Genomic DNA, 55,648 nt, shown 5'->3' with positions numbered 1-55,648 from the left:
GCCGCGGGCAATGCCGACTACCTGCGCATCGTCGGCGCCGGGCCGTTCTACAATCGCGGCATCTGCGACGAGTCCCAGCTGCAGCTGAGCGGCACCGCCTATCGGCGCGACACCGGCGGCACCAGCGGTCAGGTCGGCGGCAGCGCGGCGTCAGCCCCGGCCACCGATTCGCTGGCCGGCCGGCTTGAAGAGCTCGAGGCGCTGCGCGATCGGGGTCTGATCAATCAGAATGAATATGAACAGCTCCGTGAGCGGGTTCTCGACGAAGCCTACTGAAGGGTCCAGGGCACATGAGTGACAGCCTGCGCGATCAGCTGCTCAAGTCGGGTCTGGTCGACGAACAGTCGGTCAAGAAGACCCGCAGCAGCAAACGCAAAAAGCGCCGTCGCGGCGAAACCGATGCCGAACAGGCCGCCGCCAGCGACGCCGCCGCCCAGCGCGAGGCCGACCGTCGTGCCCGCGACCGCACCCTCAATGCCCGCCGCCAGGAAGAGCGGCGCCAGCACGAGGCCGAACAGGCGGCGCGGCAGAAGGTCCTCGACACGCAGATCCGCCACGACGGCGATGAGCGTTTTCAGTTCAGCCACAACGGGCGCATCCGCCCGATCCACGTCAGTGCCGCCCAGCGCCGCGATCTGGCGGCCGGACGGCTCGCCATCGCCCGCACCCGGGGGCGCTACCGGCTGATCCCGGCGGACATCGTCGAGTTCGTCCATGCCCGGGCGCCGTTTCTGATCGCCTGGACCGCCGAGCACAGTGGTGGCGACGATGAGGACGATGCCTACGCCGACTTCCCGGTCCCCGACGATATGATCTGGTAGCTCCACAGCAGAAAGGCGTAGCGGTAGGCGACCTCCTCGAGGTACTGGAAACGCCCGCCCGGCCCGCCGTGGCCGGCGCTCATGTGGGTGTGCAGCAGCACCGTCCCGGCGGGCCGGCCTTCGCTGCGCAGCCGGGCCACCCACTTGGCCGGCTCCCAGTAAGTCACCCGCGGATCCGACACCCCGGCGGTCACCAGCAGATCCGGGTAGGCCCGCGGCGCGATGTTGTCGTAGGGCGAATAGGCGGCGATATCGGCATAGGCGCGGGCACTGTCGATCGGGTTACCCCACTCCGGCCACTCCGGCGGTGTCAGCGGCAGGTCGGGATCGAGCATGGTATTGAGCACGTCGACGAACGGCACGTCCGCCACCGCCGCCTGGAACAGCTCGGGGCGCTGATTGAGCACCGCCCCCACCAGCATGCCGCCGGCACTCCCGCCATGGGCCGCGATCCGCCCGGTGCCGGTGTAGCCCGCCTCGATCAGTGCCTCGGCGCAGGCGATGTAATCGCTGAAGGTATTGGCCTTCTCGGACAGCCGCCCCTGGCGGTACCAGCGATAACCGCGCTCCTTGCCCCCGCGGACGTGGGCAATGGCATAGACGAAGCCGCGATCCACCAGTGACAGCCGATTGGGACTGAAGCCGGGCAGATCACTGATGCCATAGGCGCCATAGCCGTAGAGCAGCAGCGGCGTGTCGGCGTCGGGCTGCAGGTCGCGGCGGTGGAACAGCGAGATCGGCACCCGCTCGCCATCCGGTGCCGTCGCCATCAGCCGGCGTGAGACGTAGGCCGCCGGATCATGCCCCGAGGGCACTGCCTGGGTCTTGCGCAGCACGCGCTCGCCGCTGCGCATGTTGTAGTCGAACACCTGGGCGGGTCGGGCAAAGCCGCTCACCCCAAAGCGCAGCCAGTCAGTACGGTACTCAAGCCCGCCCATCAGGCCCACTTCAACGCAGGGGTCGGGCTGATCGAGCACCTGCTCCGCGCCAGTCGCGAGGGCCCGGATCACCAGCCGCGACTCGGCATCCTCCAGCTCCTGGCGCACCAGCCAGTCGGCATAGACGCGCATGCCCTCGATCAGCCGCCCGGGGCGGTGCGTGACCAGCGGCGTCCAGTCACCGCGGCCGGTGCTGGTGATCGGCGCACGGGCGATCATGAAGTCCTCGGCGCCGTCGGCGTTGGTGTGAATCAGCCACTCATCGCCATGATCGCTCACCGAATACTCCACGCCGCGCTCGCGCGGGGCGATCAGCTGCGGCTCGGCGGCCGGGCGGTCGGCCGGCAGCCAGCGCACCTCCGAGGTGGTGTGATCGTGACTGTCGATGATCAGGAAGCGGCCGCTTTCAGTGCGCTCTACGCCCAGGAAAAAGCCGGCATCGGTCTCGGTGTAGACCGCCTCGTCGGCATCCGCCGGAGTGCCCAGCACATGCCGATAAACCCAGCGCGGGCGATGCTCGTCGTCGATGACGGTGTAGAGAAACGTCTGCCCGTCACTGGCCCAGGCGATGTCGCCACGCGCCGGCTGGATGACCTCGGCCAGATCCTCGCCGGTCGCCAGATCCCGCACCCGCAGGCTGAACGATTCGGCGCCGGCGCGATCCTCGGCCCAGGCCAGGTAACGGTGATCGGGACTGTGCGCGGCGCCGCCCAACTGAAAGTAGTCGCTGCCCTCGGCCTCCGCGTCGCCGTCGAGCAGGATCTGCTCATCGCCGCCCTCCCGCGGGCGGCGGCACAGCAGCACATGCTGACCGCCCTCGCGGTAGCGCGAGTAGTAGGCCCATCGGCCATCAGGGGCCGGTACACTGGAATCATCCTCGCGGATGCGCCCGCGCAGCTCGGCGACCAGCTCGGTACGGATCGCCTCAAGCGGCGCCATCACCGAATCGGCATAGGCGTTTTCCGCGCTCAGGTAATCCCGGATCGCGGGGTCCAGGCGCTCGGGCTCGACCATCGCCTCGCGCCAGTTCGGATCGCGCAGCCAGGCATAGGGATCCTCGCGGGTGATGCCGTGGCGGGTGTCGGTTACCGGCTGGCGCGCAGCCACCGGCGCAGGGGTGCCAGGCGTCGTCGCCATCAGGTTTTCTCCTCTTTGAGGGCAAGCATGGCGTGCACCGCCACGGTCAACAGAATCACGGAGCCGCCCACGGCGGTCAGCGACGGCACCGCCTCACCGAGCACCCACCACACCCAGATCGGCGCCAGCACGGTCTCGACCAGCAGCGCCAGGCTGACCTCGGGCGAGGGCAGGTAACGGGTGGCCACGGCCAGCATCACGGTGGCAAGCGGCATCTGCACCACCCCCATCAGCGCGATCACCGCATAGCTCTCGGCACTCAGGGCCAGCGGGTTGGCGAAGGCGACGGCGGTGAGCGCGGCGAGTACGCCCGACAGGCAGATGAGCGGCAGCCGCGGCACCGCCGGAAACCGGCGCAGGATGGTCAGATGCGCCCCCACCGTCACCGCCAGGGTCATGGCAAAGAAGTCCCCCAGACCGGTGCCGCCGCGCATGCCGCCGCCAAACACCACGATCACCCCGGCCATGGCCGCTGCGATGGCCACCCAGGTGCGCAATGGCACCCGCTCGCGCAGGAACAGCGCCGAGAACAGGGCGGCGAAAAACGGCGACGCCGCCAGGATGACCACCGTATTGGCCGCCGCCGTATAGGTCACCGACAGCACGAACAGCGTGGTGTTGCCTGAGAGCATGACCACGCTCAGGCCGATCAGCCAGCGGTCGCGCCGCCGTGGCGGCAGGTGCAGGCGCTGGCCACTGACCAGCATCCAGGCGGCCAGGGTCAGGGCGATGAGCGTGCCGCGCCAGAACACCACATCCCAGTGCGGCGCATCGGCCAAGCGCACCAGCAGGGCATCAAAACTGATCAGCAGCACGGCACCGCCGGCCAGCATCAGGCCGCGGGCATGATCACTCGCCTGCGCAAGCGTTGCGCCGGGTGTGGGGACAGCCAAGGACTTACCTCCCGGGAGTTGTCGGACAGGGCGGAAAGGCTAGCGCCCCCATGCCGTAATGGCCAGCCGCCGAGGTTTGTCCGGTGATTGGCGGGCGTTTACACTAGCGCTTTAATTCAATAGATCCAGAGGATTCCATGCAGATCGAAAAGAACGCGGTGGTTGCCATCGACTATACCCTGCGCGACACCGAGGGCGAGGTGCTCGACGCCTCCCCCGAAGGCCAGCCACTGCAGTACCTGCATGGCGCCGGCAACATCATCCCCGGGCTCGAGAACGCCCTTGAGGGCAAGACCGCTGGCGAGGATGTCGACGTGAGCATTCCGCCGGAAGAGGCCTATGGCGAGCGTGATGACCGCCTCCAGCAGGACGTGCCCAAGAGCATGTTCGAGGGCGTCGACAACGTCGAGGCCGGGATGCGCTTTCAGGCCCAGACCCAGTCCGGCACCCAGGTGGTGACCGTGGCCGCGGTCAGCGGCGACAACGTCACGGTGGATGCCAACCATCCCCTCGCCGGCCAGACGCTCAACTTCAAGGTCAAGGTCTCGGATGTCCGCGAAGCCTCGGCCGAAGAGCTCGAGCATGGCCACGTCCACGACGGCGACCACGACGGCGAAGCGGCGGAATAACCCAGGGCCACCCCATGATCGAAATCGAGCGGATCTCCCGGGCATTCGGTGGCCTGCAGGCAGTGCGGTCGGTTTCGTTCACGGTCGCCGAGGGCAGTGTCACGGGGCTGATCGGCCCCAATGGCGCCGGCAAATCGACGCTTTTCAGCATCATTGCCGGCGCCCTGGCACCGGACAGTGGTGTCGTGCGCCTGCGCGGCGAGGACATCACCGGCCTGCCCACCCATCAGCTCTTCCATCAGGGGCTGGTGCGCACCTTCCAGATCCCCCATGAGTTCTCGCGCATGACCGTGCGCGAGAATCTGATGGTGGTGCCGGCCCGCCAGCAGGGCGAAAACCTCATCCACAGCTGGCTGCGCTGGCCGCGGGTCATCGAGCAGGACCGCGCCATCCTGCGCCAGGCCGACGAGGTGCTCGACTTTCTTGAGATCGGTCACCTGCGTAACGAGCTGGCCGGCAATCTCTCGGGGGGACAGAAAAAACTCCTCGATCTGGGCCGCACCATGATGACCGACGCCAAGGCGGTGCTACTCGACGAGCCGGGTGCCGGGGTCAACCGGACGCTGCTCGGCAAGCTGGCCGACGCCATCGAGCGGCTCAACCGCGAGCGCGGCTATACCTTCTGCGTGATTGAGCATGACATGGACCTGATCGCACGGCTCTGCGACCCGGTGATGGTGATGGCCAACGGCGAGCTGATCGCCGAGGGCGACATGGCGACGCTGCGCCGTAATCCCCAGGTCCGCGAGGCGTATCTCGGCACCGGCGTCAGCGGCAACGCCGGCGGGGTCGCGTCATGAGCCTGCTGAGTGCCGAGGCGCTATACGCCGGCTACGGCGGTGTCGACATCCTGCGCGACCTGCACCTGCGGGTGGAGGCCGACGAAATCGTGGTCATCATCGGACCCAACGGTGCCGGTAAGTCCACCGCCATGAAGGCGATGTTCGGGCTGGTGCCCATCCGCAGCGGTCAGGTGCGCTATCGCGGCGAGGCCATCACCAACCGCCCCGCCGAGCGCATGGTCAGCCGCGGCATCGCCTACGTCCCCCAGGAGGCCAACGTGTTCCCGTCCCTGAGCGTGGTGGAAAACCTCGAGCTGGGCGCCTATGTGCTGCGCGGCCCCAACGGCCCGCGCATGGAGCGGGTCTTCGAGATCTTCCCCCGGCTCAAGGAGCGCCGCCACCAGCAGGCGGGGGTCATGTCCGGTGGCGAGCGCCAGATGGTGGCCATGGGCCGGGCGCTGATGGTCGAGCCGACGCTGCTGATGCTCGATGAACCCACCGCCGGGCTGTCGCCGCGGCTGATCGACGAAACGTTCGAGCGCATCCGGGGCATCAACCAGCTGGGCATCGGCGTGCTCATGGTCGAGCAGAACGCCCGTCAGGCCCTGGCGGCCGCCGATCGCGGCTATGTGCTGGCCACCGGCGAGAACCGCTACGAGGACACCGGGCCCGCCCTGCTCGCCAACACCGAAGTCGCCGAAATGTTTCTGGGTGGATAGGCGCACATGATCGAGATCATCCAGCTGCTCATCAACGGCATCCTGCTCGGCAGCATTCTGGCACTGGGCGCGGTGGGGGCCACCATGATCTTCGGCGTGCTGCGCTTCGCGCATTTCGCCCACGGCGATTTCATGGCGATTGGCGCGTACTTCGCACTCACCGTGGTGACGGTGTTCAACCTGCCGGTGCTGGCGGCACTGCCCGTGGCGATGCTGCTGACCGGTGGGCTGGCGATCCTCATCGACCAGGTGGTCTATCGCCGCATCCGCCGGGTGCAGCCGGTGATCCTGCTGATCGCCTCGTTCGCCACCGCGCTGGTCCTGCGGTCCTTCATCCAGATGGTCTGGGGCGGCAGTAACCAGGTCTACGAGGCGGGCATCCAGCTGCCGCTGCGATTCGGTCCGCTCACCGTCAAGCCCGATCACCTGCTGATCTTCGCCGCGGCGGCGGGACTGGTGCTGATCGTACACCTGTTCCTCAGCCGCACCCGTATGGGTAAGGCCATGCGGGCGATGAGCGACAACATGGACCTGGCCCTGGTGACCGGTATCCCCGCCAACCGGGTGATCATGTGGACCTGGGGCATCGGCGGCGCGCTAGCCGCCGCGGCGGGCGTGTTCCTGGGCATGGACACGCGCCTGCATCCGGTCATGGGCTGGACACTGCTGCTGCCGATCTTTGCCGCCACCATCCTTGGCGGGATCGGCCGACCGTACGGGGCGATTCTGGGCGGCCTGGTGATCGGTTGTGCGATGGAGCTCTCGACACTGGTCATTCCCGGGGCCTATAAGCCGGCGGTGGCGTTCGCCATCATGGTGGCCACGCTGGTCTTCCGGCCCCAGGGCATTATTAAGGGGAATGCCTGATGGACATTGCGGGACTGAGCGCCTACGCGGTGTTTTTTCTGAGCCTGGTCGGCATCTACGCGATCATGGCGCTGGGCCTGAACATGCAGTGGGGCATGACCGGGCAGTTCAACATCGGCATCGCCGGCTTCTTTGCCGTGGGCGCCTATACCACGGCCATCCTGACCACCGCCCCGGCCGAGGGCCGCGTCGGTGGCTTTGATCTGCCGTTTGGGGTGGGACTGGTCGGGTCGGTGATCGCCTGTATCCCGGTGGCGTGGCTGGTGGCCCGCATCACCGCACGGCTGCGTACGGATTATCTGGCCATCGCCACCATCGGCATCGCCGAGATCATCCGCCTGTTCTTCGTCAACGAGGGTTGGCTGAGCAACGGCACACGCGGTATCCCTGGCATCGAGAAACCCTTCGGTCTGGGCAACAACGGATACCTGTTGATCATCGCCGCGTTCGTCGCGGTCACCTGGCTGCTGGTGGAAATCGCCCGGCGCTCGCCCTGGGGCCGGGTCCTGCGGGCCATCCGCGATAATGAACCGGCCACGGCCGCCGCGGGCAAGGACATCGCGCGATTCCGGCGGCAGGCATTCGTCACCGGTTCCTGCCTGATGGCGCTCGGCGGCGGGCTGTATGCCCACTTCGTCGGCTTCGTCAGCCCCGAGGCCTTCCGGCCGCTCTACGGCACCTTCCTCGTCTGGGTGATGCTCATCGCCGGCGGCAGTGGCAACAACCTGGGCGCCATGCTGGGGGCGCTGGTGGTGTGGCTGATCTGGTCGTCCACCGAGATGATCGCCGGGCTGGTGCCCACTGCGCTGATCGGCAGCGAAAGCGCCTTCCGCGTGTTCCTGATCGGCATCCTGCTGCAGATCATCTTGGTCAGCCGGCCGCAGGGTCTGCTGCCGGAGAAGCGCCCGCCGATGCCCGGCGAGAAACGCTGACGGCCATCACCCTATAACTCAGGGTTGTAAGCTGAGTCCGAATCCGTCTGCTCGATCCATTGTGGCTGAGCGACTGTCCGACTATCTTCCGGTTCTAACGAGACACTTTTCATAGTTCAAAAGTGCATATTGAACCGTCGACAATCGGAGCATTCATCGCCATGACCCAGACGACCAGATCCCTGATCACCGCGCTCGCGCTGGCCATTGCCGTTACGGCACCGGCCTCGGCGCAGACCCGCGAGCTGCTGAACTCCTCCTACGACATCGCCCGGGAGCTGTTCGCCGACTACAACACCCTGTTCAAGGCCCACTGGAAGGAGCAGACCGGCGAGACCGTCACCATCCGCCAGTCCCATGCCGGCTCGTCCAAGCAGGCCCGTGCGATCCTGCAGGGGCTCAAGGCGGATGTTGTGACCTACAACCAGGTCACCGACGTCAACATCCTCGCCGAGCGCGGCCGTCTGATCCCGACGGACTGGGCTGACCGGCTACCCAACAACAGCTCGCCTTACTACTCGACCATGGCCTTTCTGGTCCGCGAGGGTAACCCGAAGGATATCGACAACTGGGATGATCTGGTGCGCGAGGATGTTGACCTGATCATGCCCAACCCCAAGACCTCCGGGAACGCGCGCTACACCTTCCTCGCCGCCATGGGCTACGCCCAACAGCGCTTCGGCGACGATCCCGAGCGCATCGATGCCTTCCTGAGCGATCTGCTCGAGCGGGTGCAGGTATTCGACTCGGGCGGGCGTGGCTCAACCACCACGTTTGTCGAGCGTGGCCTGGGTGATGTGCTGCTTACCTTCGAGTCCGAGGTCAACAACATCGCCACTCTGCATCCCGACCAGCGCTTCGAGGTCGTAGTGCCCGAGGTCAGTTTCCGTGCCGAATTCCCCGTCACGATGATCGATGCGAACGTTGAAGCCAACGGCACTGAGGATCTGGCGCGGGCCTATCTCGAGCACCTCTACTCCACCGAGGCGCAGCGTCTGCTGGCCGGCTTCAATTACCGGGTCCACGACGATACCGTCCAGGCGGAAAACGCAGACCGGTTCCCTAACGTCGAACTGCTGAGCGTCGAGGAAATTGCGGGCAGCTGGGACAACGCGATGGAGATCTTTGCAAGCGGAGGCAGACTCGATCAGCTCCAGCGTCGCTAAGCGCGTCCTGCCGGGGTTTGGTCTGAGCCTCGGCGTCTCGCTGTTTTTTCTCGGCCTTGTCGTCCTCCTGCCCATCACCGGTCTGTTCATCCGAGCAGCCGGGATGGGCTGGGAGGCGTTCTGGTTCGTGATCAGCGACCCGCGGGTGGTGGCCGCCTTCCGGGTCACCGTCCTGACCGCGCTGGCAGCATCACTATTCAACTGCGTGTTCGGGGTCCTGATGGCCTGGGTACTGGTACGCTATTCATTTCCGGGGCGACGTCTGCTGGATGCCCTCATGGATCTGCCCTTCGCCCTGCCCACGGCGGTGGCCGGCATCACTCTGGCAGCGCTGTTCGCCGAGAACGGCTGGTACGGTCAGGCCCTGGCTCGGGTGGGCATCGAAGTGGCCTACACCCCGCTTGGCATCATAGTGGCCATGGCATTCACCAGTGTGCCGTTCGTCGTGCGGACTGTGCAGCCGGTACTCGAAGATCTGCCCGGTGAGGACGAGGAAGCGGCCATGAGCCTGGGCGCCTCGGACCTGACGGTGTTTCGGCGCATCCTGCTGCCCAGTCTGTGGCCGGCGATCGTCACCGGCGGTGGGCTGTCTTTCGCGCGTAGCCTGGGCGAGTACGGAGCGGTGATCTTCATCGCTGGCAACTCGCCGTATATCAGCGAGGTGATCAGCCTGATGATTCTTGTGAGACTCGAGGAATACGACTTCCCGGCAGCCAGTGCCATTGCGGCGGTGGTCCTGACCGCTTCGCTGGTACTGCTGCTGGTGATCAACATCTGGCAGGAGCGCAGTGTGAAGCGCCTGCGCGGGGGCTAGCCGATGCCGGCACGCATCGCTCGTCGGGTGGGAGACGGCGCCGCCGTGCGGCGAATACTGATCGGGCTCGCCACGCTGATCAGTGGGCTTTTCCTGTTCATGCCGCTGGTGGTGATTGTGACCGAGGCCTTCGCCAAGGGCTTGAGCGGGTACACCGGCACGCTGCTCGATCCCTACACCCTGGACGCCATCGGTCTGACACTGTTCGTCGCGCTGCTGACCGTGCCGCTCAATATGGTCTTCGGGGTGTTTCTGGCCTGGCTGGTCACCCGCTTCCGGTTTCCCGGGCGTCGGTTGCTGACCGCGTTGATCGACATCCCCTTTGCAGTCTCGCCCATCGTCGCCGGCCTGTTGTATCTGCTGCTCTACGGGCGCAACGGCGGGATCGGCGCATGGCTTGGCAGTCAGGACATCCAGCTGATGTTTGCCTGGCCCGGCATCGTGATGGTCACGATTTTCGTGACCTGCCCGTTCGTCGCCCGCGAGCTGATCCCGGTCATGCAGCAGCAGGGCAGCGACGAGGAAGAAGCCGGCGTCGTGCTGGGTGCCTCGGGCTGGCAACTGTTTTGGCGGGTGACCCTGCCCAATATCCGCTGGGCGCTGCTCTATGGGGTGATCCTGACCAACGCCCGGGCGGTGGGTGAGTTCGGTGCCGTCTCGGTGGTCTCGGGCAGCATCCGGGGGCAGACCAATACCCTGCCGTTGCAGGTGGAACTGCTCTATCAGGATGCCAACGTCGCCGGCGCCTTTGCCGCCGCCTCGTTGCTGGCCGCGATTGCGCTGGTCACGCTGGTCGCCAAATCCATCGTCGAGTGGCGGCAGGACCGTCCATGAGGATCATTGGATGAGTATCGAGATTGATGCGATAGAAAAGTCCTTCCGCGGCGTGAACGCCCTGGGCCGGATCGATCTGGAACTCCCGGCGGGACAGCTCACCGCCCTGCTTGGCCCGTCCGGGTCAGGCAAGACCACGCTGCTGCGCATCCTCGCCGGGCTCGAAGCCCCCGATCGGGGCCGCGTCCGGCTGGCTGGTCGCGATGTCACTGATGTGCCGGTGCGGGACCGGCGGGTGGGCTTCGTCTTTCAGCATTATGCGCTGTTCCGGCACATGAGTGTGGCCGAGAATGTCGCGTTTGGGCTCAGCGTACGGCCCCGCCGGACGCGCCCTGATTCGACACGCATTCGGCAGCGGGTGAATGAGTTGCTCGACATGGTGCAGCTCGGCCACCTCGCGGATCGCCATCCCGCCCAGCTATCAGGCGGCCAGAAACAGCGTATTGCTCTGGCCCGGGCGCTGGCGGTGGAACCTGACATTCTATTGCTCGATGAGCCGTTCGGTGCCCTTGATGCGCGGGTGCGTAAAGAGCTTCGCCGGTGGCTGCGGAATCTGCACGATCAATTGCATTTCACCAGCGTGTTCGTTACCCACGACCAGGAAGAGGCGCTGGAGCTGTCCGATCAGGTGGTGGTCATGAACCAGGGCCGTGTCGAGCAGATCGATGCCCCGCAGCGCCTGTACCAGCATCCGGCGAGTCGTTTCGTGTTCGACTTCCTGGGTCGCGTCAACGTGCTGTCAGGGTCGGTGCATGACAATGCCCTGACCCAGGGTGTGGCGTTCGTCCGACTGCCCGCTGCGTATGCCGGGGAGTCAGCGCAGCTCTACGTGCGCCCGCATGCCCTGCGACTGGTCGATCAGCCCACCGCCGATGCCTATCTGCCCCTGCGGGTCGAGGCGGTCAATCTGATCGGTGCGGAGGTACGTATCGAACTCCGCCCCGATGGCTGGGAAAGTGAGGATCTCTGGGAAGTGGGCATCTCGCACTCGGCATTCGATGCCCGCAGACCGCAGCGCGGTGAACGGTATTTTGCGATTCCCGAGCACGGCCACCTGTTCAGCGATTACGTCCAGGCGCCCCAGCCAATCGTCTGGCCCCGCACCGACCCGGCGGCCGGTGCGGGTTGAGGGCTCTTTTACATCGAGGGCTCGAACACCCGGACGGTCACATACTCGCCGTCCTCGATCTCCCAATGGGCGAAGGTGCCCGCCACATCGCCATTGTCGTCGTAGTTGACGCTGCCGGAAGCCCCCTCGTAGTTGACCGCCTGGCCATTGCCGAGCAGCTCGGCGGCCTCGGCGAAGTCACCCGGGCCCACCGGCTCGCCGTCCGGATCGTTCACCGCCCGCAGATGATCGCGGATGGCCACCGGATCGGTGCTGTCGGCCGCCACCGCGGCCAGGGCGATGGTGTAGACGGCATCATAAGCGGTGTCGATGTAGGGCACCGGCGGCAGCTCGCCAAAGCTGGCCTCGTAGGCCTCGGTGAAGTGCTGCGCGGCGTCCGTGTCATCGCGGGCCTGTGGCACGGTCCCGGCACTGCCGTTCAGGTACTGCGCGCCCAGGTTCTCCACGATCTGCGGCGACTTCATGCCATCGGTGAACAGGAAGTCGCGGAAATGACCGCCCTCGAGCGCCTGGCGCAGGATGGTCTGACCGTTTTCGGGATAGCCGATCAGCAGCAGCGGTGACTCGCCATCCGAGACCTGACTCAGCTCGCCGCGATAAGAAGCGAGGCCCGGTTCATAGGCGGAAGTGCCCACGACCTCTCCGCCGGCGGCCTCGAACGAGTCGGTGAAGGCATCGGCCAGGCCTTCGCCATAGTCATTGTTGATGTACATGATGGCGACGCTGTCCATGCCCTCATCGCCGGCCACTTCGGCCAGCGCCGTGCCCTGGAAGGCGTCCGAGGGCGTGGTGCGGAACAGGAAGTCGTTGTCATCGAGATCGGTCATCACCGGCGAGGTCGAGGCCCCGGAGATCTGCGGCACGCCTTCCACCGCCGAGACACTGCTGGCCACCGGAATGGTGACACCGCTCGACAGGGCACCGACGATCGCCGAAACCCCCTGCACCGAGACCAGCCGCTGGGCGGCATCGACGCCCGACTGCGGTTCGGTCTGGGTGTCGGCGATCTCGATGGTCATGGGCTCGCCCAGCACACCGCCCGCGGCGTTGATCTCTTCGGCGGCCAGGTTGATGCCGTTGCGCGAACTCTCGCCATAGGCCTGGAGATCGCCGGTCAGCGGCAACAGCGCCCCGACCTTGAGTTCGGCCTGGGCGCCGCCGGCGGCGACGGCCAGGGACAGGGCGCCCAGCGCCCCTGCTAGCTTGCCATTGATGCTCATGTCACAGACTCCGCTGAATGGTTGCAGAATGGTTACGACGTCGAGAATACGCAGGCCCGGCCGTCGAGGCAAAGTGGCACCCGATCAGGCCGTCTGATCGGCATCCGCGCCGTCCCGCGCGGCCTCCAGGGCTTCCTCGGCGGCCATCCACTCGGCCTCGGCCCGCGTCTTCTCGGCCTGTTCGCGACGCTGCTCGTCCAGCAGGGACTGGAGTCTCGCCTCGGCTCCCTCGGCGTAGAGCGCCGGGTCGGCGAGTTGGGCGTCAATGGCTTCCAGCCGTGCATCCACCGCCTCGAAGGCGGTCTCGGCGGCGCGCACGCGCTTTTCCAGCGGCCGCAGACGGGCCTCGTCGCGGGCCGGCTTTGCCGGGGCGGCGGCTGGCGCAGCGGTCGGAGCGCGGGCGGCACGGCGGCTGTCCCGCTCCTGCTGCGCCAGCCAGCGCCGATAATCGTTGAGATCGCCCTTGAAGTCGCGCACCGTGCCGTCCGCCACCAGCCAGTAGTCCGCCACGGTGCTCTCGAGCAGGCTGCGATCATGGGAGACCACCACCACCGCCCCTTCGAAGGCCTGCAGCGCCACATTGAGGGCATGGCGCATTTCCAGATCCAGATGGTTGGTGGGCTCGTCGAGCAGCAACAGATTGGGCGCCTGCCAGACCAGCATGGCCAGCACCAGCCGGGCCTTTTCGCCGCCCGAGAAAGGCGCCACCGGGTCAAGCGCCTGATCGCCGCGGAAGTCGAAACCGCCCAGAAAACTCCGCAGCTTCTGCGGATCGGCATTGGGTGAGAGTCGCTGGAGATGGACCACCGGGCTTGCCTCGGCATCCAGCTGCTCGAGCTGATGCTGGGCGAAATACCCCACCGCCAGATTGCGGGCCCGCTGAATGCGGCCGCCCAGCGGTTCCAGATCACCCGCCAGCGCGCGGATCAGGGTCGACTTGCCGGCGCCATTGCGGCCCAGCAGGCCGATGCGATCACCCGGCGCCAGGGTCTGGCGCAGGCCACTGAGAATCGGCGCGCCAGCGTATCCGAGGCTCAGATCCTCGAACCCGATCAGCGGATTACCGGCATCCGGAGCGGGCGGAAACTGAAAGTGGAAGGGTGAGTCGACATGCGCCGGGGCCACGGTTTCCATGCGCTCCAGCGCCTTGATGCGGCTCTGCGCGGCGCGTGCCTTGGTGGCCTTGGCCCGAAACCGGTCGATGAACTGCTCCATGTGCGCGATCTCGCGCTGCTGGCGCTCGTAGAGGGCCTGCTGCTGGGCGAGGCGCTCGGCGCGCTGACGCTCGAAGGCGCTGTAGCCCCCGGTGTACTGGTGCAGGCGGCGATGCTCGATCTGGACGATCCCCTCCGCCACGGCGTCCAGAAAGTCCCGGTCATGGGCGATCAGGATCAGTGTGCCGGTATAGCTCTGCAGCCACTGCTCGAGCCAGATCACGGTCTCGAGGTCGAGGTGGTTGGTGGGCTCGTCGAGCAGCAGCAGATCCGACGGCGCCATCAACGCCCGGGCCAGGTTGAGGCGCACCCGCCAGCCGCCGGAGAACTCGCTCACCGGCCGCTCCTGGACCGCCGGATCAAACCCCAGGCCGTGCAGCAGCATGCCCGCCCGGGCGCGGGCGTCATAACCCTCGGCGGCGCCGAAGTCGGCATGGGCATAGGCGATGCGCTCGCCATCGCCACTGGCCTCGGCGGCCTCGACCTCGGCCTCGGCGGCGCGCAGGGCCGAGTCACCATCCAGCACGTACTCGATGGCGGGCCGCGGCACGCCCGGGGTCTCCTGCGCCATCCAGGCCATCCGCCAGTCATTGGGGATGGACACCTCGCCGGCGTCCACTGACAGTTCGCCACGCAGCAGCGCGAACAGGGTCGACTTGCCGGTGCCGTTGGCCCCGACCAGCCCCAGTTTGCGGCCGGCGTGCACGGTCAGGCGGGCGTCCTCGAGCAAGGGGTCGGGCCCGAGTCGAAGGGTGATGTCGCGCAGCTGAATCATTCCGGGCGCCCTCCGCAGCGCCAGCATTCGGCGAACTGCCCCTCGATGACTTCGCCGCAGTCGGGGCATTGCCAGTCTTCACCCACGGGCGCGTCCGGCGGTCCGATCACTTCATCGATCAGACGCCGGGCGACGGCCTCGTCCTCGGCGGGCACCCAGACCTCCGGCCATGCCTCCAGCGGCGGCACCTCGCCCGCCGCCCCGGTCAGAAACCGGTTGCGCACAAAGCAGTGAATACCGCGCTCGCTGAGGATTGTTTCGATGTGGCCGGCGATCAGCGGGTCGGCGACGACGTAGACGCGCTTGAGATTGCCCGCTTCCTTTTCCATTGCGAGAGGCTAACATAGGGGCATGGATCGACTGGACTCATTGGCCGACCGAATCGATGCCCTGCTCGACCGGCTCGAGCCGCTGCTGCCCGCGCGGACCGCGGCCATCGACTGGTCCGATCAGGTCGCGGCGCGCTGGGTGGAGGGCCCGCGCGGCGGCGGGTTCGAGCCGGTGGCCCACCGTCACCCCATCCGCCTCGATGCGCTGCAGCATATCGAGCGTGCCCGCGACGCCGCCGAGCGCAACACCCGGCAGTTCCTCGCCGGGCTGCCGGCCAACAATGTCCTGCTCTCCGGCGCCCGGGGGACGGGCAAGTCGTCACTCATCAAGGCGCTGCTCAATGAGTACGCCGCGCAGGGCCTGCGTCTGGTCGAGGTGCAGCCCGCCGACCTGATCGCCCTGCCGCGGATCATCGCCGCCCTCGACGGCCGGCCCGAGCGCTTCATCCTGTTCTGCGACGATCTCTCATTCGAGGCCGACGATCCCAGCTACAAGGCGCTCAAGGCGGCGCTCGACGGTTCGGTGGCGGCACCGCCCGACAATCTGGTCATCTACGCCACCTCAAACCGGCGTCACCTGCTGCCCGAATACTTCTCCGAGAATGAACAGGCGCGGCCGGTGGACGGCGAGATCCATCCCGGCGAGGCCGTGGAAGAAAAGATTTCCCTGTCCGAGCGTTTCGGTCTGTGGCTGTCATTCCAGCCCTTTGACCAGAACCGCTATCTGGATATCTGCGCGCTGTGGGTCGGGCGCCTGCACCCGGCGCCGGCCCCCGAGCCCGAGGCCTGGCGGGCCGATGCGCTGCGCTTTGCGCGGGCCCGCGGCTCGCGCAGTGGTCGGGTGGCCTGGCAGTTCGCCCGCGACTGGGTGGGCGCCCGCGGGCTTGCGCCACCCGGCGGTTAGGCGTTCAGTCGAGCGCCCGCCGGGCGTTGCGGAACAGCCGCATCCAGGCGCCATCCTCACCCCAGGGCGCCGGACACCACGAATGCTGGATCGAGCGGAACACCCGCTCAGGATGCGGCATCATGATCGTCACCCGGCCATCGGCATTGCACAGCCCGGTGATCCCGTCCGGCGAGCCGTTGGGATTGGCGGGATAGCGCACGGCCGGTCCGCCCCGGGCATCCACATAGCGCAGCCCCACCAGACCCGCCGCCGCGGCAGCACCCCCGGCGTTGTCGAACACCGCCCGGCCCTCGCCATGGGCCACCACGATAGGCAGGGTCGAGCCGGCCATGTCGCCCAGCATGAGTGAGGGGGACGGCAACACCTCGACCTGCGCGAGGCGCGCCTCGTACTGGCGCGAGCGATTGCCGCGAAAATCCGGCCACTGCGCCGTGCCGGGGATGATCCCGCGCAATGCCGAGAGCATCTGGCAGCCGTTGCACACCCCCAGCGCCAGGGTGTCGGGGCGCGCGAAAAAGCCGGCAAAGGCATCCCGCAGCCGCTCGTTATAGAGGATCGTGCGCGCCCAGCCCTGGCCGGCACCCAGCACATCGCCGTAGGAGAAACCGCCACAGGCCACCAGTGCCTGGCAGTCGGCGAGCCGCTCGGGGTCGGCCATCAGATCGGTGGTGTGCAGATCGACCGGTTCAAAGCCGGCGCGCTCGAAGGCCGCCGCCATTTCGATGTGGCTGTTCACCCCCTGTTCGCGGAGCACCGCCACGCGCGGCGCGGCGCCGCGCTGCACCGCCGGGGCCACCGCCTCGGCCGGATCAAAGCTTAGCTGCGCGCGCAGCCCCGGATCATCGCGCTCGGCGATGGCCGCATGGGCCTCGTCGGCGCAGTCCGGGTCATCGCGCAGCGCCTGCAGATGGTGGCTGGTCTCGTGCCAGACCTGTTCAAGATCAGCCAGCGATTCGTCCAGCACCACCGCGCCATGATGGCGGATCAGCAGATGCCCGCCGGCGGCCGGGCGGCCGATGCGATGCACCCGCGCGCCCAGCCCCGCCGCCTCGAACGCCGCCTCCACCGCCGGGCGGTCGGCATCGAGCACCTGCAGCACCACGCCCGGTTCCTCGGCAAACACGGCGGCCATGGGGTCATCCCCCAGCATCGAGACATCCACCGCCAGGCCGGTGCGTGCGGCGAAGCCCATCTCGGCCAGCGTCACCAGCAGGCCGCCGTCCGAGACGTCATGCAGTGCCTGCAGCCGCCCGGCGCCCATCAGATCCTGGACGGTGTCGAAGCCGGCCGCGAGGGCATCCGGGTCATCCAGGTCGGCGGGTTGATCGCCGATCTGGCCGTAAACCTGCGCCAGCGCCGAGCCACCCAGCCGACGGCCGCCACCCAGATCCAGCAGATACAGGTGGCTGCCAGGATCGGTGGCGAGCTGCGGGGTCAGCGCCTGACGCGCATCCGCCACCGGCGCAAACGCCGACACCACCAGGGTGAGCGGCGAGGTCACCGACCGTTCGCCGCCCTCAGCGGGCCAGACGGTCTTCATGGACAACGAATCCTTGCCCACCGGAATGGCGATGCCGAGCTGCGGGCAGAGCTCGCGGCCCACCGCCGCCACGGTGTCGTAGAGGCGGGCCGCCTCGCCCGGGTGATCACAGGCCGCCATCCAGTTCGCCGACAGGTTGACCGCGCGCAGCCGCCCGACGCCGGCGCCCATCAGGTTGGTCAGCGCCTCGGCGATGGCCATCCGGCCCGACGCCGGCGCGTCCAGCAGCGCCACGGGGCTGCGCTCGCCCATCGCCATGGCCTCGCCGCGATAGCCCTGATAATCCCCCAGCGTCAGGCCGTAATCGGCCACCGGCACCTGCCAGGGCCCCACCATCTGATCGCGTGCGGTCAGTCCGGTCACGCTGCGATCGGCGATGGTGATCAGGAATTCCTTACTCGCCACCGTGGGCAGGCGCAGCACGCGGTGGGCGGCCTCGCGGATGCTCACCCCGTCCAGCTGCAACGCCCGGCGCACCGGGGCGCGGCGTTCCACCACGCGGCGCATCTTGGGCGGTTTGCCCAGCAGCAGATCCATGGGGATATCCACCGGGGTACTGTCAAACTCGGCGTCCCCCAGCACCAGCTGGCGCTCGTCGGTGGCCTCGCCCACCTGGGCGAACGGGGCCCGCTCGCGCTCGCAGATGGCCTGAAAGGTCTCGAGACGCGCGGCATCCAGCGCCAGCACATAGCGCTCCTGGGCCTCGTTGCACCAGATCTCCAGCGGCGACAGCCCGGCCTCGGCGCAGGGGATGGTGCGCAGCTCGAGCCGCCCGCCGCGGTCGGAGTCGTCCATCAACTCGGGCAGCGCGTTGGACAGGCCCCCGGCGCCGACGTCGTGCACGGCGATGATCGGGTTGGCTTCACCCAGCCGCCAGCAGGCATCGATCACCTCCTGGCAGCGCCGCTCCATTTCGGGGTTGCTGCGCTGCACCGAGGCAAAATCCAGTGCCTCGGCGCTCTCGCCGCTCGCCACCGACGACGCCGCGCCGCCCCCCAAGCCGATCAGCATGGCCGGGCCGCCCAGCACCACCAGCGGCGATCCCTCGGGGGCGATGCCCTTGTCCACCTGCTCGGGGGCGATGGCCCCCATGCCGCCGGCGATCATCACCGGCTTGTGATAGCCCCGGACCTCGTCGCCGTCCGGCCCGGGCTGGGCCTGCTCGTAGCTGCGGAAGTAGCCACACAGCTGCGGGCGGCCGAACTCGTTGCCGTAGCGCGCCGCACCGATGGGCCCGTCCAGCATGATTTCAAGCGCCGAGGCCAGACGCGCCGGCCGCCCATGGTCCACCTCCCAGGGCTGTTCCGCCCCCGGAATGCGCAGATTGGACACCGAAAACCCCGCCAGACCCGCCTTGGTGCGGGCGCCCCGGCCGGTGGCCGCCTCGTCGCGGATTTCGCCGCCCACCCCGGTGGCGGCGCCGGCGAACGGCGAGATGGCGGTGGGATGATTATGGGTCTCGACCTTCATGACCAGATGCGCCGAGGCGTGGTGATGCCGGTAATGGCCATCCGGCCCCGGGTAGAAGCGATCCACCGGCGCGCTTTCGATCACCGCGGCGTTGTCGCTGTAGGCCGACAGCACTCCCTCGGGGCGCATGGCGTGGGTGTGGCGGATCATCGCGAACAGCGATGCGTCCATGGCCACCCCGTCGATCACCCAGTCGGCATTGAAAATCTTGTGCCGGCAATGCTCGGAATTGGCCTGGGCGAACATCATCAGCTCGACGTCGGTGGGATTGCGCCCCAGGGCCTGATAGTTCTCGAGCAGGTAGTCACGCTCATCGGCGGACAGGGCCAGGCCCAGATCGCGGTCGGCGGCGGCCAGGGCGTCGGCGCCGCCGCCGCGCACATCGATCCACTCGAGCGCCCGGGCGGGATGGGTCGCGAACAGGCCCTCGGCGTCATCCAGGGTGGTCAGCACCGACTCGGTCATGCGGTCGTGCAGGGCGGCCTGCAGGGCGGGCCGGCGCCGCAGGTCCAGCGCCGAGCCGGCGGCATCGACGGCGCGATAGGCGAGGCCCCGCTCGAGCCGCACCACCGCATTCAGTCCGCAGTGCTCGGCGATATCGCCGGCCTTGCTCGCCCATGGCGAGAGGGTGCCCAGGCGCGGCACCACCAGCAGTTCCACCGGTTCGGCGCCCGCCTCGATCGGCTCGGCATCCAGCAGGGTGGCCAGCCGCTCGGCCTCGGCCGCGGTCAGGGCCCGTTCGGTGTCAACGAAATAGACCGCCAGCGCGTAGAGCTCGCGTATCACCGGCTCGGCGGCACGGGCCCGCTGGCACTGACGGGCATCGGTCACCGACGCCCAACCGGCTTGACTGACCAGGATCTGCATCAGGCTCAGGGCTTGAGCTGTTCGGCCAGCACGGCCAGGACCTGTCGGGCCGCGCCCGGGGCGGCCGGATTGCCGCTGTCGTCCTGCACCGTCACGCGGGCCCCCGTGCCGCGCTCGGTGACCACCACTTCATACGGCTGCAGCGAGCCTTCGGGCTTTTCACGCCAGAACGCCAGCGAGTCCAGCAGGCCCGCGTCGCCATCATTCTCCACTTCCGAGGCCACGGAGCCGTCGTAGCGGATGCGGTGGGTATGCCGGTCGCGATCGGAGCCCAGCAGCTCAAAACCCACCCGATCGATGGCACGACCGGTCACCGCCCAGGCCGCGTTCAACGGCAGGCCCAGATCCAGCACCGGCTGACCGTCCAGCGTTCGCACCGCACTGCGCTCAGGCGTCGCCGCCTCCCGGCCGTCGGCATCGGCCCGGGCATCCGCATCGGCCGACCCGTCACCGGCGGCCGGTCGCGCGTCGGCCAGCACGTCCGGAGGCTGACGCAGGGCCTCGGCGCGGCGTTCCGCCTCGTCCGGGGGGCCACTCATCAATCCGCAGCCGGTCAGCGCCAGCGCCAGCAGTCCCGCCATGATCCGCCTCATCGGGCATCCGCCAGTTTCAGGGCCTGGCGCACCGTCTCGTGATACGGCGCGGACAGCGGTGTCATCGGCAGTCGCATGCCGTCCTCGATGAGCCCCATTTCGTGCAGCGCCCATTTGACCGGGATGGGATTGGTCTCAAGGAAAAGCGCGTTATGCAACGCCGCCAGCCGCGCGTCCAGCGCCTCGGCCCGCGGCTGATCGCCGGCCAGCGCCGCCGCGCACATCTGATGCATCAGCGCCGGGGCGACATTCGCGGTCACCGACACGCAGCCCCGGGCGCCGGCATTCATCAGCGCCAGGTTGCGGGCATCCTCGCCGCAGTACAGGTCAATGCGATCGCCACAGCGCTCGATCACCTCCTCGGCACGCTCAAGGCTGCCGGAGGCCTCCTTGATGGCGACGATGTTGGGGATGTCGGCGAGCCGGTCGACGGTCTCGGGCAGCAGGTCGACCCCGGTGCGGCCCGGCACGTTGTAGAGGATCTGCGGGATCGGCACCCGGTCGGCGATGTGCCGGAAGTGCTGATAGAGCCCTTCCTGGGTGGGCTTGTTGTAGTAGGGGGTGACCAGCAGCGCGGCCGCGCAGCCCACCTCGAGGGCGCGGCGCGCCAGCGCTTCGGCCTCCCAGGTGCTGTTGGCGCCGCAGCCACCCATCACCGTGATCCGGCCGCGGGCGATCTCCACCGTGCGGCGCATGACATGATGATGCTCATCATGATCGAGGGTGGCCGACTCGCCGGTGGTGCCCACCGCGACGATGGCATCGGTGCCCCGATCGATATGAAACTCCACCAACCGCTCGAGGCCTGCCTCGTCCAGGGCCCCGTCAGTGTGCATGGGGGTTGCCATCGCAACCATGCTGCCCTGGAACATCGCCAAAATCCCCGCCGCTGCCACAATGCGAGGATGTTAGCCGCGCACTCCCGGACTGACAAGCCGCCGGGCGGCACTGACGTGGTACACTGCGGCGCTTCGATCACGGGGCTTCAAGCGGGCAGTATCGGGCAGCGGCATGCACAAAAACTACCTCGTCGTTTCCGCCCTGGGCGAAGACCGCCCCGGGCTGGTGGAGGCCGTCTCGGCCCTCATCCGCGATACCGGCTGCAGCATCGGCGACAGCCGCATGAGCGTGCTCGGCGGCGACTTCGCGATGATCCTGACGGTGGAAGGCCGCTGGAACGAGCTGGCCAAGCTCGAGTCATCGCTGCCCGCCGCCGGCCGCCGGCTGGACCTGGATGTGCAGGTGCGTCGCACCCGCCCACCCCAGCCCACCGCCAATGTCATGCCCTACAGCGTCGAGGTGGTCTGCGTGGATCATGCCGGCATCGTCCATCAGCTCGGGCATTTCTTCGCCAGTCGCGAGATCAATGTCCGCGACCTGACCACGACCACCTATGCCGCGGCCCATACCCGAACGCCCATGTTCCAGCTGCAGATGACCATCGACGTCGCCGCCTCGCTGCATATCGCGCGGCTGCGTGAGGAGTTTATGGACTTCTGCGACCAGCTCAACCTCGACGCCATCATCGAACCCCTGAGGCACTGACGCCATGACCGAGATCCTGCTCAATCAACCGGTTGCCGATTTCGAACGGCCCACCGACCGTGGTGACACCTGGCGGCTCGCCGACCAGCGCGGCGGCTGGGTGGTGCTGTACTTCTTCCCCAAGGCGAGCACGCCGGGCTGCACGGTGGAAAGCGAGGCCTTCCGCGACCTCGACCCGCGCTTCAACGCCCTCAACGCGCAGGTGGCCGGCATTTCCCGGGACGGCCCGCGGGCGCTTGCCAACTTCCGGGCCAAGTACGACTTCCCGTTCGTGCTGCTCAGCGACAAGGATGAAACCGTCTGCAACCAGTTCGCTGTCATGCGCGACAAGGTGATGTTCGGCAAGCCCGCCCGCGGGATCGAGCGCAGCACCTTTCTGATCGACCCCGAGGGCGTGCTGCGCGAGGAATGGCGCAAGGTGAGCGTCGAGGGTCACGCCGAGGCGGTCCTCGAGGCCCTGCGCGCCCACAGCGGCGGCTAGGCACACCGGCATATGCATCAAGCCTGCCTGCTCGACACCTCCGTGCTGCTCCACGACCCGGCGGCGCTGTTCCGTTTCGAGTCGCGCGATATCTATCTGCCGCTCGCCGTGCTGCACGGCCTGGATGCCGCGCGCCATGGCAACAGTGAGGAGGCGCGCAACGCCCTGCAGGCGGCCCGTTTCCTCGACGAGCGGCTCGCGGGTGTCGCCCCCCGGTCGCTGGCCGACGGGCTGCCACTGGGCGAGGGGCTGGGGCGGCTTTACTTTCTGACCGACACCGAGGCCGGTCAGGCCCCGCCGGTGCTCGCCGCCGCGCAGACCCTGGCACGCACCCACCCCGACATGCAGCTCACGGTGGTGGCCCGCGACATCAACCTGCGCATCCAGGCCAGTGTGCTGGGGCTCGAGGCCAGTGACCATGAGAGCGAGGCGCGCCTCGACGACCCGGACCTGCTGCCCGACGGCATGCACACCCTGCCGCCCGGCACCCCGGCCGCCACCGAGCCCCCCGCGACGGCCACGGCCAATGAGTTCCTGCTTGGCGACGAGCAGGCCTGGCGCCTTGTGCCCGGCGCCAGCGGCGCGCTCGAGCCAACGCCGGTGGTCGACTACCGCCCCGGGGGCGAGTCAGTGTGGGGCATTCATGCCCGCAATCGCCAGCAGGCACTGGCCCTCGACCTGCTGCTCGACCCCGAAGTCGATCTGGTGACGCTGCTGGGGCCGGCGGGCACCGGCAAGACCCTGCTCACCCTGGCGGCGGGCCTGACCCAGACCCTTGAGACCGACCGCTACGATGAAATCCTCATGACCCGCGCGACGGTGGCCATTGGTGAAGAGATCGGCTATCTGCCCGGCACCGAGGAAGAGAAGATGTCACCGTGGATGGGGGCGCTGATGGACAACCTCGAGGTGCTGAGCGCGCCGTCCCGGGGGGCCGGTGGCGGCAATCGCTGGGGCCAGGCCGCCACCCAGGACCTGCTCCATAGCCGTATCCGCATCCGCTCACTCAATTTCATGCGCGGGCGCACCCTGCTCAACCGGTTCATGGTGCTCGATGAGGCGCAGAACCTGACCCCGCAGCAGATGCGCACGCTGATCACCCGGGCCGGGCCCGGCACCAAGATCGTCTGCCTCGGCAACATCGGCCAGATCGACACGCCCTGGCTGACCCCCACCACCTCGGGACTGACCTATCTGGTGCGGCGCTTTCGGGACTGGCCCCACGGCGGTCATCTGACCCTGACCCGGGGCGAGCGCTCGCGCCTCGCCGCCTACGCCAGCGACGTCCTCTAGCCGGCGGCATCCGCCTCGCCCGCCCCGTCTTCGCCGTCCTCATCCTCGATGCTGACCCGCGGCCAGGCATTGATCACCGCCTGGATGAGATTGGCCAGCGGAATCGCGAAGAACACCCCCCAGAACCCCCAGATGCCGCCAAAGATCAGGATGGCGATGATGATGGCCACCGGGTGCAGGTTGACCGCCTCGGAGAACAGCAGCGGCACCAGCACATTGGCATCGATGGCCTGGATGATGGCGTAGGCGATGAGCACCCACATGAACTCGCTGCTGGCCCCGAACTGGAAATAGGCGACGATGGCGATGGGCAGCGTCACGACGATGGCACCCACATAGGGAATGATCACCGACAGCCCCACCATCAGCGCCAGCAGCATGGCGAAGTCGAGCCCCAGGGCGAGAAAGGTCAGGTAGCTGCCCACCCAGACGATGGCCACCTCGACGAACTTGCCACGCACATAGTTGCCGATCTGCAGATCCACCTCGTGCCACACCGAGGCCACCAGGCCGTAATGGCGCGGCAAAAAGCGCACCGTCCAGCCCAGGATCCGCGACTTGTCCCACAGGAAAAAGAAGATCAGCACCGGCAGCAGCACCGCGTAGACCATGATCGTGACCACCATCACCACCGAGGCCAGCGACAGCGACGAGGCCAGGCTGCGGGCGTAGCCAATGGCCTCGCGGCGGATGGTATCCAGCAGCGCCGCGACCTGGTCGGCCGAAAAGTAGGCGGGATAGCGCTCGGGCAGCTGCAGCAGGGCCTGCTGACCCTGCTCGAGCATGGCCGGGAGGTTTTCCACCAGCTGAATGACCTGGTTGACGATGGTCGGCAGCAGCGCCAGCAGCCCCGCCACCAGACACAGCAGAAAGAGCAGATAGACGATCAGCACGGCCGGCCCGCGCGGGACGTGATAGCGGGTCAGGGTGCGGACGATGCCCTCAAGCAGATAGGCCAGCACGATCGAGGCGAACACCGGCACCAGCATGCTGCCCAGAAACGTCACCACGGCGACGCCGATCAGCAGTATCACGGTCAGTCCCACCACCTGCGGATTGCTCAGGTGGCGGTTGAGCCATTGGCGGATGGGGTACATGGGCGTCGACAAGGCAACCTCCTGCAGCCGGGTTATACTGTCCCACAAACGGCGCGACGGTGGAACGTGCCGGTCAGGGCATCGGTCCATGGAGACATGATGAGAGACACACTGGCGGTGGGCATTCGGGTAACGCTGGGCGCGCTCGCGCTGGCGGCGGCGGTGGCGCTGGCGGGACCGGCGGCGAAGGCGCAGGCCGACAACCTCGACCTGTCGCTGCCCGATCTCGGCAACCCGTCCAGCCAGGCGCTGCCGGCGGGTGAAGCGGCGCGGATCGGCCAGGAGATGATGCGCGAGATCCGCCGGGAGGTGGACGGGCTCGACGACCCCGCGGTCAATGCCTACATCCGTGATCTGGGGGCGCGCATCACCACCGCCACCGACACCCCGGCGGCCGACTACCGGTTTTTCGTCATCAACGACCCGCGCATCAACGCCTTTGCCATGCCGGGCGGATTCATCGGCGTGCATACCGGCCTGATCAGCGCCGCGCGCAATGAAAGCGAACTGGGATCGGTGATCGCCCATGAGCTGGCCCATGTCACCCAGCGCCACATCGCCCGGCGCATCGCCGCGGCCGAGCAAACCAGTCTGCGCACGGCCGCCATGGTGCTCGCCGGGCTGGTGATCGGCTCGCAGAATCCGCAGGCGGGCGCGGCGGCGGTCACCACCGGAATGGCATCGGGCATCGACAGCCAGCTGGCCTACTCCCGCGATCACGAACGCGAGGCGGATCGCACCGGCATGCGCATCCTGACCCGGGCCAACCTCGAGCCCATGGGCATGGCCGACTTCTTTGAAGTGCTGCAGGCCGACAATCGCTATCGAAGCCGCGCACCGGCGTTTCTGAGCACCCATCCGCTGACCCGGGCCCGGATCGCCGAAGTGCGCTCGATGGCCCGTGATCTGCAGCCCGACTCGGTGTTCGAGAGCCCGGATTTTGGCTACATCCGCGCCCGGGTCGAGGTAGCCACCGCGGATCAGCCGGACGCGGCCCTTGAGGCCTTCCGCGCCCGCATCGAATCGGGGGATGACAGCCACCCGCAGCGCTATGGCCGGGCCGTGGCACTGATTGCCGACGGCCAGCCGGCGGCCGCCACCCGGCGGCTCGAGGCGCTGCTCGATGACGCCGGCGCCCATGACCTGCTGTACCTGGCGCTGGCCGAGGCCGCCCTCGAAGCCGATCGGACCGACGCCGCGCTGGGGCGCATCGATGACGGGCTGAGCCTGTTCCCGGACAGCGTCGGCCTGCGGGTGACCCGCATCGAGGCGCTGCTGCAGGCGGATCGGGCCCAGGACGCGCTGGCCGCCACCCGCCGCCTGACCCATGACCAGCCCGATGCCCCGGGGATCTGGGCGCTGCATGCCCGCGCCGCCAGCGCCGCCTCGGACCCCGATGAATCGGCACTGGCGATGGCCCACCACTATGCCGTGCAGGGTGATCTGCGCGCCGGGCTCTCGCAGCTGCGGCGGGTCAGCGACATCAGCGCCACCGCCGGGCAACGATCCCGCGCCGATGCGCTGCGCAGCCGCTGGGAGGCACAGCTCGACAGCGCCGGCTGAGCACCCCACGGGGCGCAGTGTTAGCATGCTCCCATCCAATCGGAGGGGGTCATGGTCAGCGACGGATCAAAGCGGCAGGACGGCACCGATCAGGGTGACTGGGCGGCGTGGCTGGGGGCGTTTTCCCCGCAGTCGGATCCGCTGGGCGTGCAGGCGCTGCTGATTCGCAGTGCCGACGCGCTGGGGCAGGCCCGTACACCGGCCGACGCGCTCCGCGCCCTCGGCGATGCCATTGCCGCCGAGCGCGAATACCGGCAGCGGCAGGGCGATCAGCTCGATACGCTGCTCGAGCAGTGGTCCACCACCCTGCAGGCCATCGCCCCGGCATTCCCCGACCATCGGCCCACGGACACCCCCAGTCTGGGCCCCTATCCCCGCCGTCAGGACCAGCTGCGGGCGCTGGGCGAACAGATCGATACCTATCAGGCGGCACTGGCCGATCATCTGGACGGCGTCACCGACCTGGCCGAGGCCTGTCTGAACGACCTGCGCGCCGAGCTCAACGCCGCCGACGCCCCGCCGCCGGACCCTGGCGCGCTGGCCGAGCGCTGGGCCGCCATTGCCGAGCCCCGCTACGAGGCCTGGCTCGCCCGGCCCGATACTGAGCGGCGCATCGCCGCACTGGTCAACGCCTGGAGCGCGCTCCAGACCACCCTGCGGGCCCTTGCCGACGATCTCCTCGAAGGCCTCGGCCTGCCCTCGGCCCGCGGCATGGATGACCTGGCGGCCGAGCTGCAGCGCCAGCGCCGGCGCCAGCGCCGCGAGACCGCAGCACTGCGGGCCGAGATCGCGGCGCTGCGGGCGCAGCTGCACGGCGACGGTGAATCGGCCCGCTAGCGCCGGGGCAGCGACCGCCATGGCCGAGACCGATCCCATCACCCCCAGCGCGGTCGTCACCGAGACGGACAACGCCACGCTGCACCGCTATGGCACGCCCGACGATCCGCCCCTGCTGATCATCTACTCGCTGGTCAACCGCCCGGCGATCCTTGATCTGAGCCCCGAGCGATCGGTGATCGCCCGGCTGCTCGCCGGCGGCTTCTGCGTGTACCTGCTGGCCTGGCACCCACCCGGCGCGGCGCGGCGCTATCTGGGGCTGGCCGACTATGTGCTCGGTGACATCACCGATGCCGTCGACTGGGTGGCCGATCGGCACGCCATGCCCCCGCATCTGCTGGGTGTGTGCCAGGGCGGGGTGCTGGCGCTCTGCCAGACGGCGCTGCGCCCGCGGCAGATCCGCAGCCTGACCACCCTGGCCACGCCCATTGCCACCGACAGCCCCGATGACGCACTGGCGCGGCTGGCGCGGGGCATCGACTTTGATGCTCTGGTCACGGCCACCGGCAATGTCACCGGCGAAGGGCTGGCCACGGTGTTCGCCAGCCTCAAGCCATTCGCCCTGGGCCCACGGCGCTACAACGGCCTGGCGGCCCTGGCGGATGCCGATGCGGCGGCACGCGATGCGTTCCTGCGCATGGAGCGCTGGATGTACGACGGGCCCGATCTGGCCGGCCGGGCGTTCGCCGAGTTCGCCCGCGAGATCTATCAGAACAACGCGCTGATCCGCGATACGCTCACCCTCGACGGCCAGCCGGTGCGCCTGGCGGCCATCGACACGCCGGTGTTCAACGCCTGGGCCGAGGATGACCATCTGGTCCCACCGGCCACCGCCCGCGCCCTCGCCGCGCACCTCGGTGGCGACTGCGCCGAGCACGGCCTGCCCGGCGGGCATCTCGGGCTTTTCATCGGGGGGCGCGCGCACAAGCAGCTCTACCCCGCCCTACTCGACTGGCTGAGGAGCCACTGACCATGTCCCGTGTCACCGTTCTGGGCCTTTTCTGCGCCGATCTGATCACCCGCACGACCCGTCTGCCGGTCTGGGGCGAAACCCTGCATGGCCGGGGCTTTCGCCTGATGGCCGGCGGCAAGGGCTCGAACCAGGCCGTCGCCGCCGCTCAGCAGGGCGCGGCGGTCACGTTCATCTCGCGTCTGGGGGATGACGCCTTCGCCCCCATCGCCCGCACCCTCTACGAATCCGTCGGCATCGACACACACCATGTCGGCACCGATGCCGAGCTCAACACCGGCACGGCCACCATCCTGGTGGATGATGACCGGGGCGATAACGCCATCGTCATCGACCCGGGTGCGTGCGCGAATCTGACCACCGGGCATGTCAGCGCGGCCGAATCGGCGATCGCCGGCTCGGCCGTGTTCGTCTGCCAGCTCGAACTGCCCCTGGCGGTCAGCGAGCACGGGATCCGTCTGGCGCAGCGCCACGGCGTGCCGGTCATCCTCAACCCGGCGCCGGCCTGCGCACTGCCGGCGGCGATCTACTCAGCCATCGACTACCTCACGCCCAACGAATCGGAGGCCGCCGAACTCGTGGGCCATCCGGTTGAAACCGATGCCCAGGTCGCCCGCGCCGCCGCCACGCTGCGGCAATGGGGCACGCGCAACGTGCTCATCACGCTGGGCGAGCGCGGCGTGTATATCGACAGTGATGCCTTTCAGGGGATGATTCCGGCGATCAATGCGGGGCCGGTGGTGGACACCATCGGCGCCGGCGATGCCTTTAACGGCGCCCTGGCCGCCGCACTGGCGGAGGGCCGCGATCTGCCCGCCGCCGCGCGCCGGGCCTGTGCCACTGCGGGCCTGTCGGTGACCCGGGCCGGCGCCGCCGCGTCACTGCCGGGCCGGGCTGCCGTGGATGCGCAGCTTGCCGGTGCGGCCGAATGAAGCGATCGCAGTCGTGCGGCGCAACAACGAAAGTGCTTGCGTTGCGCCAGACGGCCCATTAACGTCGTGAATCACAACGATAAAGCGCCAAGAGGAGGAGCCGGCGGACTCCACCGATGATCAAGCATCAGAAAAGGTGGAGGGGCCACGGATAAAGCACCCCGTCATGAGGGTGCATTTTCCTCGGGAGACATCGTCTCCCCTTTTTTCGGCGCCGCGTGCTGCAGCGCAACACGCCCCCTCGATTAAAAGCTACAGAACAGCGCGCCGTTCACCGGCAGGTTCGCGCCATTGATGTAGCCCGCCTCATCCGCCGTCAGAAAGCCCACCGCACGGGCGATATCCTCGGGCTGGCCCATGTCGCCGGCGGGGATCTGGGCGACGATGGCGTCGCGCACCTTATCGGGCATGGCATCGGTCATGCTGGTCTTCACATACCCGGGCGAAACCGTATTGGCCGTCACGCCCTTGGCCGCGCCCTCCTTGGCCAGGGCCATGGTAAAGCCGTGCATGCCCGCCTTGGCGGCGGAATAGTTGGTCTGGCCGAACTGACCGGTCTGGCCATTGACCGACGAGATGTTCACCACGCGGCCAAAGCCCTGGTCGCGCATGCCGGCGACGAACTGATGGGTGACGTTGAAAACGCCGCTCAGGTTGATGTCGATGACCTTGTCCCAGGCATCGGCGCTCATCTTGTGCAGGAAGCCGTCACTGGTGATGCCGGCGACGTTGACCAGGATGTCGACGCCCCCGAAGCGCTCGCGCACCTCGTCGGCCATGGCCACACAGGCGGCATGGTCACTGACATCGCACTTGACCCAGTCCGCCTCGATGCCTTCACCGCGCATCATCTCGATCCAGGCTTCGATGCCCTCGGCCTCGGGATCCACACAGGTGGTGACGATGCGCCGGCCATCCGCGGCCAGCTGCCGACAGATGGCCGTGCCGATTCCGCCGGCGCCCCCGGTTACCAGTGCCAATCGCTGCGTCATGATGATGCTCCTTGTCAGTTGTGCGTCGCACAAAAAATGTTGCGGAGCATCATAGAAACGAAGCGATCAGACTGTCAACGCTCGTCCTCGCGGTCGTCCCCGGCGGACTCGTCATCGCTGGATGACGGCGGCGCCTGATCGCGACGATACCGGTCCATCGCCTGCTGCCACATCGACAGGTTCTGCTCGGTGATCTGCGAGAGCATGCTCACCGGGTTGCTGGCATCCATGAACGTCCGGGCCCGCTCGCGCAGGGCACTCTGCTGATCGGCCCACAGGGCCATGCTCTTTTCGAGATAGCTGGTGAGCAGGCTCTGCATGTTGCCGCCATAGGCACGGATGATCTGCGCGAGCAGATCGCTGGAGAAGATCGGCTCGCCGCCCTCCTCCTCCTCGCTGATGATCTGCAGCAGGATGGTGCGGGTCAGATCAGCCCCCGATTTGGCATCGGTGACCTCGAAGTCCACCCCATCGAGCACCAGCCCCTTGACGTCCTCCAGCGTGACGTAGCTGCTGATGGCGGTGTCGTAGAGCCGCCGATTGGGGTATTTCTTGATCAGGCGCTTGTCCGTCATCGGTCTCACCCTCCCGGGTTAACGTTCCACCGCCAGCGCAACGCCCTGGCCACCGCCAATGCACAGCGTCGCGAGGCCGCGGTTGACATCCCGACGACGCATCTCATGGAGCAGCGTGACGAGGATTCGGGCGCCGGAGGCACCGATCGGATGACCGATGGCAATCGCGCCGCCGTTGACATTGATCTTCTCCGGATCCCATCCGAGCGCCTTGTTGACCGCCAGTGCCTGCGCGGCGAAGGCCTCGTTCGACTCGATCAGCTCAAGGTCGTCGATGGACCAGCCGGCCCGCTCGAGGCAGCGCTGCGTGGCCGGGATCGGGCCGCTGCCCATCAGACTCGGCGCGACACCGGCGTTGGCATAGGCCTTGATGCGGGCAATCGGCTCGAGCCCCAGCGCCCGGGCGCGGCTCTCGCCCATCATCAGCACCACGGCGGCGCCGTCGTTGATGCCCGAGGCGTTACCGGCGGTGACCGTCCCGTCCTTGGCGAACGCCGGGCGCATCTTCGCCAGGCCTTCGGCGGTGGTGCCGTGGCGCGGGAACTCGTCGGTGTCGAACACCACCGGGTCGCCCTTGCGCTGGGGGATCTCGACGGGAACGATCTCATCGTCGAAGCTTCCGGCCTTCTGCGCCGCCTCGGCAAGCTGCTGCGAGCGCGCCGCGAAGGCATCCTGCTCCTCGCGGCTGATGCCGTACTCGGTGGCGAGATTCTCGGCGGTCACACCCATGTGATAGTTGTTGAACACATCGGTGAGGCCATCCTTGAGCATGGTGTCCTCAAGCTTCCACGGGCCCATGCGCTGGCCATTGCGTGAGTTGGGCAGGGCATGCGGCGCCTGGCTCATCGACTCCTGACCGCCGGCGAGGACCACGCCGGCATCCTCCAGCGCGATGGCCTGGGCGGCCATGTGCGTCGCCTTCAGGCCGCTGCCGCAGACCTTGTTGATGGTCATCGCCGGAGTGGTCTCGGGCAGCCCGGCATTCAGCGCGGACTGGCGCGCCGGGTTCATGCCAACGGCCGCGGTCAGGACCTGACCCAGCACCACCTCGTCAATCACCGCGGGGTCGATATCCGCCCGCGAGAGCACGCCACGGATCACCTGCGTGCCGATATCCGCCGCACCCAGCGGGGCCAGCGTGCCGCCGAAGGACCCCACCGCACTGCGGCCCGCGGCCACGATCACCACATCTTCCATCGTTCCTGCCTCCTGTTCGACCGACTCGTTTGATTGCCTTCGTGGTCACCCTACCACCGCCAGCAGCCGGCGAAAGGCCGCCGCCTTGGATTCAGTCTCATCAAATTCGGCGCCGCACTCCGAATCCACGACCAGTCCGCCGCCGGCGCGATAGTCGAGCACCCCGTCGCGGGCGGTCATCGTGCGGATCGCGATGCTGGTGTCCATCGCCCCGTCGGCGCCGAGATAGCCGATGGATCCGCAGTAGATGCCGCGCGGCTCTCCCTCGAGCTCATCGATGATCTCCATGGCGCGGAATTTGGGCGCACCGGTGATCGATCCGCCCGGCAGGCAGTCGCGCAGCAGATCCGTGGCCACCCGGTCGGCGCGCAGCCGCCCCACCACGGTGCTCACCATATGGTGCACCGTGACAAACGACTCCAGCGCGAACAACCGCGGCACGCTCACCGACCCGGTGCGACAGGCCCGACCCAGGTCGTTGCGCAGCAGATCGACGATCATCAGGTTTTCGGCGCGGTCCTTGGCACTGCTGAGCAGCTCGTCGCGGCGTGCCGCATCGGCGCGCGGGTCCACCGCCCGGGCCCGCGTGCCCTTGATGGGCGCGGTCTTGACCCAGCCGTCGCGCAGTTCCAGAAACCGCTCGGGCGAGCCGCTGAGGATCGGCCCACCGGCGAGCTCAAGGTAGGCGGCGAAGGGGCCGCCGGCCGCCTCGCGGAAATCGCGGTAGACCCCGAGCGGGTCACCGTCGAAGGGCGCCTGCAGCCGCCGCGCCAGATTGACCTGATAGCAGTCACCGGCGTGCAGATAGTCACGGACCCGGCGGAAGGCCCGGTCATAGGCCGCGCGGTCCGGGGTGGCGGCGGGCTCGCCGGTGGGCCACCAGGCGCCGGGGGCCTGCGCGGGCCCGGTCGCCAGCCAGTCGGCGACATCCGCCGGGGGATCGCCGGCCAGCCACGCGCAGTGCTGCTGATGGTCCAGCACCAGCGCCCAGTCATACAGCCCCACCGCCATTTCCGGCATGCCCGCATCGCGCGTTGTCTGGCCCTGCAGGCGCCGGCCCAGCTCGTAGCTGAAATAACCGATGGCCCCGCCGGCGAACGGCCCACTCGCCGCCACCCTCGGTCCCAGCGACTCGTGCAGCAGCGCCAGCGGATCCGCTGTCCCCAGATCGTCCCCGTCACCCCCTTCGCCGGGCAGCCAGCGCGTGTGCCCGTGGCGGCTGACCAACTGGCCGCGCGGGGCGGCGCTCATCACGCTGTAGCGCCCGCCGGCGGCGCCATCCAGCCATACCGGTGCCGGCAGGCGCGCGCGCAGCGCCGCGAAGGTCATGAGTGCCGAGCTCGGAAACGCAAGGGGGATCTGGGTCACAGGTTGTCAGCCAGCCATCGGTGCCGGGTTTGCGGACATGGTAATGTGAACGCCTCTTGAACACGATCATTCGCCCGAATCGAGGGGGATCATGGCAGGTCACAGCAAGTGGGCGAACATCCAGCACCGCAAAAAGGCGCAGGACGCCAAGCGCGGCAAGATCTTCACCAAGATGATCCGTGAGATCACGGTGGCGGCGCGTCAGGGCGGCGACGACCCCGATGCCAACCCGCGCCTGCGCCTCGCCGTGGACCGGGCCCTTGGCGTGAACATGCCCAAGGACAAGATCGACAAGGCCGCCGCCCGGGGTGCCGGCAATGATGAGGGCACCGCCTACGAGGAGGCCCGGTTCGAGGGCTATGGCCCCGGTGGCATCGCCATCATGGCCGACTGCATGACCGACAACCGCAACCGCACGGTCGGCGAGATCCGCCACGCCTTCAACAAGCACAACGGCAACATGGGGACCGATGGCTGTGTCGCGTTCATGTTCCAGCAGCGCGGCGTGATGCTGTTTCCGCCGGACACCGACGAGGACACCCTGATGGAGGCCGCGCTCGAGGCCGGCGCCGAGGATGTCATCGCCAACGACGACGGTTCATTCGAGGTCCTGACCGCGCCCGAGGACTTTCCCACTGTGCGCGATGCCCTGACGGACAATGGCCTGACCCCGGCGGACGCCGAGGTGACCATGCGCCCCGAGAACACCACCGAGCTCGATGATGATGACGCCCGCAAGGCGGTCAAACTGATCGAGCGGCTCGAGGACCTGGACGACGTCCAGCACGTCTACACCAACGCCGAGCTCCAGGCCGCCGCCTACGAGGACGCCTGACCGGCATGGCGGCGGCGGGCGGTGAGCGACGCATACTGGGCATTGATCCGGGATCGGTGCGCACCGGCTTCGGCATTATCGCCGTGGACGGGGCGCGCAGCCGGTATATCGCCAGCGGCGTGATCCAGGCCGGCAGCGGCGCGTTCGCCGAGCGACTGCACACCATCTTCACCGGGCTCACTGAGGTGATCGCCGAGCATGCCGCCACGGAAAGCGCCATCGAGGAAGTCTTCGTCAACCGCAACATCCAGTCCGCGCTCAAGCTGGGCCAGGCCCGCGGGGCGGCGATCTGCGCCTGTGCCGGCGCCGGCCTGAGCGTGGCGGAGTACAGCGCCCGCGCCATCAAGCAGGCCCTGGTGGGCCGCGGAGGGGCCGAGAAGACCCAGGTGGGTTATATGGTGCGGACCGTGCTGGGGCTCCAGGGCGAGCTGCGCGAGGACGCCGCCGACGCCCTGGCCGTGGCCCTCAGCCACGCCCAGCATGACCGGTTCCGTCGCCAGATGGCGCGTTCGTCACCCGGGGGCGCGGCATGATCGGGCGGCTGCGCGGCACGCTGATCGACAAGCAACCGCCCTGGGTGGTGGTGGACGTGAGCGGCGTGGGCTACGAGATCGAACTGCCCATGTCGAGCATCTACCAGCTGCCGGCAAGCGGCGAGACCGTGGTCCTGCGCGTCCACCAGGGCCTGCGCGACGAGGTGCCGGTGCTCTATGGCTTTTACACCGAGGGCGAGCGCGGCCTGTTCCGTGCCCTGATCCGGGTCAATGGCGTCGGCCCCAAAATGGCCCTGGCGATCCTCTCCGGCATCAGCGCCGAGGAATTCCGCCGCTCCGTCGAGCAGAAAGACACCGCCACCCTCACCCGCCTGCCCGGCATCGGTAAGAAGATCGCCGAGCGCCTGACCCTGGAGATGCAGGACCGGCTGGATGGACTGGGCAGCGCGGCAGGCGGCCTGCCCGGTGCCATCGCCGGAGCCGGCAGCGCGCCGAGTGCCGACGACCCGCGCGCCGAGGCCAGCGCCGCGCTGGTGGCGCTGGGCTACAAACCCGCGGAGGCCCAGCGGCTGCTGCAAGGGATCGAGGCCGAGGACAGCGAGCAACTCATCCGCGCCGCCCTCAAAAAGGCGGTACGCTAGCGCCAGGCAGCGACCCGGGACGCCATGATCGACAACGACCGCATTATCGCCAGCAACGCCGCGCCCGATGACGAGGCCGTGGATCGCGCCATCCGCCCGCGGCGGCTTGCCGACTACATCGGCCAGCAGGGCGTTCGCGAGCAGCTCGAGATCTTCATCGGCGCCGCCCGCGGTCGGGCCGAGGCGCTCGACCATGTGCTGGTGTTTGGTCCGCCCGGGCTCGGCAAGACCACCCTGGCGCACATCATCGCCCAGGAGCTGGGCGTCAACCTGCGCCAGACCTCGGGCCCGGTCATCGACCGCCCCGGCGACCTGGCCGCGCTGCTCACCAACCTCGAGCCTGGAGATGTCCTGTTCGTCGACGAGATCCATCGCCTCTCGGCGGTGGTTGAAGAGGTCCTCTACCCCGCCATGGAGGACCAGCAGATCGACATCGTTGTCGGCGAGGGGCCGGCGGCGCGCTCCATCAAACTCGACCTGCCGGCCTTCACCCTGGTCGGGGCGACCACCCGCGCGGGGCTGCTGACCTCGCCCCTGCGCGACCGCTTCGGCATCGTCCAGCGGCTTGAGTACTACTCGGTCGACGAGCTCACCACCATCGTCAACCGCTCCGCCGGGCTGCTCAACCTGAGCATGGCCGCCGACGGCGCCACCGAGATCGCGCGCCGGGCGCGGGGCACCCCGCGCATCGCCAACCGCCTGCTGCGCCGGGTGCGCGATTACGCCGAGGTGCGTGCCGACGGCCGCATCAGCCGCGCCGTGGCCGCCGACGCCATGGACATGCTCAAGGTCGATGACAGCGGCTTCGACATCCAGGACCGACGCCTGCTGCACGCGATCATCGACAAGTTCGACGGAGGCCCCGTCGGCGTCGAGAGCCTCGCCGCCGCCATCGGTGAAGAACGCGGCACCATCGAAGACGTCATCGAGCCCTACCTGATCCAGCAGGGCTTCGTGCATCGCACGCCGCGCGGCCGCATGGCGACGCGCAACGCCTATGCCCACCTGGACATCCCGGCGCCACCGCGCATCGATGACCCCAACGGCGAGCTGTTCCGCCGCTCATGAGCCGGGCCGCTTGCGCCGTCCCCCGCCGGTCGTTAGTGTTTTCAGGCATTCTGCCAGGGGATGCCCATGACCGTTGATCTGTCCATTACCCAACTCATCGCCGAGGCCAGCCTGGTCGTCCAGCTCGTCATGCTGGTGCTGCTGCTCGCCTCGATCAGCTCGTGGGCGATCATCATCCGCAAGGCCCGGGAGCTGCGCCGCGCCCGCGGCGGCGCGGAGGCGTTCGAGGACAGCTTCTGGTCCGGCGGCAACCTGACCGAGATCTATCAGAACAGCGAGCAGCCCGACATCGACTCGGGCGGTATGGAGCGGATCTTTCGTGCCGGGTTCCGCGAGTTCAGCCGCATGCGCCGCCAGAGTCCCGCGCCCGAGCCCGTCATCGAGGCCGCCCAGCGCGCCATGCGGGTGGCGCTCAACCGCGAGATGGACCGTGTCGAGCAGTCAGTGCCGTTTCTTGCCACGGTCGGCTCAACGAGTCCGTATATCGGCCTGTTCGGGACGGTCTGGGGCATCATGAACGCCTTCCTCGCCCTGGGCGCCATGCAGCAGGCAACGCTCGCCACGGTCGCCCCCGGCATTGCCGAGGCCCTGATCGCAACGGCGCTGGGCCTGTTCGCGGCGATCCCGGCGGTGATCGCCTACAACCGCTTCGCCAACCAGTCCGAGCAGATGACCAACCGCTACGAGATGTTCATCGACGAGTTCACCGGCATTCTCCAGCGCCACCTGCAGGCCGGCGCATCGTGAATCCCCAACCCGCGCGACGGCGGCGCAGTCGCCGCAAGCCCATGGCCGAGATCAATGTCGTCCCGTACATCGACGTCATGCTGGTCCTGCTGGTGATCTTTATGGTGACCGCGCCGCTGCTCTACCAGGGCGTGGAAATCGACCTGCCGCAGTCCAGCGCCGAACCGATGCCTCCGCAGGAGCAGGAGCCGGTGATCGTCGAGGTGGACCAGCAGGGGCGCTACTACCTGAGCGTGGGCGAGCAGGATGACGATCAACCGGTCAGTGCCGAGGACGTGGTGCTGAACGTGACCGCCGTCATGCGCGCCCGTCCCGACACGCCGGTATTCGTGCGCGGCGACGGCGATGTTGCCTATGCCCGCGTGATCGATGTCATGACCGCCCTGCAGCGTGCCGGGGTGCCGCAGGTGGGGCTGATGACGCAACCGTCGGGGGATACCCCGGCCAACAACGGCTAGGCCCGCGGGCGCATGGGCAGGGTTGGGGACATCGGCCTGTCGGTGCTGGCGCACGCCGCGCTGTTCGGCCTGTTCGCAGTGAGTTTTCAGATGACCGGGATCACCGATCAGGCCAACCCCGGCACTGAGCAGAGCGTGCAGGCGGTGGCCGTGGAAGAGGCCGAGGTCCAGCAGGCCATCGAGGCACTGGAGGCAGAAGAGGCCGCCGAGCAGCGCCGCCGCGAAGAGGAACTGGCCGAGCTGGAAGCCGAGCGCGAGCGTGAGGCGGAACGCCTGGCGGCCGAGCGCGAGGCCGCCGAAGCCGCCGAGCAGGCCCGCCGCGAGGCGGAGGCCGAGGCCGAACGCCAGCGCGAAGCGGCCGAGCAGGCCCTCCGCGAGGCGGAGGCCGAAGCTGAAGCTGAGGCTGAGCGCCAGCGCGAGGCCGCCGAGCAGGCCCGTCGCGAAGCGGAGGCTGAAGCTGAGGCTGAGGCTGAGCGCCAGCGTGAGGCCGCCGAGCAGGCCCGTCGCGAGGCAGAGGCCGAAGCGCAGCGCCGCGCCGAGCGCGAAGCCGAAGCCCAACGCCAGGCCGAGCGCGAAGCCGAAGCCCGGCGCCAGGCCGATGCCGAGGCCCTGCGTGAGGCCCGTGGCACCTACGACGCCGCCATTCGCCAGCGCGTCGAGGGCACATGGACCCGCCCCGCCGGTATCCCCGACGGGCTGAGCGCCCTGGTCGCGGTGCGCCTCGGCCCGGGTGGCATCGTCCTGTCGGTGGAAGTCGCGCGCTCCAGCGGCAACGCCGCCTTCGACCGCTCGGCGGTGACCGCCGTGCGGCGCGCCGACCCGCTGCCCATGCCCGATGACCCCGATCTGGCCCAGCCCTACCGCGAGGGCATCGAAATGGTCTTTGCCCCCGATGCCTGAAATACGCCGCACATCCTCCATCCATTAGGATAGGATCGACACAGGCCCCCATGGACAGGCAGAATATCGCCCAATGAAATCACTGATCGCCGCCCTCCTACTGGCAATGCTCGCCCTACCCGCCGCCGCGCAGGTCCGCATCGAGATCAGCGGCGGCGAGGCGGCCGCGCTGCCCATTGCCGTCGTGCCCTTCCAGATGCAGGACGCGGCCGAGGGCGATGGCCCCGATGTCGACCTGGCCGGGATCATCCGCGACAACCTGTTCCGCAGCGGGCTGTTCGCGCCGCTCGACCCGGACAACCACCTCAGTCAACCGAGTCGGCTCGAGCAGGTGCGCTTTCAGAACTGGCGCGCACTGGGTGCCGATACCGTACTCATCGGCCGCATCACTCCGCTCGACGGCGACGCCTATCGCGTGCGCTATGAACTGCTGGATGTCTACGCCGGCGAGCGCATCGCCGGTCAGCGCTTTCGCGTGACATCGGCGGGGCTGCGCAACCTCGCCCACACCATCAGCGACCAGGTGTTCGAGACGCTGATCGGCCGGCCGGGTGGGTTCAATACCCGCATCGCCTATGTCGAGGAGACGGGCACGGGGGATGAGCGCTCGCACCGGCTGATGGTGGCCGAGGCCGACGGCCACCGACCGCAGACCATCCTCACCTCGAGCGAACCCATCCTCTCGCCCGACTGGTCGCCGGACGGCGAGCGCATCGCCTATGTCTCGCTGGAGTCGGGGCGGCAGTCGCAGATCTACGTGCAGAACGTCGCCACCGGCGAGCGCACCGCCCTGCCGTCGTTTGACGGCATCAACAGCGCCCCGGCCTGGTCACCGGACGGCGAGCGCCTGGCGGTGACGCTGTCCCGCGACGGCAATCCCGATGTGTTCATCCTCGACCCCGATGGCGACGCTGACCCGCGCCCCATCACCCGGCACTTCGGCATCGACACCGAGCCGGCCTGGTCGCCGGATGGCGAGACCCTCTATTTCACCTCCAACCGCGGCGGCAGCCCGCAGATATACCGCCAGCCGGTGAGCGGCGGCGATGCCGAGCGGGTCACCTTCGATGGCAACTACAATGCCAGCCCCAGCGTCTCGCCCAACGGCCGCTTCCTCACCTTCGCCCATCAGCGCGACGAAGGCTTTCAGATTGCCGTGCTCGATCTCGAAGACGACATCATGCGGGTGCTCACCGATGGTCCGCTCGACGAGTCGCCGAGCTTTTCGGCCAGCAGCAGCATGATCGCCTATACCCGCGATACCGGCGACGCGACCGAACTGGCCACGGTGTCGGTGTTCGGCCGGGTCCAGGGTGGACTGACCGAGTTTGACAACACCGTGCGTGAACCCGACTGGGGTCCGCTGCCGTCCGCAGACTGAACCCCTGCCCTTTTCTGACTGAATGGAGATCCTCTCATGCGCTCACTCCGACAATGGCTGACCCTGCTGGCCCTGACCGCCGTACTGGCCGGCTGTGCCACCACCGACGATTCCATCGATGATGCCGAAATGGCCGAGATCGATCAGGCCGCCGCCACCGAGGCCGAGATCGACGCCGAAGAAAGCGCGGCCGCCGCAAGCGGCGCCACCGCCAGCGGCAGTGTCTCAGGCGAGCCCCTCGACGACCCGGACAGCGCCCTGGCCGACCGGGTGGTCTACTTCGAGTACGACAGCGCCACGCTGAGTGACGAGGCCATGACCCTGATCGAGGCGCACGGCGAGTACCTGGCCCGCAACAGCGACCGTCAACTGCTGGTGGAAGGCCACACCGACGAGCGCGGCGCCCGTGAATACAACCTCGCGCTGGGCGAACGGCGTGCCGAGTCGGTCAAGCAGGCCCTGCTGATCGCCGGTGCCGACGACGCTCAGGTCGATGTGGTGAGCTATGGCGAGGAAAGCCCGGCGGTGAGCGGCAGCAATGAATCCGCCTGGGCCGAGAACCGCCGCGCCGCCCTTGTCTACGAGCGCTGATCCGATCCCGCAGGAGGTACGCCTCATGACCGGCACCCAAGGCCGCCGCCCGATCCTGGCCATCGCCGTGGCCCTTTCGATGGGCACCGCGCTGATCGTCCACTCCCCCGGCAGCGGGGCGCAGACCCTCGAGCGCCGGGTTGATCGGCTCGAAGACCGCGTCTCGGGCCAGGCCATGATGCGGATGATGAACCAGAGCGAGCAGCTGCAGCGCGAGGTCACCACGCTGCGCGGCGAGATCGAACGGCTGCAGCGCCAGATCGACGACATCCGCAGTCAGCAGCGGGAGCTGTATCTGGACCTGGATGGGCGGCTGCAGGCACTGGAATCAGCCGGCGACGAGGAGGCGACCCCTGACGGACCTGCGGCAGGTGAGCCCGCCCCGGCTGATGCCCGCGAAGACCCAGGGGGCGAAGCACAGGCCGATACCGGCGCGAGTGACGGCGGCGACGCCGAAACCGACAGCGCTGACGCCGCGGCCCGTGAGGCCTATGACGCCGCCTTCAGCGAGCTGCAGGCCGGTCGCTATGATACGGCTGCCGACGCGTTCAGTGCTTTTCTCGACAACCACCCCGAGGCCGACCTCGCCGCCAACGCCCGCTACTGGCTGGGTGAGTCGCATTACGTCGTGCGCGACTTTGACACCGCCCTGGAATCATTCGAGCAGGTCGTCGACAACCATGCCGGCAGTCGCAAGCACCCTGATGCACTGCTCAAGATCGGCTATGTGCACCTCGAGCAGGGCCGTGACGAGCAGGGACGAGCGGCATTGCGCGAGGTGATCGAAGCGTTCCCGGACAGCACCGCCGCCAGCCTCGCCCAGCAGCGGCTCGACGAGCGCTGAACTCAGTGACGGCGTGTATTGCCCGGTGGCAACGGGCGCCGTATCATACGCCCGCGTCGGGTCGTTAGCTCAGTTGGTAGAGCATCGGACTTTTAATCCGCTGGTCGCAGGTTCGAATCCTGCACGACCCACCACTTCTGAACTCGATCAAGCTTCCGACATGAGCGCGGCGACCTAGCGTCCCGCCGCCGCCAGCGCCTGATCGACATCGGCGAGGATGTCGTCGATGTGCTCGATGCCTACCGAGATCCGCACCATGTCACGGCTGACCCCGGCGCTCGCCAGCTCCTCGTCGTTCAACTGGCGGTGCGTGGTGGTGGCCGGATGGCAGGCCAGCGACTTGGCGTCGCCGATGTTGACCAGACGCACGATGAGCTGCAGCGCATCGATGAACTTCGCCCCCGCTTCTTCGCCGCCCTTGATCCCAAAACTGAGGATGCCGCCGGCGTTGTTGCCGCCCATGTATTTCTGCACCAGCGGATAGTAGGGACTGTCAGGCAGGCCGGCGTACTTCACCCAGATCACGCCCGGATGCGCTTTCAGATGCTCGGCCAGCGCAATGGCGTTTTCGCCGTGACGGGCCATGCGCAGGGGCACGGTCTCAATGCCCTGCATCAGCAAAAAAGCGTTCATCGGCGAGAGTGCCGCGCCCATGTTGCGAAGCGGTGCGACCCGGCAGCGCCCGATATACGCCGCCGCGCCCAGCGCCTCGGTGTAGACCACGCCGTGGTAGGACGGATCAGGCTCGGTGAGCATGGGGAATTTCTTGGCGTAGTCCGCCCAGGGGAAGTTGCCTGAGTCGACGATTACGCCGCCCACGGTGGTGCCGTGCCCACCCATCGCCTTGGTCAGCGAGTGGATGACGATGTCGGCGCCCTGCTCGATGGGCCGCCAGAGTACCGGCGTCGGCACCGTGTTATCGACGATCAGCGGCACACCATGGCGATGGGCGATGGTGGCGAAGGCTTCGATGTCCACCACGTTGCCGTTGGGGTTGCCGACGGTCTCGGCATACACCGCCTTGGTGTTGTCATCGATCAGTGCCTCGATGGCGGCCGGATCATCACCGCTCGCAAACCGCACCTCAATGCCCATGTTGGGCAGGGCGTGGGCGAACAGATTGTAGGTGCCGCCGTAGAGCTGACTGGTGGTGACGATGTTATCGCCGACACGGGTGATGCACTGAATGGCATAGGTGATGGCCGCCATCCCCGAAGCCACGGCCAGTCCGGCGATGCCGCCTTCCATCTCCGCCACGCGCTGCTCAAGCGCACCGTTGGTCGGGTTCATGATGCGGCTGTAGATGTTGCCCTCGACCTTCAGGTCAAACAGGTCCGCCCCATGCTGGGTGTCGTCAAAGGCGTACGAGGTGGTCTGGTAGATCGGCACCGCCACCGCCTTGGTCGTCGGATCCGGGGAATAGCCGCTGTGGATGGCCTGAGTCTCGAGTTTCATGGAGGGATCTCGCTGTTGGTCTGTAATCAGATCGCTTTATACCCCAAAACTCTAACGCGTTTGAGCGCAGGCGTCTGGAATATGTGGTGATAAGGAAAGCGTGGGATGGAATAAAGGCCGGCCATCGGGTGGCGGGGACCGTCTGGCGTCGCGGGCGGTGATACCGAAGGAGCGCGTTGTTAACTGTCTTCCGCGGCCCGCGCACACGCTGAATACACACGCCCGATACACATGCCCCATACACACTAACCAGGCAGACGACGACATGGTTCTCGGTACTCGAACGCCCCGCATGCCGCTTCAGAAAAGGCGCATCAATGTAAGCATCGATCCCGATCTCCTCGACGAGGCCCGGGCGCTGGAGATGAACCTCTCGGGATTCTTTGAGGATCATCTGCGTGAATCACTGCATGCACTACGCTGCCGTACCTGGCTCAAGCGCAATCGCCGCGCCCTGATTGAGAATCGCGTTGACCCCCCGAGCGCCCGGGACAATCGGCCGTCCAGGCCAATACCCTTCATCAATATCGACGATATCGACGACGCTAACGGCACCGATGGCGCAGATGGTCATAACGGTCATGACGACTTTCTGACCGACGAGTGGGTCCGGGCGATGATCGATCGTGTGCCGATTCTCAAGGAATCGGTGGATCGACGGCTGAGCGGCCAGCTCGCCTCGACGACCTACCCGGTATACCGGGCCGACAAGTTCCGCATTGACTCGCGGGCGCCGTTTCTCGTCAGCCTGCAGAACTCGCTGCTCCAACCCCTCGGTCGGGCGATTGTCGCGCCGCTCGTGCCCACGGCCCATTTCGAACGCCCGCTGCAGGAAGCCCACCCGATCGTTGCGCTCGAGTGCTCGCCCGGCAGCCATTTCGTCGTGGTGGTCGATCGGCTCATGACGGTATCGGATAACGCGCTCGGCAAACCGGCGGGATCCCTCACCGGCGAGACGCAGCAGATCATGCGCGCCATCGACTTTGTGTTCGGCGGCATTTAGGCGCGCCGCTGCCGCGTGTGTATGCCGCACCCACATCCTCGCGATGTGGATGAGGCGTGTGGATGAGGCGTGTGGATAGCCGGTGTGTTGCGCGCGTGTTCACGCAGCAAGAAAGGGGATGACAACGCGCCTTTCACAAAAAAAACGGCCGGAGGCAGACGCATCCACCCCCGGCCGCGACGGCGAGCAACGCCGTATCCGCTATCCAGACCGCACCATCACTCCAGCATGCTGCGCAGCATCCACGCCGTCTTCTCATGAAGCTGCATGCGCTCGGTCAGTAGATCGGCGGTCGGCTCGTCATGCGCCTCATCCGCCGTCGCAAACACCTCGCGCGCCGTGCGGGCGACGATCTCATGACCCGTGACCAACTGACGGATCATCTCTTGGGCATCCGGCGTGCTGCTCTCCTCGGGGATGGAGGTCAGCTTTGCATACTCACTGTAGCTACCCGGCGCGCGGGCCCCCAGTGCGCGGATGCGCTCAGCGATGTCATCCACCGCCGTGGCAAGCTCGGTGTACTGCTCCTCGAACATGTTGTGCAAGGAGTTGAACATCGGCCCGGTCACGTTCCAGTGGAAGTTATGGGTTTTCAGGTACAGCGAATAGCTGTCAGCCAGCACACGACTGACCCCCTCCGCGATCTCGACGCGGGCGCTTTCCTCGATCCCGATATTGATTGCCGGTGTGGCCATGATGACCTCCTTTTTGCGTCGTCCTGACGCGCTGTTTGAAACCATTTCAATTTAACATCGCGGCGACCCAAGCCCAAATCCAAGCCCAAGCCCAAGCTCAAACCCAAACCATCGATGTCCTGTCCCTGAGATATCCCACCTCAACCGGCCAGATTCAACCCCACCAGCCCCAGAATGATCAGCAGCAGGCTGCCGGCCTTGACCCAGCTCATCGCCTCACCAAAAAAGAAAACCCCCACCAGGGCCACCAGCGCGGTGCCAAGCCCGGCCCACACCGCATAGGCCACGCTCACCTCCATGCGCTTGAGCACCAGCCCCAGCGCAATGAACGCAAGCCCATAGCCCGCCACCACGATGAGGCTCGGCCAAAGGCGTGAAAAACCGTCGGATAACTTGAGCGCCGTGGTGCCGATCACCTCCATGGTGACCGCGCCCACCAGTAACAGCCATGCGGGCATGACCCCTCCTTGCAACCAACCAGCCGCCGACGCTACGCCGATCCATCGCCCCCGGCCACCCACAACCCCGGTCCCAGCCGCAGCCACACCGACGTTACCGATCTTCACCCCGCGACGCCGGCGCCGGGAATCGGTTAGCCTGCTACCCATGAAACGATGGATTGCACGGATTATTGCGGGGCTGGCACTGGCCGGCGCGATCCTGCTGGGTGATGCCTGGCTGTTCGGCGGGACGGCCGAATCCGCCGATGCCGGCACCGCGCCAGATCCCACTGCCCTGCCCGCCGCCTGGCAGTCCATGACCACGGGCGAGGTCGTGATCACCCCGCCGGCAGCCGATGACGCTGAAAAGACCCATTCATCGCCCCGCCGCCTCGCCGTGCGCATTGCCGATGAGCCCGACGAGCGCGCCCAGGGCATGCAGGATCTGCCCGCCGCAGTGATCGCCGATCAGCCGATCTGGTTCGCCTTCACACAGCCGCGCCGGGTGGGCTGGCACATGCAGAACGTCCGGCGCGCCCTCGACATTGCCTATATCAACGCCGACGGCGTCGTGATTGACGTCGAGCGGATGACCCCCGGTGGCACCGGCTATGGGATCGATGCACCGATTGCCGCCGCCCTTGAGCTCGCGGCCGGTGCCGCCGGGCGCCACGGCATCCGACCCGGCACCCGGCTGACGCTTACCGACTAGCCCTTCTGCGGCCGGCGCACGCGGATGTGCAGGTCATCCAGCGCCTGGGTATCCACCCCCGCCGGCGCATCGGTGAGCAGGCAGGTGCCGGTCTGCGTCTTGGGAAAGGCCATGACGTCGCGGATCGAGCCTGCCCCGGCAATCAGCATGACCAGCCGGTCAAGCCCGAAGGCGATCCCCCCATGCGGCGGCGCGCCGTACTCGAGCGCCTCGAGCAGGAAGCCGAACTTCTCGCGCGCCTCATCCGCCTCGATGCCCAGGCGCTCGAACACCGCCCACTGCATCTCGGGGCGATGGATACGGATCGACCCGCCGCCCAGCTCGGTGCCGTTGAGCACCAGATCATAGGCCCGGGAAATGAGCGCCTCGGGATCGGCGGCCTGGAACGCCTCCACCGAATCCGTGCGCGGCGCGGTGAAGGGGTGATGCAGCGCGTAGTAACGCCCATCATCCTCGTCGTACTCGAACATCGGAAAGTCGACCACCCACAGCGGCCGCCATTCGCCCTCGAGCAGCCCCAGATCGTGGCCCAACCGCACCCGCAGCGCGGCCAACGACTCGTTGACCACATTGGCCCGATCCGCCCCAAAAAAGATCAGATCACCGGCACCGGCGCCGGTGCGTGCGAGCAGGTCGGTGACCACCGATTTGGGCAAAAACTTGAGGATGGGGCTCTGCAGCCCGTCAACGCCTTCCGCCGGGTCATTGACCTTGATGTACGCGAGGCCTTTGGCGCCATAGCGCCCCACGAACTCGGTGTACTCGTCGATCTGCCTGCGGGTGAGCGATGCCCCGCCCGGCACGCGCAGGGCGGCAACACGCCCCCGCGGGTCTGCGGCCGGCCCGGCGAACACTTTGAAATCCACCCCGGTCAGCAGATCACTGACCGTGACCAGCTCCATGGGGATACGCAGGTCGGGCCGGTCAATGCCGTAGCGCTCGATGGCCTCGGCGTAGGTCATCCGCGGGAAGGTCGCAGGGAGATCGACGCCCGCCACATCGTGCATGAGCTCGCGGACCATGCGCTCCATCAGCTCAGTGATCTCGCCCTCGTCCATGAACGAGGCCTCGACATCAAGCTGGGTGAACTCGGGCTGGCGGTCGGCCCGCAGGTCCTCGTCCCGAAAGCAGCGCACGATCTGGTAGTAGCGATCGAGGCCCGACATCATCAGAAGCTGCTTGAACAGCTGCGGCGACTGCGGCAGCGCGTAGAAACTGCCCGCATGCAGGCGGCTTGGCACCAGAAAGTCCCGGGCGCCCTCGGGCGTCGCCCGGGTTAGCATCGGCGTTTCGATATCGAGAAAACCGTAGCCGTCGAGGAAGCGGTGCATGAAGCTGGTCACCCGAGCGCGGATGATCAGGTGCTGCTGCATCGCCGGGCGGCGCAGATCCATGTAGCGATGACGCAGGCGCACATCCTCGCCAACGTCGTCCTCGTCGAGCTGGAACGGCGGCGTCTTGGCCGTATTGAGCACTTCTATGTCATGGGCGAGCACCTCGACCTGGCCCGAGCCGAGGTTCTCGTTGGCGGTCCCCTCCGGCCGGCGACGCACCCGGCCACTGATTCGCAGCACCCACTCGGGCCGGGCACGGTCGGCGGTGGCGAAGGCCTCCTCGCGATCCGGGTCGAACACCACCTGCAGGCGACCCTCGCGGTCGCGCAGATCAATGAAGATGACACCCCCGTGGTCCCGCCGCCGGTGCACCCAGCCGCAGATTTCTACATCCTGATCGAGCAGGGCCTCGGTGACATCGCCGCAGTAGTGGGTGCGCATAGGGATCAAACCGCCATTAATGAATCATTTAAACCGGCGAATGTTAAGCGGTGGGGGAAGGGCAGGCAAGCCGTCCCAACCGGGTTGCAGGGTGCGAAACTACTCTTTGGCGCTGCCCCCAGATGCTTTACCTGAGCCCTTGCCCGCGCCGTTGTCTTTGCCCGCAGCGGCCGACTTGCCGCCATCCTTGCGTCCTCCTTCGGCCGATTTCCCCTCGGACTTGGCGCTCGCGGCCTGATCCCCGGCCAGGTTGCGCTGGTTGTCCTTTTTAAAATCGGTTTCATACCAGCCACTGCCCTTCAGGCGGAAGGCGGCGGCGGAAATCTTGCGCCGCAGCGCGGCATGGCCACACTCGGGGCATTCAGTGAGCACGGCGTCGTTCATGCCCTGCAGTGCCTCGAGCTCGTGGCGGCAGTCATCGCAAACGTATTCATAGATCGGCATGCTGTGGGTCCCTGTCACCTGTCCAATGGTTATTGAGTCGGGGCGCGACTGCCCCAATGCAAGCCATGATAGCCGGTTTTGGATCATCAGGAGTCCGTCAGTGCCGCTTCAGATCATCGCTGCCATCTTTCTCGCCGCCACGCTGTTCGTGTTCATCCAGATCGGCGTCGTGACCGTCGCCTTTGACAAGCTCGGACTGTCGCAGGGCTCCGCCATGCTGCTGCTGATCACCTCGCTGCTCGGCAGCAGCATCAACCTGCCGCTATTCACGGTCGATGCCACCCGCGAGCCCGATCCGCGCTGGGCCGAGCGGCTGCGCTGGATGACCGCCATGGCCCGTCGGCTCAACCCGAACAAAGTGCTTATCGCAGTCAATGTCGGCGGCGGCATCATCCCCGTGGCGTTCACGGTCTATCTGCTCAACCACAACCCGCTGTCACCGGGGATCGTGCTGGCAGCAGTCGCCATCCAGACCGGCATCTGCTACGCGTTCAGCCGGCCTGTCAGTGGGGTCGGGATCGGGATGCCGATCTTCATCGCGCCGATCAGCGCGGCGGTGACCGCCGTCACGCTGGCGCCTGAGAGCAGCGCCCCGCTGGCCTACATCGGCGGTACCCTGGGCGTGCTGCTGGGCGCCGACGCCCTGCGCCTGCGCGACGTGCGCGGCCTCGGCTCGCCCCTGGCCTCGATTGGCGGGGCGGGGACGTTTGACGGCGTGTTCATCACCGGGCTGGTGGCGGTGCTGCTGGCGTAGATGCGGCTCGGCAAACCATTGCAGTCCATGCGCTGAATACTGGCAACTCTCTGTTCTTAGGGGATAAGATCATTGCATTAATGATTGCATAACGGCGGTTTGAATGGCGCGTCCATCACGCATCCAGTGGTCTCAAGTCGCGCAGACATTGCAGGCGCAGGGGCCGGTGAGCGGCCCTCGTCTGGCCCGCGATCTGGGCGTCAGCCTCGCCACCCTGCACCGCTACCTCAAGGCCCACTCCGGGGGCTGGCTACAGAGCGGACAGGCGTCGCGCCGCCGCTACGCCCTGCGCAGGCAGGTCGCTGGCATCGAGGAGACGTCGCTCCCGGTCATGAGTATCGATACTGAGGGCCGGGCCCATGACGCCGGGCTGCTTACACCGATCGCGCCCGAGGGCTGTCATTTCGACCTGCAGGCCCTGGGCTGGCCGATGGACGAGGCGCAGCGCGATGGCTGGTGGGAGAGCCTGCCCTATCCGATCCTCGATATGCGCCCGCAGGGCTACATCGGGCGTCGTTATGCCCGGGCACTTGAGGGCAGGCTGCCGGTCCCCGCCGAACCGGCCTTGTGGAGTGACGACGACATCCTGCGGGTCATCGGCCGGCACGGCGCCGATCTGCCCGGAGACCTGGTGGTGGGGCAGGCATCCATCGAGTGCTGGTACCGGGAGCGTGCCGAGGGCAAGTCGGCCATATCCGTGTCGAATCGACAGACAGATTTCCCGGCGCTCGCCAGGCGGGCGATTGCGGAGATCTTGCCCGCGTCCAGTGCCGGTGGCGAATTTCCCAAGTTCACGGCCTTGTGCATGAATTCCGAGACCGGTGCGTCAACCCCGGTCATCGTCAAGTTCTCCGCGCCGGACGATGGATCAGCCGTGGTGCAGCGCTGGCGGGATCTGCTCTACTGCGAGCATCTCGCAGCACGAGCGCTGGCCGGGATAGCGGGCGTCAAGGCGTCGCAAACGAGGGTCATTGATGCCGAGTCGCGGCGTTTCCTGGAGATCGAGCGCTTCGATCGACAGGGCGCCTTCGGACGCCGTCCGGTCTCGACCCTCGCAGCGATCGATCCGTCGCTGGTGGGTGTGTTCAGTCACGACTGGCGTGTGCAGATTGCGGCATTGCATCGCCATGGCTGGCTGGATGCGGCGGGATGCGTGGCAGTGAGCCGGCAGTGGTGGTTCGGACAGATGATCGCCAATTCCGACATGCACCCGGGGAACGTGGCCTTTCGACCCGTCGCGGCTGACGGACAACGGTCAGGCCGTCCCCGCTTTGAGCCCACGCCGGCCTACGACATGCTGCCGATGGCCTATGCGCCAATAACGAGTGGCGAGATGCGGGAGCCGGCCTTCGACCCACCGATGCCACAACCCGCCGAATTCGCCGACTGGCACGCCGCAGCCGAGGCGGCGATTGTTTTCTGGACGACCGTCGCCGAGACGCCGCATATTGAGACCGCGTTGAGACGGGCCGGCGAGGCGAACGCCCGTACCCTGGAGCGCAGGGCCGCACAGATCGGGTAATCCGCCGGGCAATCCAGGGGATGTGTAAAGACAATATGGACTCGATCAATATTCACGAGGCAAAGACGCACCTCTCTCGGTATGTCGAAGAGGCGTCTGCAGGCAAAGAGATCGTGATCGCTCGCGGAGGCAGGCCCGTTGCGAGGCTAGTCGCACTGGAAACTCGCACCACCGAACCGCGACGCCTTGGACTCGGCAAGGGTAAATTTCAGGTGCCGGCTGATTTTGACGATCAGAATCGGTCAGCCATTGAAGCAATGTTTTACGGCAGTGAATAACGCGAGATGACATGGAGAGTCGCAGCTTTGTACTCGACACCAACATCCTCCTGCACGCACTGCTAGAACCCAAGCGACTGCCTCAAGCCACGCAGGCCGATCTCAGCAACCCTGACAATCGGGTGATCTGCAGTGTCGCGAGCCTCTGGGAAATCGCGATCCATTCGACCGCTTGCTGGTTGCCCAAACGCTCAGATTGCCTGCTTACTTGCTCACCACCGACCGCCGACTGCCGCCTTACTCATCGTTAATCCGACTGATCGCCATTTAGGCGCTGGAGCGCAAGGCCGTACATATCCGGTATGCGGGACAGGCCAAAGATCCCGAGAAGCGGATGCCTCTTCCGGAGGGCTTGCACACCCACAATGTGTATCCATCAGTGTGTATTGGGGATGTGTATCGGGGATGTGTATAAACGATGTGGGTGACGAGTGTGCAAGGGATCGGGAACAGGGATGACCGCCTCGTTCTGGACGAACATCGCGGGAAGTCCCACATTGTGTAATCCGCCAGCCAGAGGAAGCCATCCATGGATTTCAATCGCTATCGCGAAGTGCTCGCCGAGCGCGTCGGTTCGCTGACTCGGCCATTCGATGATGCCGAGTACGATCGGCGCCGCCTGACCGTCACGCAGCGAATGGCGGCGGCCGGCCTGGACGGGTTGCTGGTCACCGACGCGGCGGATATCGGCTATCTCACCGGCTACAACACCTTCGAGGTCTCGGTGCATACCGCACTACTGCTCACGGCCGGGGGCAACCCACCCGGGCAAGCGGTGCTGCAGGTCCCCTCCATCGAGACCGGCCCGGCCGTGACCACTGCCCGGGTGGACGCAGTCTTTGGCTATCGCTGGGAAGGCGCGGACGGCGCTGCGGAGCAGATGGCCGGCATCATCGCCGACCTGAGGCTTTCCGGGCCCATCGGCACGGACAACTGGGGACCCGCACTGCGCACCGGTTTCAGGGACGGACTCGCGGACGCGCTCCCGGATCGGCCCCTCATCGATGCCTCGGGACTGGTCGATGCCGTCAAGATCGTCAAAAGCGACGCCGAAATCGCCCTGCTGCGGGAGAGCGCCCGGATCACCGAGGCCGGCATCGCCGCCGCCGAGCAGCTGATCGCCCCGGGCGTGACGGACCAGCAGCTCGCCGCCGCTGGATCGGCGGCCATGATCAACGCCGGCAGCGAGTTCATGAGCCTGCAGCCGATCGTCACGGCCGGTTGGCGATCAAGCGTCATCCACTGCAACCACCAGCGTCACACGGTGGCGGACGGTGACCCGGTGTTCATCGAGTTCGGGTCGGCGTATCAGCGCTATACCGCACCAATGATGCGCACACGCGTCGCGGGGTCCGTAACCGATGACATGCGTCGGGTGGCGGATGGCATCCGGGATATCCACACAACGCTGATCGAGCACATGCGCCCGGGTGTGTCGATGGATAACGCGGCGGCCGCGGCCGAGGCGGCCCTCGCCCCACTCGCCGATCGGGCGTTCTTCTCGGGTGTGTTCGGTTACACCGTCGGGCTCCAGTTCCCGCCTTCATGGGTGGAGGGCTCCGGGTTCATAGCCCGCGGCGTCGAGCGCGAGTTCCAGACCAACATGGTCTTTCATCTGCCGTTGATGCTGCGTATCCCCGGCCAATGGGGCATCGGGATGAGCAACACGGTGCGGGTGACCGAAGTCGGCGGCGAGCCGCTGACCCACAACGACCTGCGACTGACCGGAACGGACCATGTCTGAGACCCCGCAACGCGCAGAGACAAAGCCAGTCATCCTGATCACCGGTTGCTCCACCGGCATCGGCCGGCACTGCGCGTTCGCCATGCAACGCCACGGCTGGCGTGTCTTTGCCACGGCACGCCAGCCGCAGGACGTCGAGGCCCTGCAGCATGATGGCCTGGACGATGCGCTGCGCCTGGATGTGGATGATGACGCGAGCATTCAGCGCGCGGTGGATACCCTGCTCGGTCGCACTAACGGCCGCATTGATGCCGTTTTCAACAACGCCGGGTTCGGCCAGCCGGGGGCGGTCGAGGATCTGCCCCGCGAAGCCCTGCGCGCGCAGTTCGAAACCAATGTCCTCGGCGCTCAGGCGGTGATTCGCACGGTGCTGCCGGCGATGCGGGCTCAAGGCCATGGCCGCATCGTCCAGCACAGCTCAGTGCTCGGCTTTATCGGCCTGCCGTGGCGGGGCGCCTACAACGCCTCGAAGTACGCCCTCGAAGGCCTGACCGACACCCTGCGTCAGGAACTGGGCGGCAGCGGCATCGAGGCGGTACTGATCCAGACCGGGCCGGTCACGAGCCGCTTCCGGGCCACCGGAAGGGAAAAGTTCGAGCGCTGGATCGATCCCAGCGCAAGCGTCCACCAGCAAAGCTATCAGGCCGTGATCAAACGCCTCGAAGGCGCCGGTGATCCGCCATTCACGCTGGGGGCCGAGGCGGTGGCGCGCAAGCTGCGCCTGGCGGTCGAGTCCGTTCACCCCAAGCCCCGCTACCACGTCACCCTCCCCACCCATGTCTTTAAGGCGCTACGCCGGCTGCTGCCGACGCGCGCCCTCGACACGATAATCCGCCGCGTGAACGGCTAGGCCGGCACGGGCTCGCTGACCCGCTCGAGGGTCAAGCCGCCACTGCCCTCGCCGTCCGTCGACGCCTCGGCATCCACCCGGATGCGATCGCCGGCCTGGAATTCGCCGGCAAGGATCCGCTGCGCCAGAGCATTCTCGACCCGCTGCTGGAGCACCCGCTTCAGCGGCCGGGCGCCATACATCGGGTCGAAGCCCGCTTCGCCGATCACATCCAGTGCCGCATCGGTGAGCTCCAGCGCCATGTCCCGCTCGCGCAGCCGCTCGGAGAGGTCGCGCACCTGGATCTCGGTGATCCGGCGGATCTGCTCGCGCTCGAGGGGGTGGAACACCACCACGTCATCGACCCGGTTGATGAACTCCGGCGGGAAGTGCTGGCCGACCACGCCCATCACCTCGCGCTTCATCTCGTCATACTGCGCCTCGCCGGCATGCGACTGGATGAGGTGCGAGCCGAGGTTGGAGGTCATCACGATCACGGTATTGCGGAAATCCACCGTGCGGCCGTGGCTGTCGGTGAGCCGCCCGTCATCGAGCACCTGCAGCAGGATGTTGAAGACATCCGCGTGGGCCTTTTCCACCTCATCGAGCAGCAGCACCGAGTAGGGCTTGCGGCGCACGGCCTCGGTCAGATAGCCGCCCTCTTCATAGCCGACGTAGCCCGGCGGCGCACCGATGAGCCGTGCTACGGAGTGCTTTTCCATGAACTCGGACATATCAATGCGCACCATCGCCTCCTCGGTATCAAAGAGGAAGCTCGCCAGCGCCTTGCACAGCTCGGTCTTGCCGACGCCCGTGGGGCCCAGGAACAGGAACGAGCCATTCGGCCGGTGCGGATCGGACAGCCCCGCCCGTGACCGGCGGATGGCATCCGAGACGGCCTGCACGGCCTCGGACTGGCCAATCACCCGCTCGCCCAGACCTTCTTCCATGCGCAGCAGCTTGTCGCGCTCACCCTCGAGCATCTTCGCCACGGGGATGCCGGTCCACTTCGAGACCACCTCGGCGACTTCCTCATCGGTGACGGCGTTGCGCAGCAGCTGCATGGCCGGTTGATCCTCGGCCTGCGTGGCCGCCTCAAGCTGCTGCTCGAGCTCGGGGATCCGGCCGTACTGGAGCTCGGACATGCGCGTCAGATCACTCGCCCGGCGGGCTGTCTCCAGCTCCTGACGGGCCTGCTCCAGGGCCTCCTTGAGCCCGGTGGTGCCCTCCACGGCGGCCTTTTCGCGATTCCAGACGGCTTCCATTTCGCTGTATTCATGCTCAATCTCGGCGATCTCGTCCTCAAGGGTGGCGAGGCGCTTTTTCGAGGCCTCGTCGGCTTCCTTATTGAGGGCCTCGCGCTCGATCTTGAGCTGAATCAGCCGCCGCTCGAGTCGATCCATGGCCTCGGGCTTGGAATCGATCTCGATGCGGATGCGGCTCGCCGCCTCATCGATCAGGTCGATGGCCTTGTCCGGGAGCTTGCGATCGGTGATGTAGCGCTGCGAGAGCGTGGCCGCGCTGACGATCGCCGGGTCGGTGATCTCGACGCCGTGGTGCACCTCATAGCGCTCCTTCAAACCGCGCAGGATCGCCACGGTGTCCTCCACCGATGGCTCGTCCACCAGCACCTTCTGGAAGCGCCGCTCCAGCGCGGCATCCTTTTCAATGTTGGTGCGATACTCATCCAGCGTTGTCGCGCCAATGCAGTGCAGCTCACCCCGCGCCAGGGCCGGCTTGAGCATATTGCCCGCGTCCATCGAACCCTCGGCCTTACCGGCGCCGACGATGGTGTGAATCTCATCGATGAACAGGATGATCTCGCCTTCCTGCTTGGCCAGGTCCTTGAGCACGCCCTTCATGCGCTCCTCAAACTCGCCCCGGTACTTCGCGCCGGCCACCATCGCCCCCATGTCGAGCGAGAGCACGCGCTTTTCCTTGAGCGCCTCGGGCACCTCGTGGTTGACGATGCGCAGCGCCAGCCCCTCGACGATGGCCGTCTTGCCCACGCCCGGCTCGCCGATCAGCACCGGGTTGTTCTTGGTGCGCCGCTGCAGGACCTGGATCGTCCGGCGGATCTCCTCGTCACGGCCGATCACCGGATCGAGCTTGCCCTGCTCAGCCCGCTCGGTGACGTCGATGGTGTACTTCTCAAGCGCCTGGCGCTGGTCCTCGGCATTGGGATCATCGACGCTCTCACCGCCACGGGTGGTGTCGATGGCCTTCTCCAGCGCCTCTTTATTGGCGCCGGCGTGTTTCAGCGCCTCGCCCACCCGGGTCTTGCCATCATCCACGGCCGCCAGCAGAAACAGCTCACTCGAGATATAGCTGTCGCCGCGCTTCTGCGCCCGCTTGTCGGTCTGATTGAGCAGTCGGTTGAGGTCATTGCTGACATGCACCTCACCGCCATCGCCGCTCACCGTCGGCAGCCGATCAACGGCCTCGCCGAGCTGCGAGCGCAGCAGATTGACGTTGACGCCCGCCTGCTGCAGCAGGTGACGCACGCCGCCACCCTCCTGATCGAGCATGGCGAGCGTCAGATGCTCCGGCTCGATCATCGAGTTGTCACGCCCCACGGCCAGCGATTGCGCATCCGCCAGGGCCATCTGGAA

General features: G+C 67.3%; 55 protein-coding genes and 1 tRNA gene (2 of these 56 only partly in view). 37 read left to right on the top strand and 19 right to left on the bottom strand.

Features of this window, described 5'->3' with window-relative positions; translation table 11 throughout:
• Together BBH56_RS01430 and BBH56_RS01425 are read left to right on the top strand one after the other, a co-directional pair.
• Window positions 1-276, top strand: the end of a protein-coding gene (locus tag BBH56_RS01430; protein ID WP_110882540.1) for an SHOCT domain-containing protein. 306 nt of this gene lie to the left of the window's left edge; 276 of the gene's 582 nt are visible here — the last part of the coding sequence; the start codon falls outside the window, past its left edge; its stop codon occupies window positions 274-276.
• Between the two features lie 14 nt (window positions 277-290).
• Window positions 291-821, top strand: coding sequence for a DUF2058 family protein (locus BBH56_RS01425; protein ID WP_148121693.1), 531 nt, complete (start codon window positions 291-293; stop codon window positions 819-821).
• Here BBH56_RS01425 and BBH56_RS01420 read toward each other — a convergent pair.
• Window positions 782-2,896, bottom strand: a complete 2,115-nt coding sequence (locus BBH56_RS01420; RefSeq protein ID WP_148121692.1) for a S9 family peptidase — start codon at window positions 2,894-2,896, stop codon at window positions 782-784. The two genes, BBH56_RS01425 and BBH56_RS01420, sit on opposite strands and share 40 nt — an antisense overlap.
• Window positions 2,896-3,789, bottom strand: a complete 894-nt coding sequence (locus tag BBH56_RS01415) for a DMT family transporter (RefSeq protein ID WP_235011935.1) — start codon at window positions 3,787-3,789, stop codon at window positions 2,896-2,898. The genes BBH56_RS01420 and BBH56_RS01415 overlap by 1 nt, the downstream gene beginning before the upstream one ends.
• A gap of 137 nt (window positions 3,790-3,926) precedes the next feature.
• Here BBH56_RS01415 and BBH56_RS01410 point away from each other — a divergent pair, with 137 nt between their 5' ends.
• From BBH56_RS01410 to BBH56_RS01370, 9 genes are all read left to right on the top strand, one after another.
• A complete protein-coding gene (locus BBH56_RS01410) occupies window positions 3,927-4,418 on the top strand; it encodes an FKBP-type peptidyl-prolyl cis-trans isomerase (protein ID WP_110882536.1) in 492 nt (163 codons plus the stop codon).
• 14 nt (window positions 4,419-4,432) lie between these two features.
• A complete protein-coding gene (locus BBH56_RS01405; protein WP_148121691.1) occupies window positions 4,433-5,218 on the top strand; it encodes an ABC transporter ATP-binding protein in 786 nt (261 codons plus the stop codon).
• A complete protein-coding gene (locus BBH56_RS01400; RefSeq protein WP_144347828.1) occupies window positions 5,215-5,919 on the top strand; it encodes an ABC transporter ATP-binding protein in 705 nt (234 codons plus the stop codon). The genes BBH56_RS01405 and BBH56_RS01400 overlap by 4 nt, the downstream gene beginning before the upstream one ends.
• Before the next feature lie 6 nt (window positions 5,920-5,925).
• Complete coding sequence (locus tag BBH56_RS01395) at window positions 5,926-6,786, top strand: branched-chain amino acid ABC transporter permease (RefSeq protein ID WP_110882533.1); 861 nt, start codon at window positions 5,926-5,928, stop codon at window positions 6,784-6,786.
• Entirely contained in the window at window positions 6,786-7,718 is a 933-nt protein-coding gene (locus BBH56_RS01390; RefSeq protein WP_110882532.1) for a branched-chain amino acid ABC transporter permease, read from the top strand. Before BBH56_RS01395 ends, BBH56_RS01390 begins: the two co-directional genes overlap by 1 nt.
• Before the next feature lie 161 nt (window positions 7,719-7,879).
• Window positions 7,880-8,884 carry a thiosulfate ABC transporter substrate-binding protein CysP gene (gene cysP / locus BBH56_RS01385; RefSeq protein ID WP_148121690.1) on the top strand — a complete coding sequence of 335 codons (1,005 nt, stop codon included), beginning with the start codon at window positions 7,880-7,882 and terminating at the stop codon, window positions 8,882-8,884.
• Window positions 8,844-9,698 (top strand): sulfate ABC transporter permease subunit CysT, encoded by an 855-nt coding sequence (cysT, locus tag BBH56_RS01380; RefSeq protein WP_148121689.1) that lies wholly within the window; start codon window positions 8,844-8,846, stop codon window positions 9,696-9,698. The genes cysP and cysT overlap by 41 nt, the downstream gene beginning before the upstream one ends.
• Before the next feature lie 3 nt (window positions 9,699-9,701).
• Window positions 9,702-10,532, top strand: coding sequence for a sulfate ABC transporter permease subunit CysW (cysW, locus tag BBH56_RS01375; RefSeq protein WP_144347831.1), 831 nt, complete (start codon window positions 9,702-9,704; stop codon window positions 10,530-10,532).
• A 10-nt stretch (window positions 10,533-10,542) separates the two neighbouring features.
• The gene (locus tag BBH56_RS01370; protein WP_148121688.1) at window positions 10,543-11,661 is read left to right on the top strand and encodes a sulfate/molybdate ABC transporter ATP-binding protein; all 1,119 of its coding nucleotides are present in this window, start codon (window positions 10,543-10,545) and stop codon (window positions 11,659-11,661) included.
• 8 nt (window positions 11,662-11,669) lie between these two features.
• Here the strand turns inward: BBH56_RS01370 and BBH56_RS01365 are convergent, their stop codons facing one another.
• From BBH56_RS01365 to BBH56_RS01355, 3 genes are all read right to left on the bottom strand, one after another.
• Window positions 11,670-12,881 (bottom strand): ABC transporter substrate-binding protein, encoded by a 1,212-nt coding sequence (locus tag BBH56_RS01365; protein ID WP_148121687.1) that lies wholly within the window; start codon window positions 12,879-12,881, stop codon window positions 11,670-11,672.
• An 84-nt stretch (window positions 12,882-12,965) separates the two neighbouring features.
• Entirely contained in the window at window positions 12,966-14,870 is a 1,905-nt protein-coding gene (locus tag BBH56_RS01360) for an ABC-F family ATP-binding cassette domain-containing protein (protein WP_144347834.1), read from the bottom strand.
• Window positions 14,867-15,199, bottom strand: coding sequence for a putative signal transducing protein (locus tag BBH56_RS01355; RefSeq protein ID WP_148121686.1), 333 nt, complete (start codon window positions 15,197-15,199; stop codon window positions 14,867-14,869). Before BBH56_RS01355 ends, BBH56_RS01360 begins: the two co-directional genes overlap by 4 nt.
• Window positions 15,200-15,221: 22 nt before the next feature.
• Between BBH56_RS01355 and BBH56_RS01350 the strand changes: the two genes are divergently transcribed.
• Entirely contained in the window at window positions 15,222-16,103 is an 882-nt protein-coding gene (locus BBH56_RS01350; RefSeq protein WP_148121685.1) for an ATP-binding protein, read from the top strand.
• A gap of 4 nt (window positions 16,104-16,107) precedes the next feature.
• Here BBH56_RS01350 and purL read toward each other — a convergent pair whose 3' ends face one another.
• The 3 genes from purL to dapA are packed head-to-tail and all read right to left on the bottom strand — an operon-like array spanning window position 16,108 to window position 21,448.
• Complete coding sequence (gene purL / locus BBH56_RS01345; RefSeq protein ID WP_148121684.1) at window positions 16,108-19,983, bottom strand: phosphoribosylformylglycinamidine synthase; 3,876 nt, start codon at window positions 19,981-19,983, stop codon at window positions 16,108-16,110.
• 5 nt (window positions 19,984-19,988) lie between these two features.
• Window positions 19,989-20,564: an outer membrane protein assembly factor BamC gene (bamC, locus tag BBH56_RS01340; RefSeq protein ID WP_148121683.1), complete on the bottom strand. Its 576-nt coding sequence runs from the start codon at window positions 20,562-20,564 to the stop codon at window positions 19,989-19,991.
• A gap of 8 nt (window positions 20,565-20,572) precedes the next feature.
• Complete coding sequence (gene dapA, locus BBH56_RS01335; RefSeq protein ID WP_148121682.1) at window positions 20,573-21,448, bottom strand: 4-hydroxy-tetrahydrodipicolinate synthase; 876 nt, start codon at window positions 21,446-21,448, stop codon at window positions 20,573-20,575.
• 139 nt (window positions 21,449-21,587) lie between these two features.
• Here dapA and BBH56_RS01330 point away from each other — a divergent pair, with 139 nt between their 5' ends.
• Genes BBH56_RS01330 through BBH56_RS01320 form a run of 3 tightly spaced genes read left to right on the top strand, consistent with a single transcriptional unit; the run spans window position 21,588 to window position 23,895 of the window.
• A complete protein-coding gene (locus tag BBH56_RS01330) occupies window positions 21,588-22,121 on the top strand; it encodes a glycine cleavage system protein R (RefSeq protein ID WP_148121681.1) in 534 nt (177 codons plus the stop codon).
• Window positions 22,122-22,125: 4 nt separating this feature from the next.
• Window positions 22,126-22,602, top strand: a complete 477-nt coding sequence (locus BBH56_RS01325) for a peroxiredoxin (protein WP_110882524.1) — start codon at window positions 22,126-22,128, stop codon at window positions 22,600-22,602.
• Window positions 22,603-22,614: 12 nt separating this feature from the next.
• On the top strand, window positions 22,615-23,895 hold the full coding sequence (locus tag BBH56_RS01320) for a PhoH family protein (RefSeq protein ID WP_148121680.1): 1,281 nt from the start codon (window positions 22,615-22,617) through the stop codon (window positions 23,893-23,895).
• Here BBH56_RS01320 and BBH56_RS01315 read toward each other — a convergent pair.
• Window positions 23,892-24,992: an AI-2E family transporter gene (locus BBH56_RS01315; protein ID WP_144347921.1), complete on the bottom strand. Its 1,101-nt coding sequence runs from the start codon at window positions 24,990-24,992 to the stop codon at window positions 23,892-23,894. The two genes, BBH56_RS01320 and BBH56_RS01315, sit on opposite strands and share 4 nt — an antisense overlap.
• A gap of 96 nt (window positions 24,993-25,088) precedes the next feature.
• Between BBH56_RS01315 and BBH56_RS01310 the strand changes: the two genes are divergently transcribed.
• The 4 genes from BBH56_RS01310 to rbsK are packed head-to-tail and all read left to right on the top strand — an operon-like array spanning window position 25,089 to window position 29,294.
• Window positions 25,089-26,555 carry a M48 family metalloprotease gene (locus tag BBH56_RS01310; RefSeq protein ID WP_148121679.1) on the top strand — a complete coding sequence of 489 codons (1,467 nt, stop codon included), beginning with the start codon at window positions 25,089-25,091 and terminating at the stop codon, window positions 26,553-26,555.
• Between the two features lie 51 nt (window positions 26,556-26,606).
• Window positions 26,607-27,392: a poly(R)-hydroxyalkanoic acid synthase subunit PhaE gene (locus BBH56_RS01305; RefSeq protein WP_148121678.1), complete on the top strand. Its 786-nt coding sequence runs from the start codon at window positions 26,607-26,609 to the stop codon at window positions 27,390-27,392.
• A gap of 19 nt (window positions 27,393-27,411) precedes the next feature.
• Window positions 27,412-28,362 carry an alpha/beta fold hydrolase gene (locus tag BBH56_RS01300; protein WP_157809043.1) on the top strand — a complete coding sequence of 317 codons (951 nt, stop codon included), beginning with the start codon at window positions 27,412-27,414 and terminating at the stop codon, window positions 28,360-28,362.
• A gap of 2 nt (window positions 28,363-28,364) precedes the next feature.
• Window positions 28,365-29,294 carry a ribokinase gene (rbsK, locus tag BBH56_RS01295; protein WP_148121676.1) on the top strand — a complete coding sequence of 310 codons (930 nt, stop codon included), beginning with the start codon at window positions 28,365-28,367 and terminating at the stop codon, window positions 29,292-29,294.
• Between the two features lie 245 nt (window positions 29,295-29,539).
• On the opposite strand, the gene phbB is transcribed toward rbsK, so the two are convergent.
• The 4 genes from phbB to pabB all read right to left on the bottom strand — a co-directional run bounded on the left by phbB (window position 29,540) and on the right by pabB (window position 33,426).
• Window positions 29,540-30,286: an acetoacetyl-CoA reductase gene (phbB, locus tag BBH56_RS01290; protein ID WP_148121675.1), complete on the bottom strand. Its 747-nt coding sequence runs from the start codon at window positions 30,284-30,286 to the stop codon at window positions 29,540-29,542.
• A 74-nt stretch (window positions 30,287-30,360) separates the two neighbouring features.
• Entirely contained in the window at window positions 30,361-30,861 is a 501-nt protein-coding gene (gene phaR, locus BBH56_RS01285) for a polyhydroxyalkanoate synthesis repressor PhaR (RefSeq protein WP_148121674.1), read from the bottom strand.
• A gap of 18 nt (window positions 30,862-30,879) precedes the next feature.
• Window positions 30,880-32,058, bottom strand: coding sequence for an acetyl-CoA C-acetyltransferase (locus tag BBH56_RS01280; protein ID WP_148121673.1), 1,179 nt, complete (start codon window positions 32,056-32,058; stop codon window positions 30,880-30,882).
• Between the two features lie 45 nt (window positions 32,059-32,103).
• Window positions 32,104-33,426 (bottom strand): aminodeoxychorismate synthase component I, encoded by a 1,323-nt coding sequence (gene pabB, locus BBH56_RS01275; protein WP_198515232.1) that lies wholly within the window; start codon window positions 33,424-33,426, stop codon window positions 32,104-32,106.
• Between the two features lie 91 nt (window positions 33,427-33,517).
• On the opposite strand from pabB, the gene BBH56_RS01270 reads away from it, so the two are divergent.
• From BBH56_RS01270 to BBH56_RS01220, 11 genes are all read left to right on the top strand, one after another.
• Window positions 33,518-34,261, top strand: a complete 744-nt coding sequence (locus BBH56_RS01270; RefSeq protein WP_148121671.1) for a YebC/PmpR family DNA-binding transcriptional regulator — start codon at window positions 33,518-33,520, stop codon at window positions 34,259-34,261.
• Between the two features lie 5 nt (window positions 34,262-34,266).
• A complete protein-coding gene (ruvC, locus tag BBH56_RS01265) occupies window positions 34,267-34,794 on the top strand; it encodes a crossover junction endodeoxyribonuclease RuvC (RefSeq protein ID WP_148121670.1) in 528 nt (175 codons plus the stop codon).
• Window positions 34,791-35,396, top strand: a complete 606-nt coding sequence (ruvA, locus tag BBH56_RS01260; protein ID WP_148121669.1) for a Holliday junction branch migration protein RuvA — start codon at window positions 34,791-34,793, stop codon at window positions 35,394-35,396. Before ruvC ends, ruvA begins: the two co-directional genes overlap by 4 nt.
• A 24-nt stretch (window positions 35,397-35,420) precedes the next feature.
• Entirely contained in the window at window positions 35,421-36,464 is a 1,044-nt protein-coding gene (ruvB, locus tag BBH56_RS01255) for a Holliday junction branch migration DNA helicase RuvB (RefSeq protein WP_110882511.1), read from the top strand.
• A gap of 66 nt (window positions 36,465-36,530) precedes the next feature.
• On the top strand, window positions 36,531-37,211 hold the full coding sequence (tolQ, locus tag BBH56_RS01250; protein WP_110882581.1) for a protein TolQ: 681 nt from the start codon (window positions 36,531-36,533) through the stop codon (window positions 37,209-37,211).
• Between the two features lie 41 nt (window positions 37,212-37,252).
• Window positions 37,253-37,669, top strand: coding sequence for a protein TolR (gene tolR / locus BBH56_RS01245; protein ID WP_148121668.1), 417 nt, complete (start codon window positions 37,253-37,255; stop codon window positions 37,667-37,669).
• 12 nt (window positions 37,670-37,681) lie between these two features.
• Window positions 37,682-38,569: a cell envelope integrity protein TolA gene (gene tolA, locus BBH56_RS01240; RefSeq protein ID WP_148121667.1), complete on the top strand. Its 888-nt coding sequence runs from the start codon at window positions 37,682-37,684 to the stop codon at window positions 38,567-38,569.
• A 73-nt stretch (window positions 38,570-38,642) separates the two neighbouring features.
• Complete coding sequence (gene tolB, locus BBH56_RS01235; protein ID WP_148121666.1) at window positions 38,643-39,950, top strand: Tol-Pal system beta propeller repeat protein TolB; 1,308 nt, start codon at window positions 38,643-38,645, stop codon at window positions 39,948-39,950.
• A 36-nt stretch (window positions 39,951-39,986) separates the two neighbouring features.
• Window positions 39,987-40,541: a peptidoglycan-associated lipoprotein Pal gene (pal, locus tag BBH56_RS01230; protein WP_148121665.1), complete on the top strand. Its 555-nt coding sequence runs from the start codon at window positions 39,987-39,989 to the stop codon at window positions 40,539-40,541.
• A 25-nt stretch (window positions 40,542-40,566) separates the two neighbouring features.
• Window positions 40,567-41,385 (top strand): tol-pal system protein YbgF, encoded by an 819-nt coding sequence (gene ybgF, locus BBH56_RS01225; RefSeq protein WP_198515231.1) that lies wholly within the window; start codon window positions 40,567-40,569, stop codon window positions 41,383-41,385.
• A gap of 58 nt (window positions 41,386-41,443) precedes the next feature.
• A tRNA-Lys gene (locus BBH56_RS01220) sits at window positions 41,444-41,519 on the top strand.
• A gap of 40 nt (window positions 41,520-41,559) precedes the next feature.
• Here the strand turns inward: BBH56_RS01220 and BBH56_RS01215 are convergent.
• Window positions 41,560-42,840 (bottom strand): O-acetylhomoserine aminocarboxypropyltransferase/cysteine synthase family protein, encoded by a 1,281-nt coding sequence (locus BBH56_RS01215; protein WP_148121663.1) that lies wholly within the window; start codon window positions 42,838-42,840, stop codon window positions 41,560-41,562.
• Between the two features lie 292 nt (window positions 42,841-43,132).
• Here BBH56_RS01215 and BBH56_RS01210 point away from each other — a divergent pair, with 292 nt between their 5' ends.
• Window positions 43,133-43,843 carry a CcdB family protein gene (locus BBH56_RS01210; protein WP_198515230.1) on the top strand — a complete coding sequence of 237 codons (711 nt, stop codon included), beginning with the start codon at window positions 43,133-43,135 and terminating at the stop codon, window positions 43,841-43,843.
• A 218-nt stretch (window positions 43,844-44,061) separates the two neighbouring features.
• Here the strand turns inward: BBH56_RS01210 and BBH56_RS01205 are convergent, their stop codons facing one another.
• A complete protein-coding gene (locus BBH56_RS01205) occupies window positions 44,062-44,538 on the bottom strand; it encodes a Dps family protein (protein ID WP_144347864.1) in 477 nt (158 codons plus the stop codon).
• A gap of 140 nt (window positions 44,539-44,678) precedes the next feature.
• On the bottom strand, window positions 44,679-44,996 hold the full coding sequence (locus BBH56_RS01200; protein ID WP_110882502.1) for a DMT family transporter: 318 nt from the start codon (window positions 44,994-44,996) through the stop codon (window positions 44,679-44,681).
• Window positions 44,997-45,144: 148 nt separating this feature from the next.
• Here BBH56_RS01200 and BBH56_RS01195 point away from each other — a divergent pair, with 148 nt between their 5' ends.
• Complete coding sequence (locus BBH56_RS01195; protein ID WP_157809042.1) at window positions 45,145-45,690, top strand: DUF192 domain-containing protein; 546 nt, start codon at window positions 45,145-45,147, stop codon at window positions 45,688-45,690.
• Here BBH56_RS01195 and aspS read toward each other — a convergent pair.
• The gene (gene aspS, locus BBH56_RS01190; protein ID WP_148121660.1) at window positions 45,687-47,465 is read right to left on the bottom strand and encodes an aspartate--tRNA ligase; all 1,779 of its coding nucleotides are present in this window, start codon (window positions 47,463-47,465) and stop codon (window positions 45,687-45,689) included. The two genes, BBH56_RS01195 and aspS, sit on opposite strands and share 4 nt — an antisense overlap.
• A 99-nt stretch (window positions 47,466-47,564) precedes the next feature.
• Entirely contained in the window at window positions 47,565-47,909 is a 345-nt protein-coding gene (locus BBH56_RS01185; RefSeq protein WP_110882499.1) for an FmdB family zinc ribbon protein, read from the bottom strand.
• A 100-nt stretch (window positions 47,910-48,009) separates the two neighbouring features.
• Between BBH56_RS01185 and BBH56_RS01180 the strand changes: the two genes are divergently transcribed.
• The 5 genes from BBH56_RS01180 to BBH56_RS01155 all read left to right on the top strand — a co-directional run bounded on the left by BBH56_RS01180 (window position 48,010) and on the right by BBH56_RS01155 (window position 53,057).
• Complete coding sequence (locus BBH56_RS01180) at window positions 48,010-48,663, top strand: DUF1614 domain-containing protein (RefSeq protein ID WP_110882498.1); 654 nt, start codon at window positions 48,010-48,012, stop codon at window positions 48,661-48,663.
• Between the two features lie 103 nt (window positions 48,664-48,766).
• Entirely contained in the window at window positions 48,767-50,185 is a 1,419-nt protein-coding gene (yjjJ, locus tag BBH56_RS01175; RefSeq protein WP_148121659.1) for a type II toxin-antitoxin system HipA family toxin YjjJ, read from the top strand.
• A gap of 35 nt (window positions 50,186-50,220) precedes the next feature.
• A complete protein-coding gene (locus BBH56_RS01170) occupies window positions 50,221-50,463 on the top strand; it encodes a type II toxin-antitoxin system Phd/YefM family antitoxin (RefSeq protein WP_148121658.1) in 243 nt (80 codons plus the stop codon).
• Between the two features lie 529 nt (window positions 50,464-50,992).
• A complete protein-coding gene (locus BBH56_RS01160; protein ID WP_148121657.1) occupies window positions 50,993-52,207 on the top strand; it encodes a M24 family metallopeptidase in 1,215 nt (404 codons plus the stop codon).
• The gene (locus BBH56_RS01155) at window positions 52,200-53,057 is read left to right on the top strand and encodes an SDR family NAD(P)-dependent oxidoreductase (protein WP_148121656.1); all 858 of its coding nucleotides are present in this window, start codon (window positions 52,200-52,202) and stop codon (window positions 53,055-53,057) included. The genes BBH56_RS01160 and BBH56_RS01155 overlap by 8 nt, the downstream gene beginning before the upstream one ends.
• On the opposite strand, the gene clpB is transcribed toward BBH56_RS01155, so the two are convergent.
• Window positions 53,054-55,648, bottom strand: partial view of an ATP-dependent chaperone ClpB gene (gene clpB, locus BBH56_RS01150; RefSeq protein WP_148121655.1) — the 3' portion only. 27 nt of this gene lie beyond the right edge of the window; 2,595 of the gene's 2,622 nt are visible here — the last part of the coding sequence; its start codon lies off the right edge, out of view — the gene reads right to left on this strand; its stop codon occupies window positions 53,054-53,056. The genes BBH56_RS01155 and clpB overlap by 4 nt on opposite strands.

The organism is Spiribacter roseus (assembly GCF_002813635.1).
Classification (GTDB): domain Bacteria; phylum Pseudomonadota; class Gammaproteobacteria; order Nitrococcales; family Nitrococcaceae; genus Spiribacter; species Spiribacter roseus.
This window is presented reverse-complemented; position numbering and strand designations above follow the sequence as displayed.

Bases quoted from the DNA above. Each gene is read 5' to 3' on its own strand.
- BBH56_RS01325 (WP_110882524.1), top strand. From the start codon at position 22,126: ATGACCGAGATCCTGCTCAATCAACCGGTTGCCGATTTCGAACGGCCC.
- BBH56_RS01355 (WP_148121686.1), bottom strand. From the start codon at position 15,199: ATGGAAAAGGAAGCGGGCAATCTCAAGCGCGTCTACGTCGTCGCCGAC.
- ybgF (WP_198515231.1), top strand. From the start codon at position 40,567: ATGACCGGCACCCAAGGCCGCCGCCCGATCCTGGCCATCGCCGTGGCC.
- tolA (WP_148121667.1), top strand. From the start codon at position 37,682: ATGGGCAGGGTTGGGGACATCGGCCTGTCGGTGCTGGCGCACGCCGCG.
- BBH56_RS01305 (WP_148121678.1), top strand. From the start codon at position 26,607: ATGGTCAGCGACGGATCAAAGCGGCAGGACGGCACCGATCAGGGTGAC.
- BBH56_RS01395 (WP_110882533.1), top strand. From the start codon at position 5,926: ATGATCGAGATCATCCAGCTGCTCATCAACGGCATCCTGCTCGGCAGC.
- pal (WP_148121665.1), top strand. From the start codon at position 39,987: ATGCGCTCACTCCGACAATGGCTGACCCTGCTGGCCCTGACCGCCGTA.
- BBH56_RS01410 (WP_110882536.1), top strand. From the start codon at position 3,927: ATGCAGATCGAAAAGAACGCGGTGGTTGCCATCGACTATACCCTGCGC.
- ruvA (WP_148121669.1), top strand. From the start codon at position 34,791: ATGATCGGGCGGCTGCGCGGCACGCTGATCGACAAGCAACCGCCCTGG.
- BBH56_RS01420 (WP_148121692.1), bottom strand. From the start codon at position 2,896: ATGGCGACGACGCCTGGCACCCCTGCGCCGGTGGCTGCGCGCCAGCCG.
- rbsK (WP_148121676.1), top strand. From the start codon at position 28,365: ATGTCCCGTGTCACCGTTCTGGGCCTTTTCTGCGCCGATCTGATCACC.
- BBH56_RS01390 (WP_110882532.1), top strand. From the start codon at position 6,786: ATGGACATTGCGGGACTGAGCGCCTACGCGGTGTTTTTTCTGAGCCTG.
- BBH56_RS01400 (WP_144347828.1), top strand. From the start codon at position 5,215: ATGAGCCTGCTGAGTGCCGAGGCGCTATACGCCGGCTACGGCGGTGTC.
- phbB (WP_148121675.1), bottom strand. From the start codon at position 30,286: ATGACGCAGCGATTGGCACTGGTAACCGGGGGCGCCGGCGGAATCGGC.
- BBH56_RS01360 (WP_144347834.1), bottom strand. From the start codon at position 14,870: ATGATTCAGCTGCGCGACATCACCCTTCGACTCGGGCCCGACCCCTTG.
- cysW (WP_144347831.1), top strand. From the start codon at position 9,702: ATGCCGGCACGCATCGCTCGTCGGGTGGGAGACGGCGCCGCCGTGCGG.
- cysP (WP_148121690.1), top strand. From the start codon at position 7,880: ATGACCCAGACGACCAGATCCCTGATCACCGCGCTCGCGCTGGCCATT.
- BBH56_RS01270 (WP_148121671.1), top strand. From the start codon at position 33,518: ATGGCAGGTCACAGCAAGTGGGCGAACATCCAGCACCGCAAAAAGGCG.
- tolR (WP_148121668.1), top strand. From the start codon at position 37,253: ATGGCCGAGATCAATGTCGTCCCGTACATCGACGTCATGCTGGTCCTG.
- BBH56_RS01205 (WP_144347864.1), bottom strand. From the start codon at position 44,538: ATGGCCACACCGGCAATCAATATCGGGATCGAGGAAAGCGCCCGCGTC.
- tolB (WP_148121666.1), top strand. From the start codon at position 38,643: ATGAAATCACTGATCGCCGCCCTCCTACTGGCAATGCTCGCCCTACCC.
- BBH56_RS01405 (WP_148121691.1), top strand. From the start codon at position 4,433: ATGATCGAAATCGAGCGGATCTCCCGGGCATTCGGTGGCCTGCAGGCA.
- ruvC (WP_148121670.1), top strand. From the start codon at position 34,267: ATGGCGGCGGCGGGCGGTGAGCGACGCATACTGGGCATTGATCCGGGA.
- BBH56_RS01310 (WP_148121679.1), top strand. From the start codon at position 25,089: ATGATGAGAGACACACTGGCGGTGGGCATTCGGGTAACGCTGGGCGCG.
- BBH56_RS01425 (WP_148121693.1), top strand. From the start codon at position 291: ATGAGTGACAGCCTGCGCGATCAGCTGCTCAAGTCGGGTCTGGTCGAC.
- dapA (WP_148121682.1), bottom strand. From the start codon at position 21,448: ATGTTCCAGGGCAGCATGGTTGCGATGGCAACCCCCATGCACACTGAC.
- BBH56_RS01160 (WP_148121657.1), top strand. From the start codon at position 50,993: ATGGATTTCAATCGCTATCGCGAAGTGCTCGCCGAGCGCGTCGGTTCG.
- BBH56_RS01210 (WP_198515230.1), top strand. From the start codon at position 43,133: ATGCCGCTTCAGAAAAGGCGCATCAATGTAAGCATCGATCCCGATCTC.
- BBH56_RS01280 (WP_148121673.1), bottom strand. From the start codon at position 32,058: ATGGAAGATGTGGTGATCGTGGCCGCGGGCCGCAGTGCGGTGGGGTCC.
- phaR (WP_148121674.1), bottom strand. From the start codon at position 30,861: ATGACGGACAAGCGCCTGATCAAGAAATACCCCAATCGGCGGCTCTAC.
- yjjJ (WP_148121659.1), top strand. From the start codon at position 48,767: ATGGCGCGTCCATCACGCATCCAGTGGTCTCAAGTCGCGCAGACATTG.
- BBH56_RS01350 (WP_148121685.1), top strand. From the start codon at position 15,222: ATGGATCGACTGGACTCATTGGCCGACCGAATCGATGCCCTGCTCGAC.
- bamC (WP_148121683.1), bottom strand. From the start codon at position 20,564: ATGGCGGGACTGCTGGCGCTGGCGCTGACCGGCTGCGGATTGATGAGT.
- BBH56_RS01315 (WP_144347921.1), bottom strand. From the start codon at position 24,992: ATGTACCCCATCCGCCAATGGCTCAACCGCCACCTGAGCAATCCGCAG.
- BBH56_RS01370 (WP_148121688.1), top strand. From the start codon at position 10,543: ATGAGTATCGAGATTGATGCGATAGAAAAGTCCTTCCGCGGCGTGAAC.
- BBH56_RS01195 (WP_157809042.1), top strand. From the start codon at position 45,145: ATGAAACGATGGATTGCACGGATTATTGCGGGGCTGGCACTGGCCGGC.
- BBH56_RS01300 (WP_157809043.1), top strand. From the start codon at position 27,412: ATGGCCGAGACCGATCCCATCACCCCCAGCGCGGTCGTCACCGAGACG.
- BBH56_RS01185 (WP_110882499.1), bottom strand. From the start codon at position 47,909: ATGCCGATCTATGAATACGTTTGCGATGACTGCCGCCACGAGCTCGAG.
- BBH56_RS01215 (WP_148121663.1), bottom strand. From the start codon at position 42,840: ATGAAACTCGAGACTCAGGCCATCCACAGCGGCTATTCCCCGGATCCG.
- BBH56_RS01320 (WP_148121680.1), top strand. From the start codon at position 22,615: ATGCATCAAGCCTGCCTGCTCGACACCTCCGTGCTGCTCCACGACCCG.
- BBH56_RS01170 (WP_148121658.1), top strand. From the start codon at position 50,221: ATGGACTCGATCAATATTCACGAGGCAAAGACGCACCTCTCTCGGTAT.
- BBH56_RS01200 (WP_110882502.1), bottom strand. From the start codon at position 44,996: ATGCCCGCATGGCTGTTACTGGTGGGCGCGGTCACCATGGAGGTGATC.
- BBH56_RS01330 (WP_148121681.1), top strand. From the start codon at position 21,588: ATGCACAAAAACTACCTCGTCGTTTCCGCCCTGGGCGAAGACCGCCCC.
- purL (WP_148121684.1), bottom strand. From the start codon at position 19,983: ATGCAGATCCTGGTCAGTCAAGCCGGTTGGGCGTCGGTGACCGATGCC.
- BBH56_RS01155 (WP_148121656.1), top strand. From the start codon at position 52,200: ATGTCTGAGACCCCGCAACGCGCAGAGACAAAGCCAGTCATCCTGATC.
- BBH56_RS01365 (WP_148121687.1), bottom strand. From the start codon at position 12,881: ATGAGCATCAATGGCAAGCTAGCAGGGGCGCTGGGCGCCCTGTCCCTG.
- ruvB (WP_110882511.1), top strand. From the start codon at position 35,421: ATGATCGACAACGACCGCATTATCGCCAGCAACGCCGCGCCCGATGAC.
- aspS (WP_148121660.1), bottom strand. From the start codon at position 47,465: ATGCGCACCCACTACTGCGGCGATGTCACCGAGGCCCTGCTCGATCAG.
- tolQ (WP_110882581.1), top strand. From the start codon at position 36,531: ATGACCGTTGATCTGTCCATTACCCAACTCATCGCCGAGGCCAGCCTG.